Here is a 56,722-nt window from a genome sequence, read left to right as displayed (position 1 = left end):
CTGTTCGTCACCGCCACGCTGTCGCTCGGCATGGCCACGCAGGCCGCGTTCGCCCAAACGCAAACGCAGGGCAAGTCCCGCACGCAGGTGATCAACGAACTGAAGCAGGCACAGCACGACGGCATCGTGCCGATCAACAAGACGCAGTACCCGCCGACCGCCGAGGTCGTCGCGCGCAACAAGGAACTGCACGGGATTTCGGTCCATGGCGGCGAGAAGAAGCCGCAGACCGACAACCACGACGCCCTCGCCGCGAAGTAATGAACCGCAGCCACACCGCCGCCGGCGACGCGCCGCGCGAGGCCGCCTTGCGGCGAACGCGCGGGAGTGTCCGCCCGCGCTGTCAGGTGCTGATGGCGGCCGGCCGTCGCGGAAAGCGCAGCCAGAAGGTCGTGCGGCGGCCCGGCTCGCTGTCGACGCCGCATTCGCCGCCGTGATTGTCCATGATAGACCGGACGATCGCGAGGCCGAGCCCCGTGCCCGACGCCGAATTGTGGCGCGACGGATCGACGCGATAAAAACGCTCGAAAATCCGCCCGACGTGCTCCGCCGCGATGCCGGGCCCCGTATCCGACACGGCGATCGTCGTCGCACCGCCCTGCTCGACGCAATCGATCGTCACGACGCTGCCGCGCGGCGCATAGGTCAGCGCATTCGACAGCAGGTTGCTCAACGCGCGCTGGTACAGCGTCAGGTCCGCATCGACCCATGCGTGGCCGTCGACCTTCACGGTCACGCCTTCATCTTCCGCCAGCGGCTCGTAGTAGCCGGCCACCCGCTCCGCCTCCTCCGCCGCATTCAGGCGCCGCACATCGATCGACGTGCCGGCCTGTTCCGAACGCGCGAGAAACAGCATGTCCTCGATCATCCGCGACAGCCGCTGGTATTCGTCGATGCTTGACTCGATCACGCTCCGGTATTCGTCCGCGCTGCGCGGTTGCGACAGCACAACCTGCGCGGCCGCCTGCAGGTTCGTCAGCGGCGTGCGCATGTCGTGCGCGAGATTCGACGAGAACTGGCTCAGCCGCGTGAACGATTCGTTCAGCCGCGCGAGCATGCCGTTGAACGCATGCTCGAGCTCCTTCAGCTCGCCGGACGTATCGAGTTCCGGCAGCGGATGCGCGAGCCGGCTCGACGACATCTGCTCCGCGCGCGCCGCGAACCGCCGCAGCGGGCTCAGCCCGAGCGCGGCGATGCCGTATGCGATCGCGGCCGCAAGCACCACGCCGAACACCTCGATCACGACGATCGTATAGGCATGCGTGCGCAGCAGCAGCACGTCGGCGCTGCGATCGTACTGCACGGCGACGCGCACCACCGGCGCACCCGCGCCGGCGAGCGGCACGGTCGTCAGCAGATACTGGTGTCTTGCGCCGGGCGGGGCGATGCCGACCGGCACGCGCCCGGCGTTCGTCAACATCAGCGGCGCGTACGGACGGAAGCCGGGCGTGCCGACGAGGCGCGTACCGGCGGCATCGAAGATCGCGAGATCCATGTTCGGATGACCGTGCAACTGGTCGATCCAGATATCGGTGTTGCGCGCGACGTCGGCCGTCGTGCGCGCCTCGGCCAGGTGTGCGCCCAATGCGGCGGAAATACCGGCCATCTGCTCGGCTGCCGTCGTTTCGACACGGTTGCTCAGCGCTTCGTACAATGCGACGCCGCTCGACGCGAGGATCACCGACGTCGACAGGATGATCAGCGCGGTCAGCCGGCCGCGCAGCGTTCGCGGCAGCAGGCGCGCGATCATGCGGCCGCGCCGCCGCGCGCTTCGAGCACGTAGCCCATGCCGCGCACCGTGTGGATCAGCTTCGGTTCGTACGCGTCGTCGATCTTCGAGCGCAGCCGGCGGATCGCCGAATCGACGACGTTCGTGTCGCTGTTGAAGTTCATGTCCCATACCTGCGACGCGATCGTCGCGCGCGGCAGGATCTCCCCTTCGCGGCGCATCAGCAGCCACAGCAGCGCGAACTCCTTCGCGGTCAGCAGGATCGTGTCGCCCTGCCGCGTGGCCTTGCGGCGGGTCAGGTCCAGTTCGAGATCGGCCGCGCGCAGCGTGTTCGAATCGCGCGGCTGGCCGCGCCGCAGGATCGACTTGATGCGCGCGGTCAGCTCGACGAAGTCGAACGGCTTCGCGAGATAGTCGTCCGCGCCGAGCTCGAGCCCCTTCACGCGATCGCCGACGTCGTCACGGGCAGTGAGGAACAGCACGGGCGTCGATTTGCTGCGCCGCAGGTTCTGCAGCAGCGTCCAGCCGTCCTGCCCGGGCAGCATCACGTCGAGCACGAGCAGGTCGTACTCCTCCGTTTCGGCCTGGTGCTGGCCCGTGATGCCGTCCTCGACCCAGTCGACAACGTAGCCGGCCTCGGTCAGGCCCTTGCGCAGATACGCGCCCGTCTTCGGTTCATCCTCGACAATCAGAATTCGCATCACGCATTACCCTTGAAAAAACCCAGCCGGCGCAGCACGCCCGCGCCGAAGCCGCCGCGCAACGCCGCGCGCCACGACACCGCATGGCTGACCCGGTACAGCACCGGCAGCACCAGCAGCGTCAGCGCCGTGGACGACAGGATACCGCCGATCACGACCGTCGCGAGCGGGCGCTGCACCTCGGCGCCGGTGCCGGTCGCGAACGCCATCGGCAGGAAGCCGAGCGACGCGACCAGCGCGGTCATCAGCACGGGCCGCAGCCGCGTGAGCGCGCCGTCGTGCACCGCGGCGTCGAGCGGCATGCCTTCGTCGCGCAGGTTGCGGATGAACGAGATCATCACGAGACCGTTGAGCACGGCCACGCCGGACAGCGCAATGAAGCCGACCGCCGCCGTGATCGACAGCGGAATCCCGCGCAGCCACAGCGACACGACGCCGCCGCTCAGCGCGAACGGAATGCCGGTAAACACCAGCAGCCCGTCCTTCACGTTGTTGAACATCACGAACAGCAGCACGAATACCATGAACAGCGCGAGCGGCACGACGAGCTTCAGGCGCTCGCTCGCACTTTGCAACTGCTCGAACTGCCCGCCCCACGACACCCAGTAGCCGGCCGGCACGCGCACGTCCTGCTGCAACTGCTCGCGCGCATCGGCGACGAACGAGCCGACGTCGCGGCCGCGCACGTTCGCGCTGACGACCACCCGCCGCTTGCCGTCCTCGCGGCTGATCTGGTTCGGGCCGGGCGCCACGTCGATCGTCGCGAGCTCCGCGAGCGGCACGTACGGCGCCGCCGCGAGCGGCGCGCTGGCGCCGGCGGCCGGCGCGGGCAGCGCGATCGGCAGCCGCTTGATCGCCTCGATGTCGGAGCGCAGTTCGTCGGGCAGCCGCACGACGATGTCGAAGCGGCGGTCGCCCTGGAACAGCGTGCCGGCCTTCTGCCCGCCGACGGCCGCGGCCACCGAGTCCTGCAGGTCGGCCACGCTCACGCCGTAGCGCGCGAGCTTGTCGCGGTCGAGGTTGACGGTCAGCACCGGCAGGCCCGTGGTCTGCTCGACCTTGACCTCCGACGCGCCCGGCACCTTCTGCAACGCGGCCGCGATCTGCTCGCCGGTCTGGTTCAGCACGGCCATGTCGTCGCCGAAGATCTTCACGGCGACATCGCTGCGCACGCCCGAAATCAGTTCGTTGAAGCGCAGCTGGATCGGCTGCGAGAACTCGTACGCGTTGCCAGGCAGCTCGGCGAGCGCTTCCTCGATCTCGCGCACGAGCTGGTCACGCGGCTTCTTCGGGTCGGGCCACGTGTCGGCGGGCTTCAGCATGATGTAGCCGTCCGACAGGTTCGGCGGCATCGGGTCGGCCGCGATCTCGGCCGTGCCGGTGCGCGCGAACACGCGCTCGATCTCGGGAAAGCGCGCCTTCAGCGTCTTCTCGATCGACTTCTGCATCTCGACCGATTGCGACAGGCTCGTGCCGGGAATCCGCAGCGCGGACACGGCCAGATCGCCCTCGTTCAGGCTCGGAATGAACTCGCTGCCGAGCCGCGTCGCGAGCCCGAGCGTGACCAGCACGATCGCGCCCGCCCCGATCATCACGCGCGCCGGGCGCGTCATGAACGCGGCGAGCACCGGTTCGTACGCACGCCGCGCCCAGCCCATCAACCGGTTCTCCTTCTCCTCGACCCGCTCGCCGATGAACAACGCGACGGCCGCGGGAATGAACGTGACGGTCAGCACCATCGCGGCGGCGAGCGCCATCACGACGGTGATCGCCATCGGATGGAACATCTTGCCTTCGACGCCGGTCAGCGCAAAGATCGGCAGGTACACGACCATGATGATCAGTTGCCCGAAGATCAGCGCGCGGCGCGCTTCCTGCGATGCGCCGAACACTTCGGCAAAGCGCTCGTCGCGCGTGAGCGGCCGGCCGGCTGCCGACTGCGCATGCGCAAGCCGCCGCACGCAGTTCTCGACGATCACCACCGCGCCGTCGACGATGATCCCGAAGTCGAGCGCGCCGAGGCTCATCAGGTTCGCGCTCACCTTCGCGTTGACCATGCCGGTGAAGGTCATCAGCATCGACAGCGGAATCACGAGCGCGGTGATCAGCGCCGCGCGGATGTTGCCGAGGAACAGGAACAGCACGGCGATCACGAGCACCGCGCCTTCGAGCAGGTTCTTCTTCACGGTGGCGACGGCCTTCTCGACCAGCACCGTGCGGTCGTACACCGGAATCGCCTTCACGCCGGCCGGCAGCGTGCGGTTCACGTCCTCCATCTTCGCGGCGACGGCCTTCGACACCGTCCGGCTGTTCTCGCCCATCAGCATGAAGACCGTGCCGAGCACGACTTCCTCGCCGTTCGACGTCGCGGCGCCGGTGCGCAGTTCGCGGCCGATGTCGACCACGCCGACGTCCTTCATCCGCACCGGCACGCCGCCGACGTTGGTCAGCACGATGTTCGCGATGTCGTCGACGGTGCGCGCCTGGCCCGGCACGCGCACCAGATACTGCTCGCCGCGCTTTTCGATGTAGCCGGCGCCGACGTTGTCGTTGTTGCGCTCGAGTGCGCGCACGACGTCGGCAAGCGTCAGCCCGTACGACATCAGCTTCGCCGGATTCGGCGCGACGCGGTATTCCTTCACGTAGCCGCCGATCGAGTTGACCTCGGTCACGCCGCGCACGTTGCGCAGTTGCGGTCGCACGACCCAGTCCTGCAGCTCGCGCAGGTCGGTCGCCGTATAGCGCGTGCCGTCGGGCTTGCGCGCGTTGGCGTCGGCCTCGACGGTCCACAGGTAGATCTCGCCGAGGCCGGTCGACGTCGGCCCCATCGCGGGCGCGATGCCGGCCGGCAGCTTGTCCTTCGCTTCCTGGATGCGCTCGTTGACGAGCTGCCGCGCGAAGTAGATGTCGGTGCCGTCCTTGAAGATCACGGTGACCTGCGACAGCCCGTAGCGCGAGATCGAGCGCGTCTGCTCCAGCCCCGGCAGCCCGGCCATCACGGTCTCGACCGGATAGGTGATGCGCTGCTCGGCCTCCAGCGGCGAGTAGCCGGGCGCGGACGTGTTGATCTGCACCTGCACGTTCGTGATGTCGGGCACCGCGTCGATCGGCAGCCGCTGGTAGCTGAATACGCCGAGCGCAGCCACGGCCGCGATCGCCAGCATCACCAGCCAGCGATGCGCAATTGCAAAGCGGATCAGGCGCTCAAACATGTCGGGATTCCTTGAAACGGGGCACGGTCGGCCGCACCGGACGGGCCGCGCGGCCGGTCACCCGGCCGACCGGAAAGCAGGCCGCATAGCGGGCCGCCAGTCGCGCCACGGCGCACGCGTATTGCTGCTCATTCATGTTCCGCGCTCCCCTTGCCGAGCTCCGCCTTCAGCACGAAGCTGTTCGACGCCGCGTATTCCTGGCCGGGCTTGAGCCCCTTGAGCACCTCGGTCGCCCGTTCGTCGCGCCGCCCCGTTTCGACGGCCTGCGCGACGAAGCCCTTCGGCGAGCGCACGAACACCGACGGCGCACCGTCGACGTCCTGCAACGCGTCGCTCGCGACCGCGAGCGGCACGCCCTGCCTGCCGGCGTCGACCGACACGTTGACGAACATTCCCGGGCGCCACACGCGATCCGGGTTCGGCAGCACGACGCGCGCCGGCGCGGTGCGCGTCTGCTCGCCGAGCAGCGACCCCACGTACGCGATCGGGCCGCTCGAACGCGATTCAAACGCGGTCGCGCTCACCGTGGCATCGCGACCGACGCGCACGTCGTTGAGCCGCTGCGCGGGCACCGCCATCTCGGCCCACACGGTCGACAGGTCAGAGATCACGAACATGCTCGCGTCGGCGGCAATCGCCTCGCCGGGCGTCGCATGCTTCTCGACGATCGTGCCCGCGAATGGCGCGCGCAGTTCATAACGGTTCAGCGCGCCCGCGCCGACCGGCGCATTCAGCGCGGCGAGCTTCTGCCGCGCGTTCTGCACGGCGATCTCGGCCTCGCGCAACTGCACCTGCGCCTGCTGGTAATCCTGCTCGGCAGAAATACGCTCCTGCCACAGCGTGCGTTCGCGTTCGTAGGTTGCGCGCGCACCCGACAGCCGGCGCTCGGCCGTCAGCAGCTCGCTGCGGCGGTCGGCCAGATCGGTGCTCGCGATCACGGCGAGCACCTGCCCTTTCGCGACGTTCTGGCCGAGCGACACCGACACCTGCTCGACGATGCCGGCCACGCGCGGCACGACGTGCGCGGTGCGATCCTCGTTGAACTTGATTTCACCGGGAAGCTGGAACGGCGTCGCGATCTGCGCGGGGCCGGCTTTCGCGAGCGCGATCCTCGACGTCGCCAGTTGTGCGTCGGTCAGCGCGATCGCACCGTCGGCGCGCGCGAACGGGAACGACGCGGCGTCGTTGCCGGACTTCACGTCGATCGTCGCATCGAACACGTGCGGCTTCGCAATCGACTGCGCGGACACGAACTTTTGGCCGGCCGCGTCGAATCGCAACGGTTCGTGCGTGCGATCGTAGCGCACCAGCGTGCCGGACACGGTCACGCCCTGGGTCGCCGGCTTGTCGTCGACGAACGGATAGACGACGAGCCGCGCGTCGCCGGGCTTTTCCGTCATCACGATCTCGACCGACAGCTTGCCGCGCTTGAGCACGACACCGCCGCGCGCGCCGACGCCGGCGGCGTCGGTCGGCTGCGCGGTTTCGGCGGCGGTCGGCGCCGACGCGCCGCTGCCGCCCCGCGTGACGGCGAGCGCGCCAATCACGATCCCTGCGCCGCCGAGCACGGCCGCCGCAATAACGAAGATTCTGCTGCGTGACATGATGATCCTCCAGTAAGAGGCGCGCTTATTGCGCGACGGCCGCGAGCGGCGTGCCGACGAGCCGGCCGATATCGGCGCGGGCCGCATGGGCGCCGGCGAGCGCACGGACGTATTGCGACTGGCCCTGGAACAGCGTGCGCTGCGCGTCGAGCACGTCGAGGAAGCTGAACTTCCCGAGTTCGTAGCCACGCGACATCGCGTCGAGCGCGAGGCGCGCGGCCGGCAGGATGTCGGACTTCAGCCGCTGCGCTTCCTGCTCGGCCGCCTCGAAATTCGCGTATGCCTGCGTCAACTCCAGCCGCAGGCGGGTGCGTTCGCGATCGAGATCGGCGTTCGCGCGCTCGGCCTTGTGCGTCGCCTCGAGCAGCGCGCCCTTGTTCGTGTTGAACAGCGGAATCGGGATCGACACGCCGACCACCGCCTGGTTGTTCGGCACGCCGCCGGTGGTCACGCGCTTCACGCCGGCGCTGACCGTCACGTCCGGAATGCGCCGCGCGCGTTCGAGCGATATGGCCGCGTTCGAGCGCAGCATCTCGGCGCGCGCGACCCGCGCGAGCGGCGCATCGTCGAGTTGCGCGGTCAGCGCGGACAACGGCTCGACCGGCGGCACGGTTTCCAGGTCGCCGAGCACCGCAAGCCGGTCGTTGCGCGCCTCGCCCATCACCGCGTTCAGTTTCTCGCGCGCGACCTCGACACGGCCGCGCGCGGTCACGACTTCGATCTGCACGCCGGCCGCCGCGACCTGCGCCTTGGTCGCCTCGACCGGCGACACCTTGCCGGCCTGCGCGCGACGCCCCGCGAGATCCGCCGAACGCGCGGCGATCGCGGCCGATTCTTCGGTCACCTGAAGCTGGCGCTGCGCGGCGAGCAGCCCGTAGAACGCGGCGATCACGTCGGCGCGCACGGCGGCGCCCTGCTCGTCGAGCGACGCGCTGGCCGCCTCCCGGCCGTACGACGCGACGTCGAGCCGTGCGCGGCGCTTGCCGCCCAACTCGATGGTCTGGTTGATCAGCGCGGTGGACGTGCGTTCGGCGCGACTGAAGCCTTCCTGCAGGAACGACACTTCGGGGTTCGGCCGCGCGCCGGCCTGCATCAGCACGCCGGCCGATGCATCGACATCCGCGCGTGCGCCGCGCAGCGCCGGATTGTTCCGGGCCGCGACCGCGAGCGCGTCGGACAACGTCAACGACGACGCAGGAAGCGCATCGGACGGCGGTGCGCCGATCGGCGCGGCGGCGGCACCCGGGGCCGGCCCCGGCGACAGCGATGGCTGCGCATGAGCCGTCGCGGCCATCGCGAACACGATGGCCAGGGCGAGGTTGGGTTTGAGCATGTTGGTCCTGCGGTAACGGTTTGTGACCGATGCTACGATCACGCCGCAGCGCGAACATGACACGGTGATGACGTTTCCGTCATCTTGGGAGAGTCAAGAAAGCACTTCGGAAACCCACGGCTGGGGTAAAGGTTGTGTGAAAGTCTCGCTGCCCATCGATCATCAGATCTTTCTCTGGTACGCGCGCGGCGCCAGTTCCTCGGCCCTTTCCTAGCGCTCGCTGTATCGGTCGACCAGATTTGGGCCGTCGTCTCGGGTAGAGTGAACTTGACTGGCTCCTCCATAACGTCAACGAGCCGATCGTAATGGGCCGACGGCTTCGTCCGCCCTGCTTCGTCGAATTCCGCGAACGCCTTGGCCGACGACGACTGGTTCGGGATCATCAGCATGCGCATCCAGCCTCAGAGCATGCGCATCCGGTTTACAGCGTTGAACGACTGAGATCCGCCGCCCACCTGCATCACCGCGAGCGTCTTGCCCTGCTTCGGCCGCACCGCGCCGACCGACGAAGGAATCCAGTCGATCCGTGATTTCATGATGCCGGTCATTGCGCCGTGCCGTTCCGGCGAGCACTACACTATGCCTTCCGCTCACGTCACCACCCCGCGCAACCCGGCCACCTTCGGGTGGCTCTCGGGTGCAAAATCGGACGAAGGCCGCCCACTTGGATTGAACACGCGTACCCGGCACCAATCGCTGTGAACGGCGGCGCAGCTTCCTCGACCGGCAAGCAGCTGAACAAGCGTTCATGCAGGGAGCCGTGCAGAAGCACGAGCCGGGGCGGATGGGTCGACGGTGGCGTCGGCCGCGCCTTCCGGCACGAGGATCAGCGTGGTGTCGAACTGAGGCGGGTCGTCCAATTGTTCAGACGCGCTTGCCCTCCGCATCGGTTACGACTCCGCCGCCTTCCTTGGTGCACGGACCTCTCTGCGGGTAGGCAATCGTCGGTCAGGTCACCGGTACCGTCCGCGGTCTGCATTAACTACCCTGGCTCACTGTCTTCGGAAGGCATGGCGGTCCCCCCTCCCATTGTTTTAACGTTACGTGGCAGGCTCAGCTGCCGTGGCACTCTTGTCGAAAGGCTTGTAGGCCAGCAACCGCAGCGCGTTGGCAACCACGAGCAAGGTAGACCCCTCATGGAAGATGACCGCCGTACCGATGTTCAGCCCTAGCACGGTTGCCGGAATCAGCACCGCCACGACGCCAAGACTCATCCACAGGTTCTGCTTGATGACGCGGCTCGTACTTCTCGACAGGCCCACAGCGAACGGCAATTGCGCCAGATCGTCGGCCATCAGTGCCACGTCGGCGGTCTCCAACGCAACATCGGAGCCTGCGGCACCCATCGCGATGCCCACGGTCGCGTTAGCCATGGCGGGTCCATCATTGACGCCGTCTCCCACCATCGCCACCTTGCCGTGCTCGGTGCGCAGTTTCTTGATCTCCTCGACCTTCTGCTCGGGCATAAGGTCTCCTTGGGCCTCGGTCAGGCCAACGGTTTGCGCAACGGCCTCGGCCACCTTCTGGCTGTCGCCGGAAATCATAATTAGCCGCTCGATGCCGAGTTTCCTGAGTTCGCCCATGACTCGGCCAGCGACGGGGCGCGGCGTGTCCATGACGCCGATCACGCCCAGGAAGCGCGCTCCCTTGCGGATGATCATCGTCGTATGTCCGTCGGCGATGAGTTTCTTGTTGGCCTCGTCGATGTCATCAGGGACGGTTGAATCAGACAGCTCCCTGAACAGAATCGGCTTGCCGATGTGGACAGTCTCGCCCCCTAACTGAGCCCGGACACCGCGCCCGGTGATGCTTTTGACATCCACAGCCTGCGGCAGATCGGTCTTGTCTCGCAGCCGTTCCTTCGCCCCGTTGACAATCGCCGCGGCGAGCGGGTGGTCGCTGTGTTCTTCCACCGCCAGCGCCACTGCCAGCAGTTCGTGCTCAGGCACGCCTTGAGCTGGGACCACCTCGGTGAGCTTCGGCTTCCCCTCGGTCAGCGTGCCGGTCTTGTCAAAGGCAATTGAGGTTAGCGTGCCCAGGTTCTCCAAAGGCCCACCACCCTTGACCAGCACACCGCTCCGCGCGGCGCGCGCTACGCCGCTGAGAACTGCACTGGGCACTGAGATTGCGAGCGCGCAGGGGCTGGCAGCCACCAACACGGCCATCGCCCTGTAGAAGGTGTGGGAGAATGGCTCATCGATAACAACACCAGCGCACAGCAGCAGACCGACCAACACCAGCACTGATGGCACGAAGATGCGCTCGAACTTCTCGGTGAACTGCTGTGTCGGCGAGCGCTGGGCCTCCGCCTCAGTGACCATCTTGATGACGCGCGCCATCGTCGACTGATCGGCCTTTCGGGCGACCATGATATCCATGGCGCCCGCGCCGTTGATCGTGCCGGCGAAGACGCGGCTCTCAGCCGCTACGCCCTCGAAGCGCCCGATTGTGATTCGGCCATCCTCGACGGGGCGCTTGTCGACTGGAACACTCTCGCCCGTGACCGGTGCCTGATTGACGCTGGAAGTGCCAACGACCACAACACCGTCCGCAGGCAGCCGCTCGTTGGGCTTCACGACGACGACGTCGCCTACTTCCAGCTTCTCCAGTGGCACAACCTCCGTCCCGGAATCGCGCCGCACCGTGGCCGTGTCAGGTGCAAGCTTGGTTAAGGCCTCGATGGCACGCCGGGCCCTACCCATGGCGTAGTGCTCGAGCGAATGCCCAAGGCTGAAGAGGAACAGCAACAAAGCGCCTTCTCCCCAGGAGCCCAGAGCCGCGGCACCCGCAGCCGCTACGAGCATGAGCGTGTCGATCTCGAAACGCTTGGCACGCAGGTTCTCGATGGCTTCTTGGATGGTGTAGTAGCCGCCGAAGAAGTACGAAACCACGTAGCAGTGGGTGGACAGCCATTCAAGACCGGTGCCGCGTCGCCCCACGAGCCATCCAGCCATCAGGAAGACTCCGGACAAGCAAGCAAAGATCAGCTCGGTCTTTTCGCCGAACAACCCGCCGTGTCGATGGCTGTGCTCGCCGCCCTCGTCTTTCCCGCAAGTGTGGTTGGCTCGCTGCAGCGCACGGTGGTCATTGGCAGCCGCCTTATGCCCTGCCGTGCCGGAATCTGCGGATGCCTTGCAAGAGCGGACCGCCGTGGTCGGCTGAACAGCCGGCGTTGCCCAATTCACAGAGATATCGAGTAAGGTCAGGCGCTGCGTGAGATCGGACTCGTCAGTGAGGGAACGGTCGTATTCGATGCGGACAACGCCGCTTGGCGATACGTCGGCCTCAATGATCCCACCGAGTGAGCGCAGCTGCTCAGCAACACGCCTGGTGGCACGCACATGCATCGGCGCATTCACTCGTCCCACAATGTGCGCGAAGCGGCCCGCCACAGCGAGCCCTTCAGACCGAATCAGCTCACGCAGCCTGCTTAGTGAGATCACGGCGGGGTCGTAGTGCACACACAACTGCGGCTCTCCTTCAGCCGCGCCAGTGATATGAGCCCCTTCAATGCCAGGCCTGTCCGCCAGCTTGTCTTGCAGGCGGCTCACGCAGCGGTCTTCGGCGCCATATATGTCCGGCAGAACCAACGGCAGATCCAGCCGCAGCTTCTGGATGTCGCTCATGAACGGCTCCATTTTCATACAAATGGCCAGCCGGCCCGGAAGGTTCACCGGCCACCAGGGTGCTCCATCAGCAAGAGAGTCTATCAGTCCGTTCCAATCGCCGGCAAATAGCGCCGGCTGCGCTGCCCGAAGCAGATGCTCCGAGCTGAGATCAGGATACCAATCAATCAGATAGGGGCCGACGTCGCGCGGGTCAGGACGTGAAATTCGCCAACTTCCATTACGTCCAGTCTCTTCCGGTCCGTGACCCGAACGGGTTATGGCGCCCCCCGCGTCTCGTCTAATCCCTCGCTGACAGGTTGAAGGTCGGCCGGGATAAGCACTTATGCGAAGGTTCGCATATTCACGAATCCCGGCGGACCCTCTACTAACTGTTACACGATGGTAAGTCGTTGTTTTGGTATGCACTTCCACTACGAACAGTTTGCCGCTCGCCAACATCGGAGCGCTCTAATTTTTGCCGTAGGTGCCCGCATCGCTCGAGTTTGCGCCCGACAAGGGGCCGCGGTTCGACACTATCAAATCCAGGCATTCCAATGCAGGGCCGAAATATCGACCGATTTCTTTCCTGCTTTCGATATTTCGACTACTATTGAAACATGGAAACAAACCAAACCATTGCCGCCCTCGCGGCACTCGCCCACGAATCCCGGCTCGCCGTCTTTCGTGCACTCGTGCAAGCGGGGCCGGAGGGCATGCCGGCCGGGCAGATCGCCACGCTGCTGGACGTGCCGCCGTCGTCGCTTTCCTTTCATCTGAAGGAACTGGCGCATGCACAACTCGTCACCAGCCGCCAGGAAGGCCGCTTCGTCTTCTACTGCGCGAACTTCGCCACGATGAACGGCCTGTTGGCTTACCTCACGGAGAACTGCTGCGGCGGCAATCCCTGCTCGCCTGCGGGCGCGTGTTCCCCGGTCAAGGAGCAACACTCATGAAGCGCTTCCATGTGCACATCAGCGTGCCGGATCTCGTTGACAGCATCCGTTTCTATTCGGCGCTGTTCGCCGCTGAGCCGACCGTCGTCAAGAGCGACTACGCGAAATGGATGCTCGACGATCCTCGCGTCGACTTCGCGATCTCGCAGCGCGGCGCGGCGCCCGGTCTAGATCATCTTGGCGTGCAGGTCGAAAACGATGCCGAGCTGGCGGAGATGCATACGCGCTTGAACGGCGCCGCGCTGCCGGTCGACGAGCAAATCGGTACGGCGTGCTGCTACGCCCGCTCCGACAAGTACTGGACGGTCGACCCGCAAGGCATCGCATGGGAAACGTACCAGACGCTCGGCGACGTCCCCACCTTCGGCGAATCCCGTAACGCGTCGGCGGCTGAATCGAATGCCGACGCTTCTGCTTGCTGTTCCCCTGCACGCGGCAAGCCGATCGGCGTGCCGGTGAAATCGTCCTGCTGCTGAGGTCCAACCATGAGCGACAAGCCCTACAACGTGCTGTTCATCTGTACCGGCAATTCCGCCCGATCGATCCTGTCCGAGGGACTGATGAACCGCCTTGGCGAGGGCCGCTTCGTGGCGTACTCGGCGGGCAGTCATCCGAAAGGCGAGGTGAATCCGTTCGCGCTGCGCGAGCTGGCGCGTTGGCAATTGCCGACCGAAGGCTACCGGAGCAAGAGCTGGGACGAATTCGCGGCACCCGGCGCACCGGCGCTCGATTTCGTCTTCACCGTGTGCGACAAGGCCACCGGCGAGGTGTGCCCGATCTGGCCCGGTCAACCGATCACCGCACATTGGGGTGTGCCTGACCCGGCCGACGTCGAGGGCTCCGACGAACAGAAACAGCAGGCCATGCACGACGCCGCGCTGACGTTGAAGCGTCGTATCGACCTGCTGCTGTCATTGCCGCTCGCCAAACTCGACAACGTCGCACTGCAAAAGTCCCTGACCGAGATCGGGCAAAAGTAACTTTGGATCGTCAACCCATGACCACGAACGTACTGATCCTCTGCACCCACAACTCGGCGCGCAGCGTGCTGTCCGAAGGGATGCTCAATCATTGGGCCGCGAAGCTCGGCAAGGACGTCCGCGCATACAGCGCCGGCAGTGCGCCGAGCGGTCGCCTCAATCCGTTCGCGCTGGAAGCGCTGACGACCGCTGGCGTCGACGTGAGCGGCTACCGCAGCAAGAGCTGGGACGAGTTCGTCGGCGATGGTGCGCCGGAGATGCGCGTCGTCATTACGGTGTGCGACAGCGCGGCCGCCGAGACGTGCCCGTACTGGCCCGGCAGCCCCGTCAAAGTGCATTGGGGCTACGCCGATCCGTCGAACGCGTTGGGCGGCGACGAAGGCAAGCGACTCGCCTTCGAACTCACGCGCCAGGCGATCGGCTATCGCATGCTGCAGTTGTTGGCGCTGCCGCTTGATCGCATGAGCAATGCCGAACTCCAGACGGCGTTGACCGAGATCTCGCAAAACTGACCATTCGCATGGCGGTCCGCTGAACCGCGCGGCCGCCGACGACTTCAAGACTGAACCCTATCCATGAACACGTCCAATGTCGCCCCGCCGGGCAAGGCCGTCGCAAAGCCTTCCATCAATTTCTTCGAACGCTACCTCACCGTCTGGGTGGCGCTGTGCATCGTCGCCGGCATCACGCTCGGCCAGGTGCTGCCCGGCCTGTTCCAGCAGATCGGGCGGATGGAATATGCCCAGATCAATCTCCCGGTCGGGCTGCTGATTTGGGTGATGATCATCCCGATGCTGGTCAAGGTCGACTTTGGCGCGCTGCATGAAGTGCGTCAGCACGTCAAAGGCATCGGCGTCACGCTCGTCGTCAACTGGCTCGTCAAGCCATTTTCGATGGCGTTTCTCGGTTGGTTGTTCATCCGCCATCTGTTCGCGCCGATGCTGCCGACGGACCAGCTCGACAGCTACATCGCCGGCCTGATCCTGTTGGCCGCAGCACCGTGTACGGCGATGGTGTTCGTGTGGAGTCGACTGACGGGCGGCGATCCGCTGTTCACGTTGTCGCAGGTCGCGCTGAACGACAGCATCATGGTGATCGCCTTCGCGCCACTGGTCGGCCTGCTGCTCGGCATGTCCGCAATCACGGTGCCGTGGGCGACGTTGCTTACGTCCGTCGTGCTCTACATCGTTATCCCGGTGATCATTGCGCAGATCCTGCGTAAGCGGCTGCTCGCGAATGGTCAGGCTGCATTCGATGCCGCGATGGCGAGGATCGGCCCTTGGTCGATCGCGGCGCTGCTGGCCACGCTTGTGCTGCTGTTCGCGTTCCAGGGCGAAGCGATCCTGAAGCAGCCTCTGGTGATCGCGCTGCTCGCGGTGCCGATCCTGATTCAAGTGTTCTTCAACTCGGCGCTCGCGTACTGGCTCAACCGCGCCGTAGGCGAGAAGCACAACATCGCGTGCCCGTCGGCGCTGATCGGCGCATCCAACTTCTTCGAGCTTGCCGTCGCGGCCGCGATCAGCCTGTTCGGTTTCCATTCCGGCGCGGCACTGGCTACCGTCGTCGGCGTGCTGATCGAGGTGCCGGTCATGCTGTTGGTGGTGCGCATCGTCAACCAGTCGAAGGGCTGGTACGAGTGCCGGACCTGACATGTCCACGCATGCACCCCGCCCGCACGCATGGCTGACGCCGTCGCTCGGGCTGACGCAGATCGTCGGCTGGGGTTCCATGTTTTACGCGTACGGCGTCCTGATGCAACCGATGCAGGACGAGCTGGGTCTGTCGAAGCCAGTCGTCGTCGGCGCCTATTCGGTGGCGCTGCTGATCTCGGGGCTGTTGTCCACGTCGGCCGGCAGCATCATCGACCGCGTCGGCGGGCGCGCCCTGATGGCGGGCGGATCGTTGCTGGCGGCGCTGATGCTTGTCTGCTTGTCACGGGTGAATAACGTGGTCGGGCTGTATCTCGTGTGGGCCGGCATCGGCGTTGCGATGAGCGCAACTCTCTACCAGCCTGCGTTCACCGTCATCACGCAGATATTCGGTAACGACTACCGCCGCGCGATCACGCACCTGACCTTGTTCGGCGGTTTCGCCAGCACGGTGTTCTGGCCGCTGACGCAAACGCTGTTGCAGCACGTCGGATGGCGCGACACATGGCAGCTCTATGCCGGCGCGAATCTGGCGATCTGCGTGCCCGTGCATGTCGCGCTGCCAAGTCGTTCACACGCACCGCATGGCGTGACGCCAACGCAAACGGAACAGCCGGCCGCTAACCTTGGCGCTGTCCTGCGCGACCCGGCCTTCTATCTGGTGACCGCGGCGGTCACGCTCAATGCGCTGGTGTTCGCCGCGATGTCGCTGCACATGATCGCGGTCTTGCAGGCGCATGGCATTTCCGCCGCGAACGCGGCATGGGTGGGGGCGCTGGTTGGGCCGATGCAGGTTCTCGGCCGCGTGCTGGAAACGACGATCGGCAAACGCGCGAGCACGCGCCAGGTCGGCATGGCCGCGATGGCGTTGCTGCCGCTTTCGCTGGTCCTGCTCTTTGCGTCCGGGACGTGGCTGCCCGTGTACGTTGTTTTCGCGGCGCTGTATGGCATCGGCAACGGCGTCATGACGATTGTCCGCGGTGCATTGCCTGCGGAACTGTACGGGCGAACCGCCTATGGCGCGATCAGCGGGGCGATGGCGACGCCCGTGCAGATTGCCATCGCCGCCGGTCCGTTCGTTGCATCACTCCTGTATGTCGCCGGGAACGGCTATCCCGGCACGCTATTGGCCCTGGCCGGCATCGGCGCGACAGGTGCGATCCTGTTCCGCTACGCGATCTTGCATTTGCGCCATCACGCTGTCCCTCTATCGAAGCAAGGAATCTCGACATGAGCAACATCACGATCTATCACAACCCGGATTGCGGCACGTCGCGCAACGCGCTGGCCCTGATCCGCAACAGCGGCGAGGAGCCTGTCGTCATCGAGTATCTCAGGACGCCCCCGTCGCGGGAAACGCTGGTCAAGCTGCTGGCCGATGCCGGCCTGACCGTACGCGAGTTACTGCGGGAGAAAGGCACGCCTTATGCGGAACTCGGTCTGGGCGATCCGAAGTGGACCGATGAGCAACTGCTCGACTTCATCGGGCAGCATCCGATCCTGATGAACCGGCCGATCGTGGTTACGCCGATCGGCACGAAGCTATGCCGGCCGTCCGAAGCCGTGCTGGATATCCTGCCGAACCCGCAGACGGGGCCTTTCACCAAGGAAGATGGCGAAGTCGTGATCGATGCGGAGGGCAAGCGTGTCTGAGCAATTGAACGACATGCCGCAGCTCGACGCCACGCTGTTCCGCGTGCCGGACGCCGCTCAATTGCGGCCGGCGACACCGTCGACGCATCCGCCTCGACTCCTGCTTCTGTACGGCTCGCTGCGCGAGCGTTCGTTCAGCCGTCTGCTGGTCGAGGAAGCCGAGCATTTGCTCACGGCGATGGGGGCCGAAGTCCGTGTGTTCAATCCGAGCGGCTTGCCGCTGCCCGATGATGCGCCGGAAAGCCATCCGAAGGTGGTCGAGCTGCGCGAGCTGGTGATATGGTCGGAAGGCATGGTGTGGTGCTCGCCGGAACGACACGGCGCGATGACGGGGATCATGAAATCGCAGATCGACTGGATTCCGTTGTCGGTCGGCGCAGTCCGGCCGACGCAGGGCAAGACGCTTGCGGTGATGCAAGTCAGCGGCGGTTCGCAGTCGTTCAACGCCGTGAACCAGATGCGCGTGCTCGGACGCTGGATGCGCATGCTGACCATCCCGAACCAGTCGTCGGTGGCCAAGGCGTTCGCGGAATTCGACGAAGCGGGTCGGATGAAACCATCGCCCTACTACGATCGTGTTGTCGATGTCATGGAAGAGCTGGTCAAGTTCACTCTGCTGACCCGAGATATCGGCCCGTATCTGGTCGACCGGTACAGCGAGCGAAAGGAAAGCGCCGAGGAACTGTCGAAGCGCGTGAACCAGCGAAGTATCTAGAATCCGGTCCAAGGAGTAAGGATGGAGATCCGCCCCGCCACTGTCGACGACCTAGCGTCGATCGAAACGCTGCTGCGTCAATGTGGCCTTCCCGTCGTTGGCGTCAGCGACCACTTGCGGAACTTCGTAGTCGCGACGGAAGGTTCAATGATGTGCGGATGCGGTGGCCTTGAGCACTATGGTGACGCCGCACTTGTGCGCTCTATTGCGGTAGCTGAACGTGCACGCGATTCTGGTCCGGGGCAACGTATCGTGTCGCGGCTCGTCGCCGAGTGTCATGCGCTACAAGTTCGGTCGCTTGTGCTGCTCACCACGACCGCGGAGCACTATTTCACCCGTCTAGGGTTCGTGCGCGTTGCGCGTGGCGACGTAATGCCCTTGGTGTTGGCGTCGAGCCAATTCCAAGGCGTATGTCCGGGATCGGCCGTCTCGATGTTGCGAGTTCTGTAGCCATTGACGGGAGCACCAAGGGATCGGTCCGACAAGGGGGATCTGCTTGCCTTCGATGCGATTTACCGGTGGTCGCCCCCGGTCAAAGATTATTGGCTGCCGTATTTCGCTTGCCAGCGCTTCATCTTCGTAATTTCTTCCTTTTGTGCTTTGACGATGCTTCGGGCAAGCCTTCTCATCTCAGGATCCTTGCCGTACTTCAGTTCGGCTGCCGCCATATCGATTGCGCCTTGATGGTGCGGAATCATGTGGGAAACAAAATCTTTGTCAGCGTCGCCGGTGTAGGTCTGTCCTTGCATCCTTCGCATCATCCTCTGGTCTGCACCCTTGAAGGCTTGTACAGACGCCGAATTAGCTTTAGTCGACTGCCCCATATTCATGTCTGGCATGGACGTGGCTTGCTGAGCACTCGTTGTACCGATCATCAGGCCGAGCGTTGCAATTACGTTGATGACGAACCACGGGATGGAAATTCGCGTTTGCATATTTACCTCCTGATGCATAAAAATTATGCTTTCGGGAAACGAACAATTTTTGCTGGTCGAACTTTTTCCACTTTCGACACTGATTCGAGGCTTCATGACGGCGCAATCCACGCTCCTGTGCCGCGCACTAGTACCCCTTCGAGGAGAATCCTCATCGTTCCCGCGGGAATTGCAAGTGGAACGTCGTACTGACGTCGTTACTCGAAACCTGGACTTGTCCCCGGTGCAGTTCCATGATCGATTTCACGATCGCGAGTCCCAGCCCGGCATTCTTCGAGGATCCATGACGTGACGCGTCGACACGGTAGAAGCGCTCAAAGATTCGATCAAGATGTTCCGGCGCGATAGGCCGTCCGTGGTTGGTCACTTCAACGACGACGTATTGCAGCGAGCGAGACGAGGCGAGTTTGATTGCCGTGCCTGCGAACGCATGGTCCAAAGCGTTGGATATGAGGTTGCTCACCGCTCGTCGAAAAAGCGTTGCATCCGCGACCACATGCGCGTCGCCGACGACGACAAAATTGACCCCCTTTTCGTCCGCAATGCTCTGATAATAGGACGCCAGTCGTTGCAGTTCCATCTCAGTATCAAGGTCCGATACCTTCAGGTGCAGGTGTGCATTCTCTGTACGTGCAAGGAACAGCATGTTCTCGATCATCCGTTGCAGACGTTCGCATTCTTCGATGTTCGAATCGATCAACGCCTCATATTCGTCGCTCGTTCTCGGTCGCGACAACGTGACCTGCGACGAGCTGATCACGTTGGCAAGCGGGGTGCGCATATCGTGGGCGAGGTCGGAGGAGAACTGAGAAAGGCGCACAAACGCACGTTCAAGTCGATCCAGCATTCGATTGACCGACGACGCGAGTTCGCGGAGCTCCATCGGACCGCCGCGAATGTCGAGTCGCTCGCTCAAATTGTGCGCTTCGATAATTGACGTCTGGCGGCCCAGACTTTCCACTGGACGAAGGCCTCGACGTGCGATCGCATAGCCCAAGCCACCGAGCAATATCGCGCCGACGGCGACCGCCAGCCAGATGTCGACGCGATAGCTTTTCAGAAGCGACTGCCGGTCGGTCGCGGTCCGTACAAGGGCGATCCGTACATCTTCGCCTGACGGCAGCCTGTCGCGCGCGAAAACACAGCGTGATGGCCCGATTCCCGTCGGATCGCACGTGTATGGAATACGAGGCGGACGGTCGCTCGAGGCGATCGACTTCAACGTCACGCCCGGCGCGGCCGTGTGCTCGATCAGCGAATTGTTTTGCCCGTCGTAGATCCCAAGATACACACCGGGATGCGAGAGCAGTACCTCGTGAAATACCGCAGGCGTTGCACGAATGGCCTGTACCGAACCGCTGGCGTGAGCCAACTGCAGAAACTGGCTCAGCTTGCCACCGATTTCGATGTCGTCGCGGCGCTGCAGTTCAATCGACAGGGACCGATACAGGTAAGCTCCAGTCAGCGCAAACGCTAGTCCTGCGACGACAGCGAAGGCGACGGTCAACCGAGTGAGCAGTGAGTAAGGTGCCGCCTTCCCCGTCATGAACGGTCCTCGAGCACGTATCCCATGCCCCGGATGGTATGGATCAGTTTCTTATCGTACGCGTTGTCGACTTTGGCGCGCAGGCGCTTGATCGCGGCATCGACCACGTTCGTATCGCTATCGAAATTCATATCCCAGATCTGCGAGGTAATGAAAGTACGCGTCAAAACCTCGCCCTCTCGTTCAGCCAGGAGTTGCAACAATGCGAACTCCTGTGCGGTCAGGTCGATGCGATTGTCGCCGCGACGCACTCGCCGCTTGAGGAGGTCAATCTCCATGTCCGCAACGAGCAGAATGTCCCGAATGCTCCGCGGTGCGCGCCGTAGCAACGAACGGATGCGTGCGAGAAATTCCGCGTAGGCGAACGGTTTGTGTAGATAGTCGTCTGCACCAAGTTCAAGCCCAGCGACCTTGTCCTCGATTGCTTCGCGGGCGGTCAGCATCAGCACGGGTGTCTGCTTTTCCGCGCGGAGGCGCTTCAGCACCTCGAACCCGTCCAGCTCCGGGAGCATGACGTCGAGCACGACGAGGTCAAAATTTTCATGCAGCGCGAGAAACAATCCGATTTTGCCGTTCTCGGCAACATCGACGGTATAGCTCGCTTCCGTCAGTCCCTTTCGGAGATATGACGCCATTTTCGGTTCGTCTTCGACTATCAGTATCCGCATGGGAGTGCAGTAGGACTGTCAACGGGTTCGACGCGGGGAGCGCTGCGCTCAGCATACGGCCGCGAAAGCGCGCAAAAAATGACGGCCGGATGACAATTTTTTCATGAATCTCCGAGCGCCGGAACAGCGAGAGCCGTCCACCGCCGCTGGATGAAAAAATGGTCATCTTTCGACCACGCCGTCGTCACGCATCGGCCGTTAAGCTAAATACCGGCTATACCGCTTGTGGTTACACCCGGACACGTTCTCGATGTTATCGTTTCGAACTGCTCGTGCTAGACTCCGCACCCATGTCATATTGGCGCAAACTCTTCGTCGTCGTGCTGTTGGCACTGAGCCTGCCGGTTCAGTCGTTCGCGGCTATCTCGATGAATTGCGTCGCTTCGCATGCCGAAGCCAGCGAAACGCCGATCGTGCATGCCGGGCAGTCCATGTCCGGGCATCATCGCGACATGCATGGAGCGGCGCTCGCGGCCGACGACCATCACACTTATCACCACGGCGGCGGTCATCACGCGCATTCATGTTCGACATGCGCAGCCTGCTGCTTCGGCACGGGATTACCCGCGGTTCCCTCCGTCGTCGTATCGTCGGACGTAACACGCGTCACCACCTCGATTCCGCCTTCTGCCGGTGTCGTGTCTTTCCTGACCGACGGCATCGAGCGACCTCCTCGCCACACCCTCGTCTGATTCTCCACCGCGGGTAATGCCCGCGATGTGCCATTCGTACTGACGGTCTTGCGTGGACCCGTCAGATGATTCACGACGAGAAAATTTATGCGACTGATTTCTGCGGCGCTGCTCGGCGCGGCGGCTTCATTGCCGACGCTCGTGCACGCCACCACAACGATTCCCGACCCGACGGATGCCGCGGCCTCGGTCCCGGCGATTTCGGCGCCGTCGGCCTTCAACGGCTATCGCCCCTACAACGACGCCGACAACCCGACCTGGCAACAACTCAATCAAGCGGTCCAGGAGAAGCCGGCCAAGGGCGGCATGACGCACGGCGGCGCAATGGGCCACGGCGGCGCCATGAACAAGCCCGCTGGCGACCATCAGTCGAATCATTCGCAGCATGGGGAGCCCGCCAAATGATGAAGCGACTCGTTTCAACGCGCATGGGTGCGGGCGTTTCCATCATGGTGTTTCTGGCTGGCTGCACCACCTTCTCGAAGGACGGTGGATTCGGTACGGTGTCGTCGACGGCTACGGAGCGGCTCGGTAAGGACGCGGTTATCGTCAAAACCGATGCCGATCGGGATGCAGTGGCGAAGCGAACGCAGGAATTGCTCGCCAAGCCGCTGTCGATGGACGATGCCGTACAGGTCGCCCTGCTGAACAACCGAGGACTGCAGGCCTCGTATGCGGAATTGGGGCTGTCGGAAGCCGATTTGGTCCAGGCCGGGCGACTGCCGAATCCAGGCTTCACCTTCAGCCGCACGCGAGCGGGCAACGGCGACCTGAGCATCGGCCGCACATTCTCCGCGAACGTACTCAGTATTCTGACGCTGCCTTTCGCTGCCCACATCGAGGGCCGACGCTTCGAACAGACGAAGCTCGAGACTGCCGATACGATGCTGAAGCTCGCCGCCGAGGCGCGGCGGGCGTACGTCAACGCGGTGGCCGCGGAGCAGGCTGCCAAGTACGCGGAACAGGTAAAAGATTCGGCCGACGCAGGCGCCGAACTCGCTTCACGCATGCGGCAGGCCGGAAACTTCAGCAAACTCGATTATGCGCGAGAGCAAGCCTTCTACGCGGACTCGGTCGCCCAGGCCGCCAAGGCCCGGCAGCAAGCCGTATCGGCCAGGGAGAAACTCACGCGCACGATGGGCGTATGGGGCACTGGTACGCAGTACACCTTGCCTGAGCGTTTACCGGACTTGCCAAAGGACCGCCCGGAACTGAAAGATCTTGAGCGGTTTGCGATGCAGAACCGGCTCGACATCCAGGCAGCGAAGCTGCAGACGCAAGGCGTCGCATCGTCGTTGGGCCTCAGCAAGGCAACGCGGTTCATCAACGCAATCGATGTTGGTTACCAAAACAACTACGAAACCGACAAGGGTCACGAGCACGGCTACGAAATCAGTATCGAGATTCCCATTTTCGATTTCGGCAGCGCCAAGGTCGCCCGCGCGGAAGCCATCTACATGCAGTCGGCGAACCGCCTTGCCCAAACGGCGATTGATGCACGATCGGAGGTCCGCGAGGCGTATTCCGCGTACGTGAACAGCTACGACGTCGCGAAACACTATCGCGACGAGGTTGTGCCGATTCGCAAGACGATTTCTGACGAACTTCTGCTCCGCTACAACGGCATGCTCGCCAGTGTCTTCGAACTGCTCGCCGACTCGCGCGAGCAAGTCGGCGCGGTGAACAGCTACATCGACGCGCTGAAGGACTACTGGCTCGCCGAAACGGATCTCCAGCAAGCGCTGGGCGGACGTTTACCGAGGGCTGGGGCCGAGCAAACCGAGCAGACGCCTCCGGGGCCGAATTCCGCACCGCAGTCCGCCCCGAGACCGGCAGCCCGGCCGGAGCCTGCCTCGACCGCGCAACCGGCGCATGAAACGCATTCGGAAGGTAAATAACATGGTGTCCCGTCGACAATTTCTCAGCGGCTCGGGGGCCGCAATCCTCGGCGCCGCGATGGTCAGCAAGGCCGGCGCGGCTTCGTTGCCGGAAGCACCGACCATGGCAAAGGCGACGATGCAGCCGCCGCTCGTGCCACCCAACGGTCGGCCATACACACCGGTCGCGACGTTGAACGGCTGGACGCTGCCGTGGCGCATGAAGAACGGCTGGAAGGAGTTTCACCTGACAGCCGAGCCCGTCGTGCGCGAAATGGCTCCCGGGATGAAGGCCAATCTGTGGGGTTATAACGGTCAGTCGCCTGGCCCGACGATCGAGGCCGTCGAAGGCGACAAGGTCCGCATCTTCGTCACCAACAAGCTGCCGGAGCACACCACGATCCACTGGCACGGGATGCTGCTACCGAACGGCATGGACGGCGTCGGCGGCTTGACGCAGCCGCACATCCCGCCCGGCAAGACGTTCGTCTACGAGTTTCAGCTCGAGAAGCATGGCACGTTCATGTATCACCCGCACGCGGACGAGATGGTTCAGATGGCGATGGGCATGATGGGCATGTTTATCGTGCACCCGAAGGACCGCAGCGTGATGCCGGTCGACCGCGATTTCGTGTTCCTGCTGTCCGCCTATGATATCGACCCGGGCAGCTTCACGCCGCGTGTGAACGAGATGACCGACTTCAACATGTGGACGTTCAACTCACGCGTATTCCCTGGCATCGATCCGTTGCCAATTCGGGCCGGCGACCGCGTGCGCATCCGGTTCGGCAATCTGACGATGACGAATCACCCGATTCACCTGCATGGCTACCACTTCGAAGTGGCGGGTACGGACGGCGGCTGGATCCCGCCGGCCGCTCGTTGGCCGGAGGTGACGGCCGACGTCGCCGTCGGCCAGATGCGCGCAATCGAGTTCACCGCCGATCGTCCTGGCGACTGGGCGTTCCATTGCCACAAGTCGCACCACACGATGAACGCAATGGGCCATAGCGTTCCGAACATGATCGGCGTGCCGCAGAAGGACTTGGCCAAACGCATCAACAAGCTCGTTCCCGACTACATGGCCATGGGCAGCACCGGTGGCGCAATGGGCGAGATGGAGATGCCGCTACCCGACAACACACTGCCGATGATGACCGGTACGGGCCCATTCGGGCCGTTGGAGATGGGCGGCATGTTCACAGTCGCCAAGGTCCGGCAAGGGCTCGGGCGGAACGACTATCGCGACCCGGGCTGGTTCAAGCATCCCAAAGGCACCGTCGCATACGAATACACCGGTGAACTGCCGGACAGTTGATTTACACAACAAGGTCGGGGCACGCCCGACCGTCGGTTTCATCACCTCAACTCTGGAGAAGCACGATGAAGAAAGCACTGTTCTCGATTGCAATAGGCTGCGCCCTGGCGTTCTCTGCGTCGACGTACGCGGCAGGCGACATGGGCAACATGGACATGAGCGGTGGCACAAAGCAAAGTACCGACGCGAAGAGCAGCATGTCGCACGGCGAGATCAAGAAAGTCGACACGACTGCAGGCAAGCTGACCATCAAGCACGGTCCCCTCGAAAACCTTGGCATGGAAGCGATGACGATGGTGTTCAAGGCCAAGGATCCGGCGATGCTGTCGCAGGTGAAGGTCGGCGACAAGATCGATTTCGTCGCCGAGGAAGTCAACGGCGCACTGACGGTCGTCAAGCTGCAGAAGCAGTGACGACAATCGACGGGGACGCGCAGCCGCGGTCCCTGTCTCATTCTTCGAGACGAGCAACAATATGAAGATTTTGACCCTCAGACATTTTGCCGGCCTCGCCGTCGCTAGTGCTGTTGCGTTCGCGCCCATCGCCGCGCTCGCACACGGCAAACTGGAAAGCGCAACGCCGGCGTCGGGCAGTACCGTCGACGTCGCGCCGGACGCATTGCGCCTGACCTTCAATGAAGACCTCGAGTCGACCTTCAGCTCGGTGAAAATCGCCGATGCTACGGGTGCGCCGGTGACGAAAGAAAAGGCGAAGATCGATGCGTCGAATCCGCGCGTCATGACGCTCGTCGTACCGAAGCTCGCGTCGGGAGCGTATACGGTTCAGTGGGCCGTCATGACTTCGGACGCGCACAAGACCAAGGGTACGTACACGTTCAAGGTGAAGTAATGAACGACGGGTTCCTGGGCATCCTGCGTCTGATCGCCGTAGCGATCCAGAACGTTGGCTTCGCCGTCATCGTAGGCGCGTTGCTCAGCAGTCAATGGCTCGCGCGCGGTGACTCCACGTGGCAAGCCGACGTGGGCCGACGGCTCGTCCTGACAGTCCGGATGGCGTCCACGCTTGCTCTGCTCGCGAGCGTGTTGTCGTTCTGGGCACATTGCGCGCTGATGAGTGAGTCAACGTTGCTTGAGGCCGGGCCCGCGGTGTGGTCGATGCTCGTGGGAACCGGCTTTGGACACGCGTGGCTGGTCGCTGCAGTTTTCATGGTTTGCGTGGTCGTGCTGGCATTGCTGCGATCGGGTAGCGATGGGAGTTTCCCGACCGGAATCTGGCTTGCTTTGGCCGCCGTAGCATTGGCACGCAGCAATGGCGGACATCCAGTCGATTCCGGACTCTTCAGCCTTCCGGTGTGGGTCGATTGGTTGCATTTGCTAGCCATCAGCGCGTGGGTCGGGCTCGTTCTCGTGACGACCTACGTCGTCATGCCGCGGCTGCTCGATGCCCCTGGAAGCGAACGGCAGACCAGTGCATCATTCGTGCAATCGCTGTCCGACACCTCGACGTACGCGTTGGTGATTTTGTTCAGCACTGGCGCATACAACGGCTGGCGAGGCGTCAGTACGCCGGCGAATTTGTGGACATCGACGTATGGACAGATCCTACTGCTGAAGTTCGTGCTCGTGCTGGTCGCCGCCGCGCTGGGCGGACACAATCGCTTCTTTGAAATGCCGACGCTAATGTCGACGCTGAAGAACCCTGCTCAAGAAGTCCCGACCGTGCCGCTTCGACGATTCAGTACGGTGCTTCACGTCGAGTCACTGATTTTGCTTGGTGTCTTGATGGTAGCGGCCGTGCTCGTATCGAGCCCGTTGCCGGGAACCACATAAATTCGTCGGTCCCTCCGTCCACGCAGGTGGTCTGTCACTCATGTGCGAGTTGCGCGTGAGCGGGCCATCTCTTTGCAGCCCGGCCCTCCAGCCGGGCTCTTTTTTCATTCCGCATTGCGTTTGGTCGACGATTCCAGATGAAGGACGCGTGACCAAAAGATCATATTCATGTCACGGCTCGATCAGTGGCTGCTCTCCACAATGACTTTCAATGGAGTCGCATGTGCGGTTCCATGCCTCGCAATGGAGAGAAAACATGAAACTTCAAATCGTCGCCGCCCTCATAGTGGTCGCCTGTGCCGCCACGTCCGCGTCTGCATTCGCTGATAGCGGGCACGGTTATCCCGACGTTACGCGAAACGGCAGCGTGGTATCGAACGAAAGCGTTGCTGCACCGGCAACGGCGCAAATTGAAAACACGGTATCGCGCGGCAAGACCCGAGAGCAGGTTCAACAGGAACTTATTCAGGCTTATCACGATGGTTTGCTGCCAACGAGCAAGCATGACTATCCGCCCAGCGAAGCGACTATCGCGCGCAACAAGGAACTCCATCAGTTAAGTGAGCCGAAGTGGGCCGCACAGCATTGAGGCACGCACCGTTGCGGAAAGCCAGGCGTTGCTCAGCCTGAACGTACACGACTCCGGCCATATTCCATGTGGAACGTAGGCTCGCCAGACCAGATAGAGGAGTTCACGCGATGAGACCGATACCCGGCATATGGATTTATGTGACGGCGATTACTACGGTCCTGGCTCTTGATGGATGTGCGAGCGCGACGGGCAATACGGATGGGAAGACGCGGATGCCGGACTCCCGTTCCGCAACGACCCGATTACCGAAGTCCTATCCGTGTCAAAATCTGCACGTGCGTTCGGCGAATTGCCCGCCGCGCTGACGGCAACGTGTGCCACGCCTCTTGCGTGCGCGATATCACCGACGCCGGGCGTGGCACGGAGCTGACCGTCTACTGAGCCATCGTCCGGCATTCCTGAGCGCAGCGTCGACAAACTTGTGCGCATTCTTTGCAATGCGCATGTTGATGTTTCTCGCATTCGGTTGCGCACGCGTCGCACAAAGTCGCGCAACTCGAGCAAACTGCCTTGACTTGCTTGCTGCCTCGCGCCATCGCTGCGGAAGCGAGGCGGCACAGCGTGGCGCAATCCAGGTCGAGTTTGATGCAGTCAATAAGCTGGCCGACTTGGGTCTCTTCAAGACACGCGGCCGCGCAATGATCGCAAGCGGTCGCGCAAGCGTCGCAGGCCGAGATGCATGTCTGGTATTGTTGATGTGCCATTTTGACTCTCCTATCGTGGACTGCCCGGATCGGGCCCGACTCGTCGCGCAAGCGTTGTACCCACATTCCGGATTAGCCCCACGCGGCTCCAGTGGCGGGGACGTTTCAGCGTTGAAACGTCAGTACAATTCCGATGTAATCACCGGCATCGGCGGACTATAATGCTGGCTATGAAATTGCTCCGGACCTTCATCCTGTCGCTGCTCTGCGCGGTGCTGCCCATCAGCGGGCTGGCAGCCAGTGGCTTGACCGGTGAATGTCCGATGCAGCAAACCATGTCCATGGGCGCGGATGCCAGCATGTCCGGCGATATGCCGGGCTGCGATTTGATGAAGTCCTCGTCCGTCGATAAAGCCAAGGCCAAGAGCGTGTTCTGCAAAGTGACCGCCCAGTGTCAGTTCGGCAGCCTCTATCATCCAGCCGCCAAGACCGACATCAGCCGTCCCGCTGCGGTCGGTACGCCCGTCATCTTCCATTACGTCCAGTCTCTTCCGGTCCGTGACCCGAACGGGTTATGGCGCCCTCCGCGTCTCGTCTAATCCCTCGCTGACAGGTTCACCGCAGTTGCGGTGAGGTTCGTCCTATGCCGGACGTGGAATCCCTATGGGATTTCGCATTGGGGTTAGAACATGCTATTCATTTTCGGCACGCCGCTGCGTCGGCGTGTTCCTTGGCGTGCGCACGCGCTTGTTTCTGCGCTATTCCTCGCGGGTGTCGTTCATGCCCAGCAGGCACCGATGACGCTTGATGCTGCGCTACAGTCGGCGACCGATCGCTCCGCATCGATGCAGGCTGCGCAGGCGTCCGTCCGCGCCAGTTCCGAGGCGGCAGTCAAAGCCGGCCAACTTCCGGACCCGATGCTCAAGGCGGGTATCGACAACCTGCCGATCAACGGTCCTCAGCGCTTCACCGTCGGCCAGGACTTCATGACGATGCGGCGCATCGGCATCGAGCAGGAATGGGTCTCCGGCGACAAGCGGCGGCTGCGCTCGGCGCTCGCCGACCGAATGGTCGGGCGCGAGCGCGCCGGCTACCTCGTGCAACTCGCGAACGTGCGGCAGCAAACCGCCACGGCCTGGCTGAACGCCGTGTACGCGAAACAGGCGCTCGCCCTGCAACAGGCGCTGCTCGACCACATGCATCACGAGCTGGCTGCGACGAAGGCGTCATATCGCGGCGCCAAGGCCGGCGCGTCTGATGTGGTGCAAGCGCAGGCGATGCTTGCGCAGACTCAGGATCAGGTGCTCAAGGCGCAACAGACTTATCAAACAGCGCTCATTGGGCTGTCGCGCTGGACGGCCGCTCCCGTTTCCGAGGTGACTGGCGAACCGCCGGCGCCCGAGTCGTTCGTATCGTCGCTCCCTCCCGACGAACTGCGCCTGTCGCAGCCAACGCTCGTGGCTGCCGCGGACGACATTTCGGTCGCCGAAGCCGATACGGCAGTCGCCAACAGCGAGCGCAGCCCGAACTGGACTTGGGAGGTCGCATATCAGCAACGCGGCGGTGCGTACTCGAACATGGTGTCGATCGGCGTCACCATTCCGTTGCCATTGAATCGGAAAAATCGCCAGAACCGCGACGTCGCGGAGAAAGCCGAGCTCGCCACGAAGGCGCGGTTGATGTACGAGGACGCGCTGCGACAGGTTCAGGCCGACATTCGCACGCAATCGGCCACGCTGGCGAGCGGACGCGAACGCATCGCCAATTTGAGTCAGTCATTGCTGCCCGCTGCGGACCAGCGCGTGCAACTCGCCAACGCCGCCTATCGCGCGGGAAGCGGCTCGCTCGCGGACACGTTCGCGGCTCGCCGCGCGCAGCTCGAGGCCGAACTGCAGGTGCTCGACCTCAAGCGCGAAGTGTCCCAGACCTGGGCCCAGCTCGAATATCAAGTGGTGCCGTCCACGATGGCTGCTGCGCAGTGAAGGAGAACGATATGACCCAAAAACCACTGGTGCGCGCGGTGCTGACTGTATTCGCCGGCGCGGCCTTGCTCGCAGCTGGCTATTTTGCGGGCACACGCCATGCAGCAACGCCCGCGGCCGCGGCCTCGACGGTAACGGCTTCGTCAGGCGAAAAGATTGACCCGAAGACCGGCAGGAAGGTGCTGTACTGGCACGACCCGATGGTGCCGAACCAGCATTTCGACAAGCCCGGCAAGTCGCCTTTCATGAACATGCAACTGGAGCCTGTCTATGCGGACGACGGTGGCGGCTCTTCCGGCATCAAGATCGACCCGGGCCTCCAACAGAACCTCGGAATTCGCTATGCGACCGTGCGCCGGCAGGAAACGACGGGGGGATTCGACGCGGTCGGCACAACGCAATTCGACGAGTCGCGCTCGGATGTCGTGCAGTCGCGCGTTACAGGCTACATCGACCGGTTGTATGCCAGTGCGCCGATGCAACGCATCGCGAAAGGTGCGCCGATTGCGTCGTTGTTCGTTCCGGACTGGCTCGCGCCGCAGGAAGAATATCTTGCGCTCAAGCGCGGCGGCATGGATGCCAGCCTCCTCGAAGCGTCGCGTGCGAGGATGCGCGCGATGTCGATTCCGGACGGCATCATCGCGAGCCTCGACCGAACCGGGAGGGCCCAGACACACGTCGTACTGACGTCGCCCGAGGCTGGCGTCGTTAGCGAACTGAACGTCCGTGACGGCGCGATGGTCGCGCCCGGGCAGACGCTCGCGAAGATTGCCGGCCTGTCGAAGCTCTGGCTCATCGTCGAGATTCCCGAGGCGCTCGCGCTGAGCGTACAGCCCGGCATGACGGTCGACGCGACGTTCGCCGGTGATCCGGCACAACATTTCGCCGGGCGCATTCGCGAGATCCTGCCGGGCATCAGCACCACCAGCCGCACGCTGCAGGCGCGCCTCGAAATCGACAACGCCTCGCTCAAGCTGACGCCGGGCATGCTGATGCGCGTGCGCGTTGCCGGTCAGAAGGCTGTGTCGAGACTGCTGGTGCCGTCCGAAGCGGTCATCACGACCGGCAAACGCTCGGTCGTCATCGTGAAGAACGGTGACGGGCGCCTTCAGCCGGCGACAGTGACCGTTGGCAATGACATTGGCAGCGAAACCGAGGTGTTGAGCGGCCTGAACGATGGCGACACGGTCGTCGCTTCCGGCCAATTCCTGATCGATTCCGAAGCGAGCCTGAAGTCCGTGTTGCCGCGGCTGGAAGGTGGCTCAGGGGCAAGCGCAACCGCGCCGGCGTCCGCGCCTGTCGCCACTGCGCAGACCTATGAGACCACCGGCAAGGTCGAGAAAGTGACCGCCGCAGACATTACGTTCTCTCATCAACCCGTGCCGGCGCTCGGTTGGGGTGCGATGACGATGGCGTTCAACAAGCCGGCGCCGAGCGCATTCCCCGACATCAAGGCCGGACAGATGGTGCACTTCGTCTTCAAGCAGTCGGATGAAGGCTACCAACTGACGAAGGTCGAACCGGTCGGAGGCGCGCAATGATTGCCCGGCTCATCCGCTGGTCCATCCACAACCGCTTCCTGGTGTTGCTCGCGACCGTGCTCGTAACGGGTTGGGGCCTGTACTCGGTCGCCGAGACACCGCTCGATGCACTGCCCGACCTGTCCGACACGCAGGTCATCATCAAAGCGTCGTATCCGGGCAAGGCGCCGCAGGTCATCGAGGACCAGGTGACGTACCCGCTCACGACGACGCTGCTCGGCGTGCCGGGGGCGAAGACCATCCGTGCGTACTCGTCGTTCGGCGATGCGTTCGTCTATGTGCTGTTCGACGACAAGACCGACCAGTATTGGGCACGTTCGCGCGTGCTCGAGTACCTGAATCAGGTGCAAAGCCGCCTGCCGCAAGGTGCGACGGTCTCGCTCGGTCCGGACGCGACCGGCGTGGGCTGGGTGTACGAGTATGCGCTCGTCGACAGGAGCGGACGGCATGACCTCGGTCAGCTGCGCGCGCTGAACGACTGGTTCCTGAAGTTCGAGCTGAAAGCAGTGCCGGATGTCTCCGAGGTCGCCAGCATCGGCGGCATGGTGCGCCAGTATCAGGTCGTGCTCGACCCGGACAAGCTGCGCGCGTACGGCATCACGCAGGCCGCGGTGGCCGATGCGCTTGGCAAGGCGAATCAGGAGTCGGGCGGCTCGGTGGTGGAGATGGCCGAGTCCGAGTACATGGTGCGCTCGTCTGGCTACCTGCGCTCGCTCGACGATTTCCGGCATGTCGTATTGCGGACCAACGACGCCGGCACGCCGGTGCTGCTGGGCGACGTCGCACGCATCCAGATCGGCCCCGAGATGCGTCGCGGCATCGCGGAGCTGAACGGCCAGGGCGAGGTCGCCGGCGGCGTCATCGTGATGCGCTCGGGCAAGAATGCGCTGAAGACCATCGATGCGGTCAAGGCGAAGCTCGCCGACCTGAAGCGCTCGCTGCCACCCGGCGTCGAAGTGGTCACCACCTACGACCGATCGCAACTCATCGAACGAGCGGTGGACAACCTGAAGGACAAGCTCATCGAGGAGTTCATCATCGTCGGGCTCGTCTGTGCCGTGTTCCTGTTTCACCTGCGCAGCGCGTTCGTCGCCATTCTGTCGTTGCCGCTTGGCGTGCTGGCCGCGTTCATTGTGATGCGCTATCAGGGAGTCAACGCGAACCTGATGTCGCTTGGCGGCATCGCGATCGCGATCGGCGCAATGATCGACGCGGCCATCGTGATGATCGAGAACGCGCACAAACACCTGGAAGCGTTCGATCATGAGCATCCCGATACACGGATGACCGCCGCTCAACGCTGGGAGCTCATCGCGACTTCGGCCGCCGAGGTTGGGCCGGCATTGTTTTTCTCGCTGCTCATCATCACGCTGTCGTTCATTCCGGTGTTCTCGCTCGAAGGACAGGAAGGCAAGCTGTTCTCGCCGCTGGCGTTCACGAAGACCTACACGATCGCGGCGGCGGCCGGCTTGTCGGTCACACTCGTGCCCGTGTTGATGGGCTATCTGATCCGCGGGCGGATTCCGCACGAAAACGCGAACCCGATCAACCGCGTGCTGATACGGTTGTATCGTCCGTTGCTCGAGGCGACGTTGCGTCGGCCGTGGACAGCCATTGGTCTCGCGGCGGTTGCCTTGGTGCTCACGATCGTTCCGATTTCGCGTCTAGGCGGCGAATTCATGCCACCACTCGACGAGGGCGATCTGTTGTATATGCCGACCGCGCTCCCGGGCATTTCGGCCCAGAAAGCGAGCGAACTGCTGCAGCAGACCGATCGCCTGATCAAGACCGTGCCCGAGGTCGAGACGGTATTCGGCAAGTCTGGTCGCGCGGATACGGCCACGGACCCGGCGCCACTCGAGATGTTCGAGACCACCATTCAGTTCAAGCCGCGTAGCCAGTGGCGGCCGGGCATGACGCCGGAGAAGCTGGTCGATGAGCTGGATCGGACGGTCAAGGTGCCCGGTCTGTCGAACGTATGGGTGCCGCCGATCCGCAATCGTCTCGACATGTTGTCGACCGGCATCAAGACGCCGGTGGGTGTCAAGATTTCCGGGCCGGACCTGACGCAAATCGATCGTATCGCGACCCAGGTCGAAACGGCCGTCAAAGGTGTGCCTGGCGTGACGTCGGCACTCGCGGAACGGCTGAACGGCGGACGCTATATCGACGTGGATATCGACCGGCTTGCCGCGGCCCGCTACGGACTGTCGGTGGCCGATATCCAGTCGGTCGTGTCCTCGGCGGTGGGCGGCGAGAACGTCGGCGAGGTAATTGCGGGGCGTGAGCGTTTCCCCATCAACATCCGTTATCCACGCGAAATTCGCGACTCGCTCGAGAAATTGCGACAGTTGCCGGTCGTCACTGACCGCGGCGCGCAAATCCAGCTCGGCGACGTCGCGCACATCACGATCGCCGACGGCCCACCGATGATTCGCAGCGAAAACGCACGGCTCTCCGGATATGTCTATGTCGATATCCGCAACACCGACCTGCAGTCCGCCGTGAAGGCGATGCAGAAGGTTGTGGCCGAGCAGGTCCAATTGCCACCCGGTTATTCGATTGCGTGGTCGGGCCAGTTCGAGTACCTGGAACGCGCGGCGGCCAAGCTGCGCACGGTGGTCCCCGTCACGCTCGTCGTCATCTTCGTGCTGCTGTTCCTGACCTTCAACTCGGCTGCCGATGCGCTGCTGCTGATGTCGACCGTACCGTTTGCGCTGGTCGGCGGGTTCTGGCTCATCTGGATGCTCGGCCATGCGGTGTCGGTTGCGACGTCAGTCGGATTCATCGCGCTCGCGGGCGTCGCTGCCGAATTCGGCGTGGTGATGCTGCTGTACCTGAAAGGCGCGCTCAATCGCCGGCTGGAGGATGGCGAGCCGCTCACCGAGGCGCTGCTGTTCGATGCGATCCGCGAAGGCGCCGTGCTGCGCGTGCGGCCGAAGGCCATGACGGTGGCCGTCGTGCTCGCGGGCCTCATTCCCATCATGGTCGGACATGGCGCCGGGTCGGAGGTCATGCAGCGGATCGCCGCGCCGATGGTCGGCGGCATGGTGACCGCACCACTTCTGTCCATGTTCGTGATTCCCGCAGCGTGGTTCCTGTTGCAGCGCCGTCGCGCGCGACAGGCGCCTGCTGCCAGTTTCCCCCAAGCAGTACCTTCCGGCACGAACGTGCCAGTCAACCAAACCGGAGAAGTCCAATGAAGAAGCTCATCGTTGTATCTGCCGCACTCGCAGCCGCTTTCGTCACGCCCGCATTTGCCGGCAACGACATGGCTGGCATGGACATGTCGACCAAAGCTTCCGCGATGAAGGCGTCGTCGAACAACGCACTCACCGACGCGGAGGTCAAGAAGGTCGACACGGCGACCGGCATGGTCACGTTGAAGCACGGCGCGCTCGAAAACGTCGGCATGCCGCCGATGACGATGGCGTTCAAAGCGAAGGATGCCGCGATGGTCAAGCAGATTAAGGAAGGCGACAAGGTCAAGGTGCGCGTTGAAGAAGTCAACGGCACCCTGACCATCGTGAAACTGGAAAAGCGTTCCTGACGAAAACATTGGTGCCCGGCGCGCAGGCGTCTGTCCGCGCGCCGGTACGCCAAAGGGGCGGCCGAGGAGACCAACATGCGCACGACATCCTCTAACACGTATCGGTACGTCTATCGAACAGCGGACGCGTTGAGTCGCATGCTTCGCTTCGTCCTTGTGCTGGTGTTCGGACTTGTATCCTTTGCGGCATACGCAGTCAACGAATCCGAATTGCTGGCGCCCGAGCAGGCATTTCCGTTGACCGTCAGCCTTGCGAGCCATAAGGAGGTCGTGCTCGACTTCAAGACGAAGCCCGGGTATTACCTGTATCGTGACCGATTCAGCTTTGCGGTGAGCGGCGCGCCGGTAAAACCGGTTGCGATGCCTCCCTCCGAAACCAAGAACGACCCCACGTTCGGTGTCGTGCAGGTCTATCACCAGCCGGTCCGAATTCTTCTTCCGCTGTCCGCCGCCGTCACGTCAAGCGCCACGCTGACGGTGACATCCCAGGGATGTGCAGACGTTGGTGTCTGTTATCCGCCTCAGACTCGCCGCTTTCGGATCGCTGCGGACGGTGGGGTGACGCCTGCCGCGCTCGTGGGGAGCGCGAAGGGGGCGGACTTCCCTGTCGCAGAGAAAGACCGGCAGGCCACCGTACTCGGTCTACCGCTGCGGCCGGCCAATGGTATCGGCATCGCCGAAATGCTTGGCTTCCTGTTGGCGGGTCTGCTGATGGCGGGTACCGTGTGCATGTATCCGCTCATTCCGATCGTCACGGCGGTCATTGACGGTACTCGCGAGCGGTTGCCGGTATGGCGCGGGTTCTCGCTGTCGTTGGCCTATGTGCAAGGACTGGCGATCACGTATGCGGCAGCCGGAACTGTCGCGGCCGTCATCGGCATTCCGCTCGTGGCGCTGACGCAGAAACCCTGGTTGCTGGCCACGTTCGGCATGCTCATGCTCGCGTTCGCGCTCGGTATGTTCGGCGTGTTCCGATTGCAACTGCCGACGGGTTGGCAGACGCGGTTTGCGGGATGGAGCAAGCGCTTGCCCGGCGGCCGTGTTGGGCCCGTGTTCGTGATGGGCATGTTGTCCGCGCTGATCGTAGGGCCGTGTTCCACACCGGCGCTGGCCGGCGCACTGCTCTACATCGCAAACAGTCGTGACATCTCAGGCGGTGCGCTGGCGCTGTATCTGATGGGTATCGGAATCGGCATTCCATTGTTGCTCGTCGGTACGTTCGGAACGCGCTTGCTGCCCAAGTCGGGACACTGGATGGTCGCCGTCCAGAACACGCTGGGGGTCATGCTGTTGGCCGCCGCGCTGTGGTTCGTTTATTCGCTGCTGCCCGCGTGGCTGCTGATGTCGCTGATCGCGTTGCTGCTCACCGCTTGCGGGACGATGCTGCGGGCGATCGACCCGTTACCGGCGGATGCTACGGGCATCGCGCGAGTCGGCAAAGCGCTCGGTGTGTTGCTGCTGGTCGCTGGTATTGCCGAGTTTGTTGGCGTCGCATCGGGCAACTTCGACATTTTGACGCCGCTGGGCGGATTGACTCGGACATCGACGTCGGCGGGCGGCGGCACAAGTGCGGCAACGCAATTCGACACGATAACCTCGAACGCGAAGCTGGACGAGGCGCTCAAGGCAGCACGAGGTCAACCTGTCATGGTGGACTTCTACGCGGACTGGTGCATCACCTGCAAGGAACTCGAACGCTTCACGTTCACGGATGCGCGCGTGATGAACGAGTTCACGCATTGGAAGTTGCTGCGCATCGACGTGACGAAGAACACCGAGGCCGACACGGCCATGTTGCGGCGGTTCGGTCTGTTCGGCCCTCCGGCGCTGATCTTCTTCGACAAGACTGGTCGGCCACAGCCCGATGCGCAATTGATCGGATTTATTGGCGCGGACACGTTCCTGGCCCATCTGAAGCGGTTGCAGTCGGGCGATGTGGCGCAATAGCGCAGCTGCCGGCGGTCGCAGCGGGACTGATCGGCGCCTATACTGGAAATCATGAAATTCTGGGTCAAACTCGTTGCCTGCTTTCTGATTGCGTGGTTGCCAATGCTCGGTTACCCCGCACAGGCGGCGTTGTGTCCAGAAATGTCGTCGATGCCAGCGGTACAGCATCACATGAAGGCAGCAAGTGCGATCGAAGCGACCGGATGCACGTCCGGTACGAAGCCTCTCGGTACCAGCGATCGTCCATCTGCGTGCCACGCGGGCATGGGAAGTGCCGTGTGCGGGATGCTGGCTATACCGATGTCGCATCGCGTCGGCATCGTCGTTTCTACGGCCGACTATCGGGCCATCACGCCGTTCCTCGCCGAGCAGTTCATTCCTGAGCTGCCAGCACCACCCCCGCGTTCGTTGTAACTCTCATCCGTCGACGCTTGCCCAGCGGTTCCGTACCGCGGCCCGAGTTCGCTCGTGGCCCGCGTATTCATCCGGGAAGCGTCGCATGTTCGATTCTTTGAATGCAGATGGAGATATACATGAACGCAAGTCATGCACGAATGGCGGTCCTTTCCACACTATTGGTTGCAGCGAGCGCAGTGAGCTTCGCTGCCACTGGTTCAGCGTCCGGCACGTCGGCGCAAGATCGTGAGCACGGTCACGGCTCGATGATGATGGGCGGCATGATGGGTGGTTGCCCGATGATGGGGGGGAGCGCCGGACTGGACTCGAAGACCGCAATGCGAATGCACGCCGAGATGATGCGCGCGATGAGCGACATCATGATGAAGTATTCCGACCAGGCGGGTGCGGCACCGTCAAAGTGACGCAAGCCAGACCACATGACTCGCATTGAATTCCGCTTGACAAGGACTTCACATGAAATGCAACTGGAAAACCATGGTGGCTGTTGGGTCCGCACTGGTCGCCGTCATCGCCCTCGGGTACTGGGCATTTCCTCCGCTCAGAGGCCCGCTTGCAACGCTCGCCGTTATCGCCAGTGGGTTTATCTGCCCGCTATCGATGATTTTCATGATGCGCGGCATGCAATCTCACGCTGACGGTTCCGGTGTGGACACTCGCCTGACGGACAAAGCCGAACACTGAGCCCGCCGACTTACGTCGGTACATCGGGCCGGAGCGATGGCATTTGCCACCGCTCCGGTCCGCTTCACGGAGCGTATATGTTCACTGGGAAACCAATCGTCAATTTCATCATTGGCCTACTCGCGGCCATCGGCCTGCTAGCGGTGCTGGGCACGGCCGCGATGTGGGGGATGCATAGCGGGATGATGCACGGCATGCTGTCGTGTGGAAGCACGATGTATCCGCGTTCCGGAACCTGAGCGGGAGTTTGGGAGATTGAAAATGAAACGATACAAACGACATCAGTCTGGCAGCGCCGCCAACGAGCGCTCCGGTCGTGTCGTCAAGGTGAAGTTGAATCTGCTGTCTCTGCTTGCCCTGATTCTCGCGGTATCGACGGCGTTGGTTTGGGGGCCTTCACTTGTGCATTGGGCCTTTGGTCCAAAAAGCGCTGCGGTCACGCTGGAGAACACGGTCCAGCAGGTACCCGGCTGGCGAGTCGGAATGCTGCGCCCAGATGGACTGCGCATCATTTCATCGGGCGTATCGGATGCCTCGCATGTACTGAACCCGGTGCAGTTTCCCGACATTGCTGTGCGGCACGCGTACTGGGTCGCGACCCAGATCCCCGCGACGCTCAACAAGCTCTACTGCTGGTGCGGATGCGAGAACCGCGGCGAGCATCGTTCGAACCTTCAGTGCTTCGAGGACAAGATGGCGGTGTCGTGCCCGGTTTGCCAAGGCACAGCCGAAATCGCTTACCAGATGACGCAAGCTGGTGTCCGGGACGCAGCGAAGATTCAAGCGGCAGTCGATGCAAAGTGGGCGCCGAAGGGATAGCCGCCGGGCGTTTCAATTTCGAAGCAGGAGGATGTGATGGAACTGAAATGCGTTGTCGCAGTGCTGCGGCCCGAGGTGCTCACCGCGCTCGAGCAGCGATTGGGTGCGTTGCACATCCATGGAATGACGGTGACCAAGGCAAAGGGATTCGGCGCGCATCCCAACTTCTTTGGCAACGACTGGACAACGGAACACATCAGGATCGAAGTCTTTACGGTCGCAGAGAGCGTCGACGCGCTGGTCGAGGAAATTACGACGGTCGCGAACGAACAATCGGGCGGCGATGGCGTCGTGGCCGTCGTACCGGTAGAACGGTTTCTCCGAGTGCGGTCGGCGACTCCGTAACACCGGTTTGGCGATTGTCGGTTACCGGGAAAATGCAATGAGATCAAAGGGATCCCAGCATACGACTTAAACGTCCCTCACAGGGGGCAGAACATGGATCTTTCCAGAAGCTACCGCCTGCAGCGTTGCAATCTCCTGACGCAGTGTTTCATTAATCGACGCCAGCGTCGCGACATCAGCCAGTGCAGCGTCTCGCTCCGCGCGGACGGTCTTCAGCTGTTCTCTTACCTTCTTGACCTCCGCAACCGTGGCGTCGCGCTGCTGCCGAATGCCGCGGCCGACTTGAGTGCGGATCTCTTCGGCGATGTCGGGGTACGTATTGTGAATGAGGCCGGCGCTTACGCCAGCCTCCGCCGCGACGGAGGAGATGCTCAATTTCAGTCCCCTCGTCTTGACCCGGAGGATCGCCAGCTGTAGCGCTTCGCGCGTCTTCCCTCTGCTACGGCGCCGGGGCGCCGACCCGGGCCGCGTATCGTCGGGCGAGGTGCCTGCACGGCTGCTCATGCTCCCTCCAGCGCGGCAGTGTACGCCCGGGCCCGGTCATCGGTCGGCAGCGCACAGCCGAGATCCCGCAGCACCTGCGTCGAGCGCTCCACCACGCGCCGCGCCTTATCGGCCACTGCGGGACCGCAGTCGGTGATCGCAGCTAGCCGCAGGTTGTCCAGGTGAATCATCTGCCAGGCAGATGCTTGCCCCTGGTCGATGATGGCCTGCGAGCACCCCGCGCACATTGATGGGTCGTACACCCCCTGGCCGTGACATCCTCGCGTACCACTGATGCACCACGCGTGTCCGGTGCTGCGCAGTTCGATCGACTCGGCGGTTTGTCTCAGGAGTTGCTTGAGGTCGCGTGCGGCACGCGTGCGCGTCTGCATGATCTTCTTGCCGGCACCCCCGCTGAGCAGCGCATCGGAATGCGCCCAACTTTCCAGCAGCCCCAGCCGCGCGTCGGCCATTTCCTCCTCGAACTCGCGATATAGGGCGTGATCCTGGTGCGGGCTGGCAGCGTAGAGCTGCGTCCACGACATCGACGCATGTTTGAGTTGCCACTTCAGGAAGACGAGGCCCATTCGGCCCAACCGCGAGTTCGCGACGTTGTACGCGAAGGTGCGGCGGCACTGATGGTTGGCCAGGTTCCACTCTGTCCCGGCGGCCGCGGCCAATTGCTTCAATTGGTACCCGCAGGATGCTGAACTCAGCACCTCGACCCGCGAACCGGTTCCCAGATGATCCGAGGCTTTCACGTTCAGTCCTAGAACCAGATGCCGGCCGATCTCTCGCACATGGTTCAGGCGGTGCGCGGCCTCAGCCATTTTCATGCCGTTGCACAGGTGGCCGGTGAGATCGGGGCCCTGCGCCATCAGGTCTTCGAGCCATCGCGCCTCGCCGACCAACCGTGCTTGGAGCGGTTGGGCGTAGCGCTGCAGGATCTCAAGCGCGCGAATAGCCTCCGGCGGCACCAGAAAGTCGACCTCGGTTCCGCCGGTCGTCTTGACTTCGCGCGTGCGCACCCAGTGATACGTCACGCCGTTGCGCTGTTCGGTACGCCAACATCCGCTGGTCACGCCGGTGCTCTCCGAGTTGCGCATTCCGGAGGAGATCTGCAAGAGGTATAGGACCGCATTGCGGATCGAAGTCATTGCGGGGCGCTTGGGCGCCCCGAGCCCGCCCGCGTCTCGAGCCTGAAACAGCTCGTCCGCCTGCGCAAGACTGGCCTCGCAGTAGGCGAAAAGTATGCGCTGCACCGACCGCGGGATCACGGGGGTCGTGCCGGTCCGCCCTGACGGCATCCGATTATCTTCATTGCCGCCACATGCATCCCAAAGGGCGAGCCCCGCCCACGGGTGCTCGAGCAACGGGTGCAGGACTTCCGTATGGAACGTCCAGACCAGGTCGACAATTTGCAGCCGACCACGCACCGACACGGGCTTGAGCGTACGCCGCAAATCCGCGATGTGGTCAGACAGGTGCAGAGCTCGTACCTGACTGAAGTCGGCCAGCCCCAATTGTGCGAGATATCTCAGAGCCAGGACGCCCGAGCGGCCAATATCCGCTATCGAGCTGCCGGACCACTTTCGCCCGTGGGGGCCGCGTCGCTGAGCACAATAGAGTGCCGCCTTGGCATCGTCGATCAGTGCTTTCGGTACGTCGTCCGGCCAAACGATCTTCAGGGCCGAACCCTTGCGGTTCTTCGCCTCGATCTCCGGCGCGAGGTCCCAGACCCGATCACCGAAACGACTCACTGGATGCTCGTGGCCTGCGGCATCGGCCACGGCAGTCACCACGATAGCGTCACGTTCGGCCGGCGGAATGCCGACCAGGCTGATCGGCTGAGCCGCCAGCAACTCGAAGGCCCGCAGGGCACGTGGGGCGGGCAAGGATGTGGCCGGCACGGCGCGAGCCCCAGATAGCGTTTGGGGCGTGTCAAGGATCGAGGCAGAGGTACTTCTCATGCCCTGGGTCCTGCCTGCTGCGTTCCGCGAATCCGCGGTATCGCCGTATCGCCGTGCGAGCCATCAACGCGCAGATCCGGCGCTGACGCACGGTGTCGTGCGCGGCGGCTCATGGTCATCTGGTGCTGCCAGTAAGGGTGCAAGCCCGAGACGGTCTTGGCGCGGGCCTGCGCGACCCGGCTGCGCGCGAATTGGCGTTGCGTGAAGTCGTCGATGTAGGGGATGACCACCCGGTATCGGTCGCGCAGGTCCTCAAGCAGTCCGTCGGTCGTGCGCTCCGGACCCAAGGCTTCGTCAAGGTAGTCGAGTTCGGCCTGCGCGAACATCTGAAAGCTGAACAAGCGCCAGAGTTCGTCCACGGTGCCGACGATCGCGAAGCTCGAGCAGAACAAGCACATGACGTAGCGATCGCAGTGGCTGCGGCCATCATTCGGCGCATGCTCGCCGCTGATCGAGTCCGAGCATGCGGAGACGGGCGTCGGGCTTGGCGGGGCGCTTATGCTGCCTTTGCCGACCTTGAAAGGTTCCACTTGCACTGGCCGAATCTCATTCCCCCTCGGAGCCTGTGCTTCGGCCCGCATCAAAACGGTATAGTCGCCGTTCATGAAGCTCGCTGCATCGGCCTTGCGCGCCTCATTCATCGACGGGTAATTCACTCCGGCGACCCTCGGTGTGTTGCCCATCAGGTTGGCGGTGATGGCTATGTCGCCGTCGGCGGTACGCAGAGCACGGTCGAAGCGGCTCTTACGCAGGCGACTCAGGTTGACGCGCAACGGCAGGCCGCCGTCTCCCAGTAGACTGCGGCGTTCGATGACGCCTTCGATTGCCCTGTTGAGGGACTTGCTGTCGAGGCACGTGATGTTGCCCCTCTTTGTCGACCCTGCACTTGCTTCAGCGCGATACAGCCAGATCCGTGTCTTGAACGCGGATGGCGCCTCACCCACCAGTTCGCGGGTGCTTGCGATGGCCTGCTGCAAGACTGCGCCCTCGGAGAGGTCGAAGCAAAGGTTCTGCTCGTCAGCTTGCTCGTTCGGTTGATTTGATGCGTGCCGTCCAAGAGCGGAGCGGCCAACATTGGAACGAATCTTCTTGCTGCGGTGCTTTGCAGTACGAATTAGGATCGTGCCAGGCAGAAATCCCGGCGCTAAGGCATCGCGGCACATTTCGAGCAGGGGCGTCGGGTTGAGCCCTTGACGGTGTGCCACCAACAACAGCCTGAGTCCCTGCACGGCACTTTGCTTCAGTTGCAAGCGGCCGTGGTGAACATCAACGAGGTCGGACTTGATCGCCTTGGCCAGGCGCTCTTGCTCCGCGTCACTCAGGCTAGTCTGCAGGCTGTCTTCGCTGCTCCAGGGCAACGCGCCGCGCCGGAAGAAGCGAGAAGGCTCGCCCTCGATGAAGCCCTGCGCGAACATTTCGGCGAGTACGGCCTTGACCCCCCTGTAGGTATTGCGCGTCGAACTCGGTCGCCAGCCTTCAGCCTGAGCTCGCTTCTGCAACCATCCGATGAAATGCTGGACATGCATCGGGGAAAGGTCCGACGGCAACTTGGGTCGCTGGGGCAGCGGGGTTTGCGAACTGCCCGCGAGGTACTCGAACAGGTAAGGCAGCTGCCCGAAGTACGTGGTGACGGAGGCTGTCGCGCGTGCACCCGAGAGCAGCATCGCCTTGAGGCAGAAGCCCGATGAGCATACCCAGTCGTCGATGCCTCGGCCCAGCCAGTCACGAAGGTCGAGCGTCTTGATTCTCTGAGGAAAGCGTGCCTCGAGCCCCAACAGCGCGACCATGTCGATGCAGGCGTCGTCGGCGCCGGGCTTCGGCCGTTCGAGTGATGCCGATATGACACCGACCGGTGCGGCGCGATTCTCGCTGACGTTGTAGTTCTTCTTTCTGACCATGGCGTCGCTCAGTGTCGAGGATCGACTGTGGATGCATGCGGCGCCGTGGCCAATGCTTTGCCAACCCCGTAGAGCCGGTCAAACTCGTCCATCATCGCGAGCGCCTCTGCGCCCAGCAGCCGCTCTATCTGCTGCAAATACACCATGGTGGTCTGGACACTCGCGTGGCCGAGGCGGTCGCGGACGTACATGAGCGGCTCCATCGGTATCTCGGGACGGCTGCGAAGCAGCAGCAGGGTATGAATCGCGTAGCTGTGGCGCAGCATGAGCGGGCGCACCCGGAAGCCCACCGTGTTGCTGAGATCGGTGTAGACCTTCACCGCGGATTCCTTGCTGTAGCGTTGCCCGTGAATCGTCAGGATCAGTTCCTTGCGGTCTGCCGCGTCGGCAAGACCGTTGCGCTCGAATGTCGTATATGCGTACATGTCCTCCATCAGGCTGTATGGCACGTGCACAACGCGGGACTTGTTGAACTTGATCTCCATGTCCCGTGGGTCGAGGCGCACGTCGATAAAGGTGCCTGGCTTCCAAGCCTTTTGGGTCCGTGGATCAACCACGTACGACAGCGGGAAGGTACGTGCCTCGACTGAGCGCAAACCCACCCGCGCCATCAGGTCGAACAGCAGCCGCTGCGCTGCAGAGCGAATCGATTGCCGCACGATCTTCAGTTGATCGGCTGTCAGGAACGCAGGTTCCTTGTTCCACTCGTTGAGCAGCACTGCCGGACGGCTCGACCTCTTCCGACCGCCGGTGATATGAGTCAGGTCATGCTCAATGCCGTACACTGCGACGTCGGAACAGGTGAAGGGCAAGCGGTCGATCCGCCCGCGTTCATGTGCCCACCGGTACATTGCCGTGACCAATTCCAACCGGGCGTTGATGGTTGCGGGGTCCAGCTTGAGGTCTTGGGCCTGCCAATCGCGGTAAACACTGACGACGCTCTGCCCAACCGACATGAATGGATCGTCCCAACACCATTCGTTCGCTTGTAGAAATCGAGCGAAATCCCATAGCCGGCGACCGTACGCCTCCCACGTCTTTTGATCAAGCGCCTTTCCGCTCTCAAGCAATCGGTACAGCAGGTAGTCATGGAACGGTTGCGCCGGCTCCATCGAATCGTCGAGGATCAAGGGGAATCCCGGCCGCGGGCGTCCGGCGAAGACAAACTCATCAGTGGCGCGTACGTACCTCACGCGCTGGCCTCGCGCAACATCTTCGCTGCTTGCTTGAATGGCACGCGCCATTGGCGCATCACGAGGTCGTCGGCACCGTCAGCAATCGCGCGCGCCGCGAGGCAATGCAGCCGCCCTATTTCCGGATCATCCATAGGTTGCCAAATCTCCCCCGAATTCCATCCCGCTACTCGACTTCAAGAAATTGAATAGCAGTACACAGGACGATGTCTGTCAACCCATTTATTACTAACAAAACGAGGTATTCGTACCGATGCATCGTGCCGATCAAATCGTCGAACGTCGACGCATGGCTGGCGCCGGATCCGTCTCGCCGCGCGCAGCTGCGCGAGATCCTCGCTGATCGCGAGCGGCCCTACTACGAGCACCAGCTGGCGGCGTAATTCGGGTAGGGATTGGAGTCGGCGTGGGGAATGGCATATACTGTATAAACATACAGTGCCAGATCCCCCAACGACCATGCAAGCCGCTCTTGCCCATCCCGAAACCATCCATCCCGCGCTCTGGCGTGCCAGTCAGCTGCCGCGCTCGAGCTCGCGCGGCGTCGACACGGGGCACGCTGAGCTGACCGCCGAGCTACCCGGCGGCGGCTGGCCGGCCGGCGCGCTGGTCGAGCTGCTGACGCAGCAGGCCGGCATCGGCGAGCTCCGGCTACTCGCGCCTGTACTGGCGCGCTCGAGCGGTCGACCGATCATGCTGATCCAGCCGCCGCACGGGCTGCAGCCGCTCGCGCTGTCGTATTGGGATGTCGATCCGTCCAGCTTCGTCCTGCTGCCTGCCCCGCGCACTGCCGATGCACTCTGGGCCGCCGAGCAGGCGCTGCGCGCCGGCACGTGCGCGGCTGTCCTGCTGTGGCAGTCAAACGTGCGCGCGGACGCGCTGCGGCGTCTGAACCTGGCCGCGCAAACCGGATCCGCACTGTTTTTCCTGTTCCGGCCGGCGGCCGCCGCACGCGACGCGTCGCCGGCGCCATTGCGGCTCGCGCTGGCCCCCAAGCGCGACGGCATAGAGATCACGTTTGTGAAGCGCCGCGGACCCGCGCGTGATACGCCGTTGTTCGTCCCGTTGTCCCCTTCGCCGATTTTGTTGAATCGCCATGCAAGTCTGGATCGGCGTGCATCTGCCGCACCTCAACCTCGAAACGTTCAGGCCACGCTCGCCGGCGCCATCGCCTGACGATGCGCGCGGTCTCGTCGTGCTCGAGAGCGGCCGTGTCGTGGCGCTGGACCGTGCCGCGCGCGCGCTCGGCATCGTCGTCGGCATGCGGCGCGCCGGCGTGCTGTCGCTCGCGCCCGACGCGCAAATCCGCGAGCGCGACGTCGTGCGAGAACGCGAACTCGTGCTCGGCGTCGCGTACGCGCTGCTGCAATTCACGCCGAACGTCGTCGACGCCGACGAAGCCGTGGTACTGCTCGACGTGACGGCCAGCCTGCGCCTTTTCCATGGCATTCGCGCGCTGCGCCGGCGCGTGCGCGACGTCGTCGCGTCGTTCGGCGTCTCCGCGGCAATCTCCGTCGCGTCGACAGGCCCGGCCGCATGGATGGTCGCGCGCGGGCTGCGCGGCGGCCTCGCGCTGTCTGCCCGGTCATTGCGCCGCGCGCTCGCGCGCGTGCCGTTTGTGGTCGCCCCTGATGCGCGGCGGTACGCGACGTGGTTCGACGAGCTCGGCTGCGAAACGCTGGCGGACCTGCAGCGCCTGCCCCGCGCCGGCCTCAAAAAGCGTTGCGGCACGCAGCTGATCGACTGGCTCGACCAGGTGGCCGGCACTGCGCCGGCGGCCTATGACTGGCTCGACATGCCGCCGTCGTTCGACACGCGCGTCGAGCTGATGGACCGCGTCGAGCACGCTGAGGCGCTGTTGTTTGTCGCGCGCCGGCTGATCCTGCAGCTGACCGGTTGGCTCACGGCGAAGCAGCTGGACGTCGCCGCATTCGCGCTGCTGCTCGAGCACGAGCGCGGACGCGACGCGATCGCGCCGACCGAGATCGAGATTTCGCTGGGCGCCCCCACGCGCTTCGAAGAGCACCTGACCCGGCTTGTCAAGGAGCGGCTTGGCCATGTCGAGCTCGCCGGGCCCGTGATCGCCGTGCGGCTCGTCGCGCGACGCGTGCAGGAAGCGGCAGCGCCGAGCGATTCGTTGTTCCCGGAACCCGGCGGCACGCCGCAGGATCACGCTCGATTACTGGAACTGCTCACCGCGCGCCTCGGCGCAGAGAACGTGCTGGTCCCGGCTCCCATAGCCGACTACCGTCCGGAGCCGGCCGCCCGATGGGTGCCGATGCGGGACGCTCCGAAGGCAACGCCGTTGCCCGCGGATTTACCGCGCCCCGCCTGGCTGCTTGCCAAGCCGGTGCCGCTGCTCACGCGCCAACACCGGCCGTTCTACGGTACGCCGCTGCGCATGGTGTCGCCGGGCGAACGTATCGAAGGCGGATGGCAGGACGGGCAGACCGTCACGCGCGACTACTTCGTCGCCGAGGACGACAACGGCATCTGCTACTGGATCTTCAAGGAGCGGCCGACGGCCAGCGACGAAAGCGACTCGCGCTACTTTCTGCACGGCCTGTTCGGTTGATTCGCGATGAGCGCTGCGAGCTACGGCGCCCTGCCCGCCTATGCGGAGCTGCAGGTCGCCAGCGACTTCTCGTTTCTGCACGGCGCGTCGCGCGCCGAGGAATACGTGGCGCGCGCGGCGCAGCTCGGCTACAGCGCGATCGCGATCACCGATGAGTGCTCGCTCGCCGGCGTCGTGCGCGCGCACGTCGAAGCGAAGGCAGCCGGCCTGCCTCTGATCATCGGCTCGCACTTCCGGCTGACGGCCGCCGACGGCTCGCCGGCGATCGCGTTCAGCGCGCTCGCGATGAATCGCGACGGCTACGGCAACCTCTGCGAGCTCGTGTCGCTCGGCCGTATGCGCGGCAAGAAAGGCAGCTACCGGTTGGCGCCGCGCGATCTCGAGCAGCCGGACGCGCCATTCATGCATCTGCGCGGCTTGCCTGACTGCATTGCGATCCTGTCGCCCGACTTCCCGGCCAATGAGCAGCGGCTCGACGCGCAGGTCGAATGGTTCGCGCGCGTGTTCGGCGATCGCGCATGGGTCGCGCTCACGCTGCATGCGCGTGCGATGGACGATATCCACCGCGGTGTCGTTGAACGCGTCGCCGCGCGCCACGGCGTGCCGGTGGTCGCCACCAGCTGGCCGCTGATGCATGTGCGATCGCGCAAACCGCTGCAGGACGTTCTGACGTCAATCCGACTGGGGCGGCCGGTGTCCGAGTGCGGATACGAGCTCGCGCCGAATGCAGAGCGGCATTTGCGATCGCGCTTGCGGCTTGCCAACCTCTACCCGGCCGGCGCGCTCGAGGAGACCGTGCGGGTCGCGCGGCGCTGCACGTTCTCACTCGACGACCTGAAGTACGAATACCCGGACGAGGTGGTTCCAGCCGGCTACGACGTCGCGACCTACCTGCGCGAACAGACGTATATCGGTGCGCAGCGGCGCTTTCCGGCCGGCATTCCGGTCGACGTGCAAGCGCAGATCGAACACGAGCTGCAGCTGATCGCGGAACTGAACTACGAGGCGTATTTCCTTACCGTCTACGACATCGTGCAATTCGCGCGTCAGAACGGCATCTTGAGCCAGGGCCGCGGGTCGGCGGCAAACTCCGCCGTCTGCTACTGCCTCGGCGTGACGGAGGTCGATCCCTCCCGTCAGTCGATGCTGTTCGAGCGGTTCATGAGCAAGGAGCGCAACGAGCCGCCGGACATCGACGTCGACTTCGAGCATCAGCGTCGCGAAGAGGTGATGCAGTACATCTACCGCAAGTACGGCCGCGATCGCGCGGCGCTGACCGCGGCCGTTACCACGTACCGACCGCGCAGCGCATTGCGCGAGGCCGGCAAAGCGCTCGGTGTGGATCCAGCGATCGTCGATCGGGTCGCCAAAAGTCACCACTGGTTCGACTCGCGCGCGGATCTGCTGCAGCGTTTCGCCGAAGCCGGTCTCGATCCCGAGGCGCCGCTCAATCAGCAGTGGGCCGCGTTCGCCGCTCAGCTGCTCGGATACCCGCGCCATCTATCGCAACATTCCGGCGGCTTCGTGATCAGCCGCGGCAAGCTCACGCGGCTCGTGCCAGTCGAGAATGCCGCGATGGAAGATCGCACGATCATCCAGTGGGACAAGGATGACATAGAGGCGCTCGGCATCCTGAAAATCGACGTGCTCGCGCTCGGCATGCTGTCGATGGTGCGCCGCGCGCTCGACATGATCTCGGAGAAGCGCGGCGAGACGTTCGAGCTGCAGGACATCCCGGCCGAAGACAAGGCCACCTACGACATGCTGTGCGATGGCGACAGCATGGGCGTATTCCAGGTCGAGTCGCGCGCGCAAATGTCGATGCTGCCGCGCCTACGGCCCCAATGCTTCTACGATCTCGTGATCGAGGTCGCGATCGTTCGACCCGGCCCCGTGCAGGGCGGCATGGTGCATCCATATCTCCGCCGCCGGCAGGGGCTTGAGCCCGTCACCTTCCCTTCAGACGGCATGGAAAAGGCTCTGAAGCGCACGCTCGGCGTGCCGATCTTCCAGGAGCAGGTGATGCAGGTCGCCATGCTCGCGGCCGGCTTCTCCGCCGGTGAGGCCGATCAGCTGCGACGTGCGATGGCAGCGTGGAAACGCAAGGGCGGCCTCGAGCCGTACCACGATCGGCTCGTGAGCGGCATGCTCGAGCGCGGCTACGATCGCGAATTCGCCGAGGCGATCTTCGCGCAGATCAAGGGCTTCGGAGAATACGGGTTTCCGGAGAGCCATGCGGCCAGCTTCGCGTTGCTCGTCTACTCGAGCGCCTGGTTGCGCCGGCACGAGCCGGCCGTGTTTCTAGGGGCGTTGCTCAACAGTCAGCCGATGGGCTTCTATACACCATCGCAGCTGCTGCAGGACGCGCGACGCCGTGGCGTTGAAGTGTTGCCTGTCGACGTGAACGTGAGCACCTGGGATTCGGTCATCGAGGGGCCGACGACATCGGCGCCGGTGCGGCTTGGATTCTCACTGCTGCGCGGCATGCGCGCGGACGTCGCCGGCCGCATCGAGCTCGCGCGCGCGGTGCGGCCGTTCGTCGACGTCGCGGATCTCGCGCGACGGGCGCAGCTCGATCGGCACGACCTGCAGGTACTCGCACGCGCGAACGCGCTGCGCTCGCTCGCCGGCGGCAACCGGCGTGCCGCGCTCTGGCTGGCGGCCGCCGCCGTGCCCGATCGGGATCTGCTGCGCGGCACCGAGCGCGATGACGCAGTGCCGGCGCTGCCGCAGGCCTCCGAAGGCAAGGAGATCGTGACCGACTACAACGCGATGGGCTTCACGCTTGGCCGGCACCCGCTGGCGTTGCTGCGCGATCGGCTGGCGCTCGATCGCCTGCAGTCGGCGGAGCAGCTGGCAACGTTACGCAGCGGCCAGCTCGCGCGCGCATGCGGCCTCGTCACCGTGCGACAACGACCAGGCACGGCCAACGGCGTGCTGTTCATGACGCTCGAGGACGAGACGGGCCAGGTGAACGTGATTCTGTGGCCCGGTCTGCTGGAGAAGTTTCGGAAGGAGGCGCTCGGCGCCGCGCTGCTCGCCGTCTACGGCGTATGGCAGGCAGAAGGCAAGGTGCGGCACCTGATCGCGAGCAAGCTCGTCGACCGGAGCGAATTGCTCGGCTCGCTGCCGACGACGGCAAGGGAGTTTTGTTGAGATCTCTGTCGTCCCTAACGTGATTCCATCCGCTATTCTTCCGACCGCTCAGCTTCAACCCAAATCGCCACGCCCGGATGATGCATTGAAATCGTGTCAATATTGCAAGCCTCCTGTTCCGACTCGGATAGCGTCTCTTGTGCCGTGAAGACAGTCACATTGACACCTTGTCGACGAAGCTCCCGGCAAAAATCTTCACTCACGACGCCATATCGGACCCACAGTGCAGCAGTTGACTTCGATGGGAAGTACTGAAGAAAGCCCGCGATCCCGTCCTTGCTCTTTGCATAGAAGACCATTTCGGTTCACCAACGTAAGTTCAGTGTTTGACAACGATTTATCACGGAGCATACCCGCCACCCCGAGTCGGGAATCCCCCCAATGGGTCCACGGTGAAATCGTGAATATGTGGTACACCTTGCCCGTGATCATGATCGTAATCAATGTCAGCTACTGGATATCCGTCACCGCCATACACACGAATCTGACCGCTTCCCGGATTAACGTAATAGGTGTATGGGGCGCCCGTGTTCGGAGTTTTCGTACCCGGCCCTGCTATTTGAAACGAACCATCTGAACTTCCCGTCACTGCGGACGTCAACCCTGCGGGGTCTACTCGATTTACCGGGTTGTTCGCCACGTAAGCGTAGAGGTTCGTGTCGTCCTTATATCCCACAGGGTCCGTCTGGAAAAACCGACCTTGTCCGGGGGAATAGAACCTTGCCTTATAGTAGTACAGCCCGAGAGAGCCAATGAATTGCTGCCCCGTGAAGCGGAACCGCGTACCGCTCACTGCGTTCGGCTCACCAAATGGGCCGTAGGTATAGGTTGCCGTTTTCGCCCCCGACGTATCCGCCGCGGCGACGACGCTGCCCAGTTGATCCGTGTAGAACCAATTCTTGTTCGTGGTCCCGGAGCCTTCGTACCAAACCAGTGGATTGTCTGCACCAGAACCCTGAACATAACGCCTCAGAACATTGCCTGACGAATCGTATTCGGCGACGAGCTTCGTGTCGTCGTACAGCATGTTCGTCGTGACACTGCCAAAGAGCCCATTCGGTTCGACAGTCTGACGCATGCGACCCTGCGCGTCGTAGGCCAGACTCACTGTCGAAAACAACCCGGTGCTGCCGGTTACGAGTCGATTGTCAAGGTCATAACCATACGACCGACCGCCGTAGCTCGCCACGTTGCCGTTATTGTCGTACCCGACTGAGCCTCCAGCCGCGGTCGTGTAACGATTCAGGCCATCCGCGGTATAGCTCTGGCTGCCGCTCGTTCCACCACTCCACTGATACGCAAGATTGCTCGGTGTGACGCTAGTCACATCCAGAACTTGATTACGTGCGTACGTGAACTGCACCTGATCGCCAGGCGCAGTCAGTAGGTTGGTCAGCGTCGCAACCCCGCCTTGATTGTCGAACCCGCGCTGAACCGATGTACCGTTTCCGAACGTCAACGTGGTCGCCCGGCCCAAGTCGTCGTAGGTGTACGTCGCGAGTGCGGTGCTTCCGTTCTCCTTGATCACACTCGGCCGATTCAACGCATCGAAGCTGGTAGTTGTATTGAACCCATCCGGCCACGTCATCTGGGTCCGATTTCCTGCGGCATCGTACTGGAAATTGAGCGTCTGCCCCCCCGCCGTCGTGTTGAGCAATCGACCCGCGTTGTCCCAAGCATAGGACACCGCGTAGCTGCCGTTCGCATACTGCGACGCGGTGCGTAGTCCGCGCAGGTCATAACTGAACTGAACATTGTTAGCGCTGCTCGGATAGGTACGTGCGGTCAGGCGGTTGAGGTTATCCCAGGTCTGGGTGATCGTGCCTCCGCTACGTCTGCGGATGGTGACCACGTTGCCGTTCGGATCGTAGGTGTAGCCGTCGTAATCATTGCTGTTCGCCGAGCCCGGTGTGTTGGCCAGCGGGTAGTATCGGTTCGTCAGACGGTCGAAACCGTTGTATGCATAGACGGTCAGATTATTCTTCGCGTCAGCACTAGAATTTAGCTTACCGTTCGGCGTATAGGTGTACTGCACATAGTTCTGCTGTTGCGCCGTGCCGGTCGCCTTCTGGATGGTGTTGATGGAGTCGTCGACGTTGTACACCGTCGTCGTGACTCTGTTCCCACCATCGGCAGCCGCGAGATACTGGGTTTGCTGATATGGCCGATCGAGATCATCATACGCGGTGTCCGTGATCGGCACCGGAGCAGCCTCGGACGGGCAGGTTGTCGCCGATGCAGTCATCGAAGGCCCCCATGCACGGGTAACCTTTCCCGTTGCGCTGTACCGCGAACAGTTTGTCAACCATTGAGCGCCGATCTGGCGGGCGACAGCAACTGGCCGGCCGTCCGCATCATAGGTGGTCTGAGTTTGCTTCCCCAGTTCCGTGACCACGGTCGGGCGCCGCTCGCTGTCGTAGCTAGTCGTCACCGTATCGGTCACGTCAGTACGCGGCCCGTCAACCACGGTCAGGTTGCCGATATCGTCGTAGGTGTAGGTGGTCGTGAGATTCAGCGTTCCCGTGCCGGCGTCGACTGTCGTGGTCGCGGGCACCTCGTGGTGCGCCCAATCATAGGTCCGCGTCGTCGCAGTGGAATTAGATGCGCTCGTCTTGACCGTCGTCTTCCACAAGAGATACATCGTCGGAAAGCCGGTCGGTGTCCAAGAGTAATAGTCGTAGGCTGTCCATGGCGCTACCCCGCTCGAATCGACCGGGGCGGTAACGGTCGCAATGTCGCCCCAAGGCGCATAGGTGTACGTCGTGGCATTGCCGCGTGCATCGGTTTCCGTGGCAACTTTGTTGTATGCACTCTCATAAGTGAAGCTTCGAGTGAGCGGTGCGAGACCGGATCCGGCTGGTGCGAACTGCGTGATCGACTTCACGTTCTGCGTACAGCGTTTCTCCGAGCTCGCACAGGATGCATCATCGTACGTGTACGAGAAGCCATTCCCCTGGGGTAAAGTCTTGGTAATTAGCCGCCCCTGTCCGTCGTAAGCGAATTGCGTGACGTTGAACAGCGGATCCGCCTGCTGCAACACATTTCCAAGCACATCGAGATAGCTGAGCCTCGTGATACCACCCGGTGCAGATTCAAGAGCTCGCGATCCAGCGAAGTAGTAGCTATACGTTTTGCCACGCGCATTCGTCTGGGTTTGGACTCGTCCCAAGCTGTCATAGACATTGGTGACGCCGGCGGTGGACGGGAAGCTCGGGTAAAAGATTTGCGTCATCTGACCTGGCAACCCATAACCGTAAGTCGTACTCTTCGACATCGTGTCGGTGAAGGTCGTCAGATTGCCATTCGTATCGTAGCTATATTGGACCGTTCTAGCACCGTCCGAGACCTGGCTGATCCGGCCGTTCGTGTAGCTGAAATTTAGCGTGCGCCAGAAGCCGTTGCTGACGCTGGTCAGGTTGTTTCCGGAATAGCTGTAGTTGACCTGCGTACCGTTGGCGTCTTTGTAGGTATCGATGTTCCCCGACGAGTTGAAGTGCATCGTATTGTGATGAACAGTATCGTAGGTGTATGTCCCATCTCCGTTCAGTATCAGTCTCGACGAATTGCCAGGGGGCGGGTTGTAGCTGCCGTCCGGCCACTTCACGAACACCTCGCCATTCAGACCTTGTGTCACGATCACGGTATTGTTGATCAGTTGATCACCGAACCACCGCTGCCCCAGAGTCGCAATGACCATCTTCTCAATAGGATGTGACGAGTCCGCAAGCAAATCCACCGACGCCTTCATCTCGACCAACGCAGCTACTGCATCGAGCGCAGAATCTTCGCCCATCCCCTGATAACCGTCGGAATTTACTTTCGCGGTCACGTTGAAATTGTGTGCCCAGCCCTTCCCCAGAACACTGTCCTGATTCTTGGCGCTCGAACTGTATATACGGCTGAAGGTGAGGCGCTGCGGAAAGAGACCTACACCTGATGAAAGGTCATCGCGGCTGTACGTAAAATTCCCGGCTGCGAGCCCGATGGGGTCCGCAACGTAATTGAACGGCTCGCCCTGCAGGGAGGACCCACCTTGGAGGGACGGTCCAATTTGGAGCGCGCCATTACTGAGGACGGTGACCGGAAGGTTGTACATCGAAGGCGGAAACGGCGACGCAACCTGCGCCAGCGGGGAAAGCGTGGACAGATACTGACCGAGGGTCATGAACCCGCCGGCGAGGTTTCCTTTGATCATCGCGCCCAAAATATTTGGGCCATAAAAATAGTAGCCCGCACCGGTCCAACTATTCTCAGTAATATCGCAGTGCTGCGGCAATATCAGGTTGTATCCGGCAGCGAGGTAGTTACTGAAAGTTCCGAAATACGCGCTGCAATTCACGAGATTCGGCTGTACCGCGCTCGCGTAGTTTGCTGACGTCGCGTTGTAAATTGGCTGCCCAGCAGCTGCCGCCAGGTCGATGAGTTTCACTGTTGAAGCCGCCGAGATAGTGCTGACCTGCTGAACTACCGTCGATTCGAGGATGCTTGAATGCATCCCCGATTGATACAACCCGAGCGGCTCCTTCGTCGAGTCTCCGGCAACGTTGGCGATCCCAACTAAACCGCCCGGCAAATCGACGTATGACGAACCTGTATAACCGGCTACGCCGACATCGTGATATAGCAAGATCGAGTTGCCCGAAAGGCGCTCGCTCAGGTAGTAGGCTTGCGAAGTCTGTCCGAGCCACTGAGCGGCGAGCAGGGCCAACGTAGTGCCCCCGACCGCGTCCGATGTATCAGCGGCGCCGGATGCTCGCAAATTGCCGAGTGAAGTTTGGAAAAAGTTCGCGAGACCGCGACCAGTTGGTCCCCATGCATTGGAAATCGCAAAGATATTTCCGGGTTTCGCGACGATCGTCTGCGTGACGGTCTGGTCTGCACCTGTAGTCCCGAAGCCATTATGGGTAACGACCATCGTGAGGGTCGTGTCCGAGCCAACAGTCGGCGCGATTCCGGGACTGCCAACAGCGTTACCATCCAAACTGAGGATTGGTTGATTCGACGCGTTATAAGTAATAGTTAGACGATGCCCATAGATTGCATCTGACGTATATGTTTGGTCTATCCCTTGATACCGGATCCTCAGCGTCACCTTCATTGACGTAGGAACGTCTGTTACGTCCTGCAGAGGGTAGGCAGTATTCTGCAGAGGGGGCGCCGTATAGTGCGGGATCGCTCCGTAGATCAGGTCGATCGATTTTTCCGCCCACCACATCATCTATTGTGGCGGTCGGCATGTTCGCGCGAAGATAAGCCGCAAGGTTATTGGCGTACGTTGTGAGGTTATTCCGGATGTTCGTTCGATTGAGATTCTGCACGTAATTTGCGTTGATCGTCGCACCGCTCGTGGCGGAACTGAGATACGCAGACGCGCTGTACCCGGTCGTACTGGCACTGGCGAGATCGATGCCCGTCTTAAACGAGTGAGTTTTGAAGCTGGGATCGAAGTAATAGGACGTACCGTCGATGACCGTCTTCACCCAGATATGGCCAACGGACACATCGACGAGTGCCGACGTGTTGCCCGGGCATTGTCCTGCGTTCACCGCTGTCGCCGCATAGACGGGAATTCCGCCCTTACCTAACAGGTTCAGGACCGCACAGGCATTCGACGTGTCAACGCCGTAAAGGGAATTGAGCTGAGCCGCGGTGTACTTGATCACACCTGTCGTGAAACTTGCTGTGTAACCGGATGCTCGCAGGAGGTCGACCATCAGCATGGCTTGATCGTAGACTGTCCCGTAATTGTCCAATAGGGTGCCGAACGAGCCTTTCTGGGTGCCGTAGATCGGATAGACTTCGGCATTGTTGTGGACGTACTGATAGATGACGTCCGGGTTGTAATTCAGAGCACGCGCCAGCTCAGCTATCGACGCCGGACCTTGAGGACTCGCGTTTCCACCGGCGCTCAGGGCACTCGTCTTGGTGTCGCGTATTGAGGGAGAAACGGTCTTCGTTTCTAT

General features: G+C 62.8%; 52 protein-coding genes and 2 pseudogenes (2 of these 54 running past the window's edge). 34 read left to right on the top strand and 20 right to left on the bottom strand.

Annotated features, from left to right (window positions below; genetic code table 11):
* A protein-coding gene (locus tag BST28156_RS08865) for a DUF4148 domain-containing protein (RefSeq protein ID WP_009693528.1) crosses the window boundary here: on the top strand, nt 1–261 show its 3' portion. Its footprint begins 24 nt before the window's first position; the window shows 261 of its 285 coding nt (coding positions 25–285); its start codon lies off the left edge, out of view; the stop codon is at nt 259–261.
* 82 nt (nt 262–343) lie between these two features.
* Here the strand turns inward: BST28156_RS08865 and BST28156_RS08860 are convergent, their stop codons facing one another.
* The 8 genes and pseudogenes from BST28156_RS08860 to BST28156_RS08825 form a co-directional block, all read right to left on the bottom strand.
* On the bottom strand, nt 344–1,750 hold the full coding sequence (locus BST28156_RS08860) for a heavy metal sensor histidine kinase (RefSeq protein WP_012210999.1): 1,407 nt from the start codon (nt 1,748–1,750) through the stop codon (nt 344–346).
* Nucleotides 1,747–2,430 (bottom strand): heavy metal response regulator transcription factor IrlR, encoded by a 684-nt coding sequence (gene irlR, locus BST28156_RS08855; RefSeq protein ID WP_012464978.1) that lies wholly within the window; start codon nt 2,428–2,430, stop codon nt 1,747–1,749. The genes BST28156_RS08860 and irlR overlap by 4 nt, the downstream gene beginning before the upstream one ends.
* Nucleotides 2,430–5,642, bottom strand: a complete 3,213-nt coding sequence (locus tag BST28156_RS08850; protein ID WP_012210997.1) for an efflux RND transporter permease subunit — start codon at nt 5,640–5,642, stop codon at nt 2,430–2,432. The genes irlR and BST28156_RS08850 overlap by 1 nt, the downstream gene beginning before the upstream one ends.
* Complete coding sequence (locus BST28156_RS08845; RefSeq protein WP_155295626.1) at nt 5,635–5,778, bottom strand: hypothetical protein; 144 nt, start codon at nt 5,776–5,778, stop codon at nt 5,635–5,637. The genes BST28156_RS08850 and BST28156_RS08845 overlap by 8 nt, the downstream gene beginning before the upstream one ends.
* A complete protein-coding gene (locus BST28156_RS08840; protein WP_009693522.1) occupies nt 5,771–7,246 on the bottom strand; it encodes an efflux RND transporter periplasmic adaptor subunit in 1,476 nt (491 codons plus the stop codon). Before BST28156_RS08840 ends, BST28156_RS08845 begins: the two co-directional genes overlap by 8 nt.
* A 25-nt stretch (nt 7,247–7,271) precedes the next feature.
* On the bottom strand, nt 7,272–8,579 hold the full coding sequence (locus BST28156_RS08835; protein WP_059888138.1) for a TolC family protein: 1,308 nt from the start codon (nt 8,577–8,579) through the stop codon (nt 7,272–7,274).
* A 210-nt stretch (nt 8,580–8,789) separates the two neighbouring features.
* A pseudogene (locus BST28156_RS08830) lies at nt 8,790–9,466 on the bottom strand (NAD(P)H-dependent oxidoreductase).
* Nucleotides 9,467–9,619: 153 nt separating this feature from the next.
* Entirely contained in the window at nt 9,620–12,205 is a 2,586-nt protein-coding gene (locus BST28156_RS08825; protein WP_012210995.1) for a heavy metal translocating P-type ATPase, read from the bottom strand.
* A gap of 599 nt (nt 12,206–12,804) precedes the next feature.
* On the opposite strand from BST28156_RS08825, the gene BST28156_RS08820 reads away from it, so the two are divergent.
* From BST28156_RS08820 to arsN2, 9 genes are all read left to right on the top strand, one after another.
* Nucleotides 12,805–13,140: an ArsR/SmtB family transcription factor gene (locus BST28156_RS08820; protein WP_009693516.1), complete on the top strand. Its 336-nt coding sequence runs from the start codon at nt 12,805–12,807 to the stop codon at nt 13,138–13,140.
* The gene (locus BST28156_RS08815) at nt 13,137–13,616 is read left to right on the top strand and encodes an ArsI/CadI family heavy metal resistance metalloenzyme (RefSeq protein WP_009693515.1); all 480 of its coding nucleotides are present in this window, start codon (nt 13,137–13,139) and stop codon (nt 13,614–13,616) included. Before BST28156_RS08820 ends, BST28156_RS08815 begins: the two co-directional genes overlap by 4 nt.
* Nucleotides 13,617–13,625: 9 nt before the next feature.
* Complete coding sequence (locus BST28156_RS08810; RefSeq protein ID WP_009693514.1) at nt 13,626–14,120, top strand: arsenate reductase ArsC; 495 nt, start codon at nt 13,626–13,628, stop codon at nt 14,118–14,120.
* Nucleotides 14,121–14,137: 17 nt separating this feature from the next.
* Nucleotides 14,138–14,632: an arsenate reductase ArsC gene (locus BST28156_RS08805; protein WP_012210994.1), complete on the top strand. Its 495-nt coding sequence runs from the start codon at nt 14,138–14,140 to the stop codon at nt 14,630–14,632.
* Between the two features lie 63 nt (nt 14,633–14,695).
* Nucleotides 14,696–15,769 carry an ACR3 family arsenite efflux transporter gene (arsB, locus tag BST28156_RS08800; protein WP_012210993.1) on the top strand — a complete coding sequence of 358 codons (1,074 nt, stop codon included), beginning with the start codon at nt 14,696–14,698 and terminating at the stop codon, nt 15,767–15,769.
* Between the two features lies 1 nt (nt 15,770).
* The gene (locus BST28156_RS08795) at nt 15,771–17,003 is read left to right on the top strand and encodes an MFS transporter (protein ID WP_009693509.1); all 1,233 of its coding nucleotides are present in this window, start codon (nt 15,771–15,773) and stop codon (nt 17,001–17,003) included.
* Nucleotides 17,000–17,422: an arsenate reductase (glutaredoxin) gene (gene arsC / locus BST28156_RS08790; protein WP_009693508.1), complete on the top strand. Its 423-nt coding sequence runs from the start codon at nt 17,000–17,002 to the stop codon at nt 17,420–17,422. Before BST28156_RS08795 ends, arsC begins: the two co-directional genes overlap by 4 nt.
* Nucleotides 17,400–18,137 (top strand): arsenical resistance protein ArsH, encoded by a 738-nt coding sequence (gene arsH, locus BST28156_RS08785; protein ID WP_012211085.1) that lies wholly within the window; start codon nt 17,400–17,402, stop codon nt 18,135–18,137. Before arsC ends, arsH begins: the two co-directional genes overlap by 23 nt.
* A 21-nt stretch (nt 18,138–18,158) precedes the next feature.
* Nucleotides 18,159–18,587 (top strand): arsenic resistance N-acetyltransferase ArsN2, encoded by a 429-nt coding sequence (gene arsN2 / locus BST28156_RS34710; protein ID WP_009693505.1) that lies wholly within the window; start codon nt 18,159–18,161, stop codon nt 18,585–18,587.
* Nucleotides 18,588–18,676: 89 nt separating this feature from the next.
* On the opposite strand, the gene copM is transcribed toward arsN2, so the two are convergent.
* The 3 genes from copM to BST28156_RS08770 form a co-directional block, all read right to left on the bottom strand.
* Complete coding sequence (copM, locus tag BST28156_RS08780; protein ID WP_012211084.1) at nt 18,677–19,072, bottom strand: CopM family metallochaperone; 396 nt, start codon at nt 19,070–19,072, stop codon at nt 18,677–18,679.
* Nucleotides 19,073–19,223: 151 nt separating this feature from the next.
* The gene (locus tag BST28156_RS08775; RefSeq protein WP_009693503.1) at nt 19,224–20,618 is read right to left on the bottom strand and encodes a heavy metal sensor histidine kinase; all 1,395 of its coding nucleotides are present in this window, start codon (nt 20,616–20,618) and stop codon (nt 19,224–19,226) included.
* Nucleotides 20,615–21,286 (bottom strand): heavy metal response regulator transcription factor, encoded by a 672-nt coding sequence (locus tag BST28156_RS08770; RefSeq protein WP_012211083.1) that lies wholly within the window; start codon nt 21,284–21,286, stop codon nt 20,615–20,617. Before BST28156_RS08770 ends, BST28156_RS08775 begins: the two co-directional genes overlap by 4 nt.
* A gap of 158 nt (nt 21,287–21,444) precedes the next feature.
* On the opposite strand from BST28156_RS08770, the gene BST28156_RS08765 reads away from it, so the two are divergent.
* The 8 genes from BST28156_RS08765 (at nt 21,445) to BST28156_RS08730 (ending at nt 27,552) form a co-directional block, all read left to right on the top strand.
* Nucleotides 21,445–21,978, top strand: coding sequence for a hypothetical protein (locus BST28156_RS08765; protein WP_226146172.1), 534 nt, complete (start codon nt 21,445–21,447; stop codon nt 21,976–21,978).
* A gap of 87 nt (nt 21,979–22,065) precedes the next feature.
* Nucleotides 22,066–22,383 (top strand): hypothetical protein, encoded by a 318-nt coding sequence (locus BST28156_RS08760; protein ID WP_009693501.1) that lies wholly within the window; start codon nt 22,066–22,068, stop codon nt 22,381–22,383.
* Nucleotides 22,380–23,876, top strand: a complete 1,497-nt coding sequence (locus BST28156_RS08755) for a TolC family protein (RefSeq protein ID WP_012211081.1) — start codon at nt 22,380–22,382, stop codon at nt 23,874–23,876. The genes BST28156_RS08760 and BST28156_RS08755 overlap by 4 nt, the downstream gene beginning before the upstream one ends.
* A gap of 1 nt (nt 23,877) precedes the next feature.
* Nucleotides 23,878–25,173 carry a copper oxidase gene (locus tag BST28156_RS08750; protein ID WP_012211080.1) on the top strand — a complete coding sequence of 432 codons (1,296 nt, stop codon included), beginning with the start codon at nt 23,878–23,880 and terminating at the stop codon, nt 25,171–25,173.
* A gap of 65 nt (nt 25,174–25,238) precedes the next feature.
* A complete protein-coding gene (locus BST28156_RS08745) occupies nt 25,239–25,586 on the top strand; it encodes a copper-binding protein (RefSeq protein ID WP_009688005.1) in 348 nt (115 codons plus the stop codon).
* A 61-nt stretch (nt 25,587–25,647) separates the two neighbouring features.
* Nucleotides 25,648–26,022: a copper homeostasis periplasmic binding protein CopC gene (copC, locus tag BST28156_RS08740; protein ID WP_009688004.1), complete on the top strand. Its 375-nt coding sequence runs from the start codon at nt 25,648–25,650 to the stop codon at nt 26,020–26,022.
* A complete protein-coding gene (locus BST28156_RS08735; RefSeq protein ID WP_009688003.1) occupies nt 26,022–26,963 on the top strand; it encodes a CopD family protein in 942 nt (313 codons plus the stop codon). The genes copC and BST28156_RS08735 overlap by 1 nt, the downstream gene beginning before the upstream one ends.
* A gap of 256 nt (nt 26,964–27,219) precedes the next feature.
* Complete coding sequence (locus BST28156_RS08730; RefSeq protein WP_080512418.1) at nt 27,220–27,552, top strand: DUF4148 domain-containing protein; 333 nt, start codon at nt 27,220–27,222, stop codon at nt 27,550–27,552.
* Between the two features lie 377 nt (nt 27,553–27,929).
* Here BST28156_RS08730 and BST28156_RS08725 read toward each other — a convergent pair whose 3' ends face one another.
* Nucleotides 27,930–28,259, bottom strand: coding sequence for a four-helix bundle copper-binding protein (locus BST28156_RS08725; RefSeq protein WP_009688002.1), 330 nt, complete (start codon nt 28,257–28,259; stop codon nt 27,930–27,932).
* Nucleotides 28,260–28,429: 170 nt separating this feature from the next.
* Here BST28156_RS08725 and BST28156_RS08720 point away from each other — a divergent pair, with 170 nt between their 5' ends.
* From BST28156_RS08720 to BST28156_RS08665, 12 genes are all read left to right on the top strand, one after another.
* Nucleotides 28,430–28,798, top strand: coding sequence for a hypothetical protein (locus tag BST28156_RS08720; RefSeq protein ID WP_012464980.1), 369 nt, complete (start codon nt 28,430–28,432; stop codon nt 28,796–28,798).
* Between the two features lie 90 nt (nt 28,799–28,888).
* Nucleotides 28,889–30,181 (top strand): TolC family protein, encoded by a 1,293-nt coding sequence (locus BST28156_RS08715; protein ID WP_012211077.1) that lies wholly within the window; start codon nt 28,889–28,891, stop codon nt 30,179–30,181.
* Nucleotides 30,182–30,192: 11 nt separating this feature from the next.
* Nucleotides 30,193–31,722, top strand: coding sequence for an efflux RND transporter periplasmic adaptor subunit (locus BST28156_RS08710; protein ID WP_012211076.1), 1,530 nt, complete (start codon nt 30,193–30,195; stop codon nt 31,720–31,722).
* A complete protein-coding gene (locus BST28156_RS08705; protein WP_012211075.1) occupies nt 31,719–34,925 on the top strand; it encodes an efflux RND transporter permease subunit in 3,207 nt (1,068 codons plus the stop codon). Before BST28156_RS08710 ends, BST28156_RS08705 begins: the two co-directional genes overlap by 4 nt.
* Entirely contained in the window at nt 34,922–35,272 is a 351-nt protein-coding gene (locus BST28156_RS08700) for a copper-binding protein (protein WP_012211074.1), read from the top strand. Before BST28156_RS08705 ends, BST28156_RS08700 begins: the two co-directional genes overlap by 4 nt.
* 75 nt (nt 35,273–35,347) lie before the next feature.
* Entirely contained in the window at nt 35,348–37,219 is a 1,872-nt protein-coding gene (dsbD, locus tag BST28156_RS08695) for a protein-disulfide reductase DsbD (protein ID WP_012211073.1), read from the top strand.
* A 51-nt stretch (nt 37,220–37,270) separates the two neighbouring features.
* Nucleotides 37,271–37,633 carry a hypothetical protein gene (locus tag BST28156_RS08690; protein ID WP_012211072.1) on the top strand — a complete coding sequence of 121 codons (363 nt, stop codon included), beginning with the start codon at nt 37,271–37,273 and terminating at the stop codon, nt 37,631–37,633.
* Between the two features lie 119 nt (nt 37,634–37,752).
* Nucleotides 37,753–38,040, top strand: a complete 288-nt coding sequence (locus tag BST28156_RS08685; RefSeq protein WP_012211071.1) for a hypothetical protein — start codon at nt 37,753–37,755, stop codon at nt 38,038–38,040.
* Between the two features lie 52 nt (nt 38,041–38,092).
* On the top strand, nt 38,093–38,320 hold the full coding sequence (locus BST28156_RS08680; RefSeq protein ID WP_012464982.1) for a DUF2933 domain-containing protein: 228 nt from the start codon (nt 38,093–38,095) through the stop codon (nt 38,318–38,320).
* Nucleotides 38,321–38,397: 77 nt separating this feature from the next.
* The gene (locus BST28156_RS08675; protein WP_009692946.1) at nt 38,398–38,559 is read left to right on the top strand and encodes a hypothetical protein; all 162 of its coding nucleotides are present in this window, start codon (nt 38,398–38,400) and stop codon (nt 38,557–38,559) included.
* Between the two features lie 22 nt (nt 38,560–38,581).
* On the top strand, nt 38,582–39,139 hold the full coding sequence (locus BST28156_RS08670) for a PCYCGC motif-containing (lipo)protein (protein ID WP_012211070.1): 558 nt from the start codon (nt 38,582–38,584) through the stop codon (nt 39,137–39,139).
* 36 nt (nt 39,140–39,175) lie between these two features.
* A complete protein-coding gene (locus BST28156_RS08665; protein ID WP_009692944.1) occupies nt 39,176–39,484 on the top strand; it encodes a P-II family nitrogen regulator in 309 nt (102 codons plus the stop codon).
* Between the two features lie 66 nt (nt 39,485–39,550).
* On the opposite strand, the gene BST28156_RS08660 is transcribed toward BST28156_RS08665, so the two are convergent.
* The 5 genes from BST28156_RS08660 to BST28156_RS08640 are packed head-to-tail and all read right to left on the bottom strand — an operon-like array spanning nt 39,551 to nt 45,162.
* Entirely contained in the window at nt 39,551–39,988 is a 438-nt protein-coding gene (locus tag BST28156_RS08660) for a coiled-coil domain-containing protein (protein WP_009692943.1), read from the bottom strand.
* Nucleotides 39,985–41,937: a site-specific integrase gene (locus tag BST28156_RS08655; RefSeq protein ID WP_009692942.1), complete on the bottom strand. Its 1,953-nt coding sequence runs from the start codon at nt 41,935–41,937 to the stop codon at nt 39,985–39,987. The genes BST28156_RS08660 and BST28156_RS08655 overlap by 4 nt, the downstream gene beginning before the upstream one ends.
* Nucleotides 41,934–43,835 carry a site-specific integrase gene (locus BST28156_RS08650; protein WP_009692941.1) on the bottom strand — a complete coding sequence of 634 codons (1,902 nt, stop codon included), beginning with the start codon at nt 43,833–43,835 and terminating at the stop codon, nt 41,934–41,936. Before BST28156_RS08650 ends, BST28156_RS08655 begins: the two co-directional genes overlap by 4 nt.
* A gap of 8 nt (nt 43,836–43,843) precedes the next feature.
* Complete coding sequence (locus tag BST28156_RS08645; RefSeq protein WP_226189267.1) at nt 43,844–44,965, bottom strand: tyrosine-type recombinase/integrase; 1,122 nt, start codon at nt 44,963–44,965, stop codon at nt 43,844–43,846.
* Nucleotides 44,966–45,024: 59 nt separating this feature from the next.
* A complete protein-coding gene (locus BST28156_RS08640) occupies nt 45,025–45,162 on the bottom strand; it encodes a hypothetical protein (protein WP_009692939.1) in 138 nt (45 codons plus the stop codon).
* 117 nt (nt 45,163–45,279) lie between these two features.
* Between BST28156_RS08640 and BST28156_RS34985 the strand changes: the two are divergent.
* The 4 genes and pseudogenes from BST28156_RS34985 to BST28156_RS08625 all read left to right on the top strand — a co-directional run.
* Nucleotides 45,280–45,411: pseudogene (locus BST28156_RS34985) on the top strand (SOS response-associated peptidase family protein); the annotation flags it as partial.
* A 76-nt stretch (nt 45,412–45,487) separates the two neighbouring features.
* A complete protein-coding gene (imuA, locus tag BST28156_RS08635) occupies nt 45,488–46,204 on the top strand; it encodes a translesion DNA synthesis-associated protein ImuA (RefSeq protein ID WP_038442157.1) in 717 nt (238 codons plus the stop codon).
* Nucleotides 46,125–47,603 carry a Y-family DNA polymerase gene (locus BST28156_RS08630; RefSeq protein ID WP_038442156.1) on the top strand — a complete coding sequence of 493 codons (1,479 nt, stop codon included), beginning with the start codon at nt 46,125–46,127 and terminating at the stop codon, nt 47,601–47,603. The genes imuA and BST28156_RS08630 overlap by 80 nt, the downstream gene beginning before the upstream one ends.
* A gap of 6 nt (nt 47,604–47,609) precedes the next feature.
* Nucleotides 47,610–50,759, top strand: a complete 3,150-nt coding sequence (locus BST28156_RS08625) for an error-prone DNA polymerase (RefSeq protein WP_038442153.1) — start codon at nt 47,610–47,612, stop codon at nt 50,757–50,759.
* Nucleotides 50,760–50,791: 32 nt separating this feature from the next.
* Here BST28156_RS08625 and BST28156_RS08620 read toward each other — a convergent pair whose 3' ends face one another.
* The 3 genes from BST28156_RS08620 to BST28156_RS08610 all read right to left on the bottom strand — a co-directional run.
* The gene (locus tag BST28156_RS08620) at nt 50,792–51,058 is read right to left on the bottom strand and encodes a hypothetical protein (RefSeq protein ID WP_123876425.1); all 267 of its coding nucleotides are present in this window, start codon (nt 51,056–51,058) and stop codon (nt 50,792–50,794) included.
* A gap of 41 nt (nt 51,059–51,099) precedes the next feature.
* A complete protein-coding gene (locus tag BST28156_RS08615; RefSeq protein WP_172965549.1) occupies nt 51,100–55,674 on the bottom strand; it encodes an RHS repeat-associated core domain-containing protein in 4,575 nt (1,524 codons plus the stop codon).
* A gap of 91 nt (nt 55,675–55,765) precedes the next feature.
* A protein-coding gene (locus tag BST28156_RS08610) for a hypothetical protein (protein ID WP_146123011.1) crosses the window boundary here: on the bottom strand, nt 55,766–56,722 show its 3' portion. Its footprint extends 210 nt past the window's final position; only the last 957 of its 1,167 coding nucleotides appear in the window; its start codon lies off the right edge, out of view — the gene reads right to left on this strand; its stop codon occupies nt 55,766–55,768.

It is taken from the genome of Burkholderia pseudomultivorans, from assembly GCF_902499075.1.
GTDB classification, from domain to species: domain Bacteria; phylum Pseudomonadota; class Gammaproteobacteria; order Burkholderiales; family Burkholderiaceae; genus Burkholderia; species Burkholderia pseudomultivorans.
The sequence above is the reverse complement of the archived record's forward strand: the minus strand, read 5'-3'. Positions and strand labels throughout refer to the sequence as shown.

Coding starts and splice junctions, on each gene's coding strand:
- BST28156_RS08675 (WP_009692946.1), top strand. CDS start 38,398: ATGTTCACTGGGAAACCAATCGTCAATTTCATCATTGGCCTACTCGCG.
- imuA (WP_038442157.1), top strand. CDS start 45,488: ATGCAAGCCGCTCTTGCCCATCCCGAAACCATCCATCCCGCGCTCTGG.
- BST28156_RS08820 (WP_009693516.1), top strand. CDS start 12,805: ATGGAAACAAACCAAACCATTGCCGCCCTCGCGGCACTCGCCCACGAA.
- BST28156_RS08840 (WP_009693522.1), bottom strand. CDS start 7,246: ATGTCACGCAGCAGAATCTTCGTTATTGCGGCGGCCGTGCTCGGCGGC.
- BST28156_RS08705 (WP_012211075.1), top strand. CDS start 31,719: ATGATTGCCCGGCTCATCCGCTGGTCCATCCACAACCGCTTCCTGGTG.
- BST28156_RS08720 (WP_012464980.1), top strand. CDS start 28,430: ATGAAATTGCTCCGGACCTTCATCCTGTCGCTGCTCTGCGCGGTGCTG.
- dsbD (WP_012211073.1), top strand. CDS start 35,348: ATGCGCACGACATCCTCTAACACGTATCGGTACGTCTATCGAACAGCG.
- BST28156_RS08690 (WP_012211072.1), top strand. CDS start 37,271: ATGAAATTCTGGGTCAAACTCGTTGCCTGCTTTCTGATTGCGTGGTTG.
- BST28156_RS08660 (WP_009692943.1), bottom strand. CDS start 39,988: ATGAGCAGCCGTGCAGGCACCTCGCCCGACGATACGCGGCCCGGGTCG.
- arsB (WP_012210993.1), top strand. CDS start 14,696: ATGAACACGTCCAATGTCGCCCCGCCGGGCAAGGCCGTCGCAAAGCCT.
- BST28156_RS08655 (WP_009692942.1), bottom strand. CDS start 41,937: ATGAGAAGTACCTCTGCCTCGATCCTTGACACGCCCCAAACGCTATCT.
- BST28156_RS08615 (WP_172965549.1), bottom strand. CDS start 55,674: ATGGTCGTTACCCATAATGGCTTCGGGACTACAGGTGCAGACCAGACC.
- BST28156_RS08860 (WP_012210999.1), bottom strand. CDS start 1,750: ATGATCGCGCGCCTGCTGCCGCGAACGCTGCGCGGCCGGCTGACCGCG.
- BST28156_RS08810 (WP_009693514.1), top strand. CDS start 13,626: ATGAGCGACAAGCCCTACAACGTGCTGTTCATCTGTACCGGCAATTCC.
- BST28156_RS08670 (WP_012211070.1), top strand. CDS start 38,582: ATGAAACGATACAAACGACATCAGTCTGGCAGCGCCGCCAACGAGCGC.
- BST28156_RS08755 (WP_012211081.1), top strand. CDS start 22,380: ATGATGAAGCGACTCGTTTCAACGCGCATGGGTGCGGGCGTTTCCATC.
- BST28156_RS08700 (WP_012211074.1), top strand. CDS start 34,922: ATGAAGAAGCTCATCGTTGTATCTGCCGCACTCGCAGCCGCTTTCGTC.
- BST28156_RS08730 (WP_080512418.1), top strand. CDS start 27,220: ATGAAACTTCAAATCGTCGCCGCCCTCATAGTGGTCGCCTGTGCCGCC.
- BST28156_RS08815 (WP_009693515.1), top strand. CDS start 13,137: ATGAAGCGCTTCCATGTGCACATCAGCGTGCCGGATCTCGTTGACAGC.
- BST28156_RS08625 (WP_038442153.1), top strand. CDS start 47,610: ATGAGCGCTGCGAGCTACGGCGCCCTGCCCGCCTATGCGGAGCTGCAG.
- BST28156_RS08765 (WP_226146172.1), top strand. CDS start 21,445: ATGGTCATCTTTCGACCACGCCGTCGTCACGCATCGGCCGTTAAGCTA.
- BST28156_RS08760 (WP_009693501.1), top strand. CDS start 22,066: ATGCGACTGATTTCTGCGGCGCTGCTCGGCGCGGCGGCTTCATTGCCG.
- BST28156_RS08710 (WP_012211076.1), top strand. CDS start 30,193: ATGACCCAAAAACCACTGGTGCGCGCGGTGCTGACTGTATTCGCCGGC.
- BST28156_RS08775 (WP_009693503.1), bottom strand. CDS start 20,618: ATGACGGGGAAGGCGGCACCTTACTCACTGCTCACTCGGTTGACCGTC.
- irlR (WP_012464978.1), bottom strand. CDS start 2,430: ATGCGAATTCTGATTGTCGAGGATGAACCGAAGACGGGCGCGTATCTG.
- BST28156_RS08630 (WP_038442156.1), top strand. CDS start 46,125: ATGCAAGTCTGGATCGGCGTGCATCTGCCGCACCTCAACCTCGAAACG.
- BST28156_RS08845 (WP_155295626.1), bottom strand. CDS start 5,778: ATGAATGAGCAGCAATACGCGTGCGCCGTGGCGCGACTGGCGGCCCGC.
- BST28156_RS08805 (WP_012210994.1), top strand. CDS start 14,138: ATGACCACGAACGTACTGATCCTCTGCACCCACAACTCGGCGCGCAGC.
- BST28156_RS08650 (WP_009692941.1), bottom strand. CDS start 43,835: ATGGTCAGAAAGAAGAACTACAACGTCAGCGAGAATCGCGCCGCACCG.
- BST28156_RS08770 (WP_012211083.1), bottom strand. CDS start 21,286: ATGCGGATACTGATAGTCGAAGACGAACCGAAAATGGCGTCATATCTC.
- BST28156_RS08680 (WP_012464982.1), top strand. CDS start 38,093: ATGAAATGCAACTGGAAAACCATGGTGGCTGTTGGGTCCGCACTGGTC.
- BST28156_RS08825 (WP_012210995.1), bottom strand. CDS start 12,205: ATGAGCGACATCCAGAAGCTGCGGCTGGATCTGCCGTTGGTTCTGCCG.
- copM (WP_012211084.1), bottom strand. CDS start 19,072: ATGCAAACGCGAATTTCCATCCCGTGGTTCGTCATCAACGTAATTGCA.
- BST28156_RS08725 (WP_009688002.1), bottom strand. CDS start 28,259: ATGGCACATCAACAATACCAGACATGCATCTCGGCCTGCGACGCTTGC.
- BST28156_RS08850 (WP_012210997.1), bottom strand. CDS start 5,642: ATGTTTGAGCGCCTGATCCGCTTTGCAATTGCGCATCGCTGGCTGGTG.
- BST28156_RS08835 (WP_059888138.1), bottom strand. CDS start 8,579: ATGCTCAAACCCAACCTCGCCCTGGCCATCGTGTTCGCGATGGCCGCG.
- BST28156_RS08685 (WP_012211071.1), top strand. CDS start 37,753: ATGAACGCAAGTCATGCACGAATGGCGGTCCTTTCCACACTATTGGTT.
- BST28156_RS08735 (WP_009688003.1), top strand. CDS start 26,022: ATGAACGACGGGTTCCTGGGCATCCTGCGTCTGATCGCCGTAGCGATC.
- copC (WP_009688004.1), top strand. CDS start 25,648: ATGAAGATTTTGACCCTCAGACATTTTGCCGGCCTCGCCGTCGCTAGT.
- BST28156_RS08750 (WP_012211080.1), top strand. CDS start 23,878: ATGGTGTCCCGTCGACAATTTCTCAGCGGCTCGGGGGCCGCAATCCTC.
- arsH (WP_012211085.1), top strand. CDS start 17,400: ATGCGGAGGGCAAGCGTGTCTGAGCAATTGAACGACATGCCGCAGCTC.
- BST28156_RS08745 (WP_009688005.1), top strand. CDS start 25,239: ATGAAGAAAGCACTGTTCTCGATTGCAATAGGCTGCGCCCTGGCGTTC.
- BST28156_RS08665 (WP_009692944.1), top strand. CDS start 39,176: ATGGAACTGAAATGCGTTGTCGCAGTGCTGCGGCCCGAGGTGCTCACC.
- BST28156_RS08795 (WP_009693509.1), top strand. CDS start 15,771: ATGTCCACGCATGCACCCCGCCCGCACGCATGGCTGACGCCGTCGCTC.
- BST28156_RS08620 (WP_123876425.1), bottom strand. CDS start 51,058: ATGGTCTTCTATGCAAAGAGCAAGGACGGGATCGCGGGCTTTCTTCAG.
- BST28156_RS08640 (WP_009692939.1), bottom strand. CDS start 45,162: ATGGATGATCCGGAAATAGGGCGGCTGCATTGCCTCGCGGCGCGCGCG.
- arsN2 (WP_009693505.1), top strand. CDS start 18,159: ATGGAGATCCGCCCCGCCACTGTCGACGACCTAGCGTCGATCGAAACG.
- BST28156_RS08715 (WP_012211077.1), top strand. CDS start 28,889: ATGCTATTCATTTTCGGCACGCCGCTGCGTCGGCGTGTTCCTTGGCGT.
- arsC (WP_009693508.1), top strand. CDS start 17,000: ATGAGCAACATCACGATCTATCACAACCCGGATTGCGGCACGTCGCGC.